The organism is Blautia sp. AF34-10 (genome assembly GCF_003477865.1).
Lineage (GTDB): Bacteria > Bacillota > Clostridia > Lachnospirales > Lachnospiraceae > Fusicatenibacter > Fusicatenibacter saccharivorans.
Map to the genome: position 1 here is coordinate 1 of NZ_QUED01000027.1, position 46536 is coordinate 46536.

45 protein-coding genes, 1 tRNA gene and 3 pseudogenes are annotated in these 46536 nt (G+C 48.5%); 10 read left to right on the plus strand and 39 right to left on the minus strand.

Going from position 1 to position 46536, the window contains the following annotated elements; translation table 11 throughout:
- A partial coding sequence (locus DWZ60_RS17610) for a hypothetical protein (RefSeq protein ID WP_207664421.1) occupies window positions 1-203 on the plus strand: 203 nt, incomplete at its 5' end.
- Here DWZ60_RS17610 and csn2 read toward each other — a convergent pair.
- Genes csn2 through cas9 (DWZ60_RS18745) form a run of 5 tightly spaced genes read right to left on the minus strand, consistent with a single transcriptional unit; the run spans window position 200 to window position 6027 of the window.
- A complete protein-coding gene (gene csn2, locus DWZ60_RS14315; RefSeq protein ID WP_117762144.1) occupies window positions 200-874 on the minus strand; it encodes a type II-A CRISPR-associated protein Csn2 in 675 nt (224 codons plus the stop codon). The two genes, DWZ60_RS17610 and csn2, sit on opposite strands and share 4 nt — an antisense overlap.
- Window positions 871-1176: a CRISPR-associated endonuclease Cas2 gene (gene cas2, locus DWZ60_RS14320; RefSeq protein ID WP_117762145.1), complete on the minus strand. Its 306-nt coding sequence runs from the start codon at window positions 1174-1176 to the stop codon at window positions 871-873. The genes csn2 and cas2 overlap by 4 nt, the downstream gene beginning before the upstream one ends.
- 11 nt (window positions 1177-1187) lie before the next feature.
- A complete protein-coding gene (gene cas1, locus DWZ60_RS14325; RefSeq protein WP_243038344.1) occupies window positions 1188-2039 on the minus strand; it encodes a type II CRISPR-associated endonuclease Cas1 in 852 nt (283 codons plus the stop codon).
- Between the two features lie 11 nt (window positions 2040-2050).
- Window positions 2051-4228, minus strand: coding sequence for a type II CRISPR RNA-guided endonuclease Cas9 (gene cas9 / locus DWZ60_RS18740; protein ID WP_330422359.1), 2178 nt, complete (start codon window positions 4226-4228; stop codon window positions 2051-2053).
- A complete protein-coding gene (gene cas9 / locus DWZ60_RS18745; RefSeq protein WP_279220342.1) occupies window positions 4210-6027 on the minus strand; it encodes a type II CRISPR RNA-guided endonuclease Cas9 in 1818 nt (605 codons plus the stop codon). Before cas9 (DWZ60_RS18745) ends, cas9 (DWZ60_RS18740) begins: the two co-directional genes overlap by 19 nt.
- Before the next feature lie 413 nt (window positions 6028-6440).
- On the opposite strand from cas9 (DWZ60_RS18745), the gene DWZ60_RS14335 reads away from it, so the two are divergent.
- Window positions 6441-6523, plus strand: a tRNA-Leu gene (locus tag DWZ60_RS14335).
- A 157-nt stretch (window positions 6524-6680) separates the two neighbouring features.
- Here the strand turns inward: DWZ60_RS14335 and DWZ60_RS14340 are convergent.
- From DWZ60_RS14340 to DWZ60_RS14350, 3 genes are read right to left on the minus strand one after another with little or no spacing between them, the layout of a single operon-like run.
- On the minus strand, window positions 6681-7958 hold the full coding sequence (locus tag DWZ60_RS14340) for a diaminopimelate decarboxylase (RefSeq protein WP_055221426.1): 1278 nt from the start codon (window positions 7956-7958) through the stop codon (window positions 6681-6683).
- 23 nt (window positions 7959-7981) lie between these two features.
- Window positions 7982-9418, minus strand: coding sequence for a pyruvate kinase (gene pyk, locus DWZ60_RS14345; RefSeq protein WP_022463218.1), 1437 nt, complete (start codon window positions 9416-9418; stop codon window positions 7982-7984).
- 15 nt (window positions 9419-9433) lie between these two features.
- A complete protein-coding gene (locus tag DWZ60_RS14350) occupies window positions 9434-10297 on the minus strand; it encodes a hypothetical protein (RefSeq protein ID WP_055228519.1) in 864 nt (287 codons plus the stop codon).
- A gap of 218 nt (window positions 10298-10515) precedes the next feature.
- Between DWZ60_RS14350 and aroC the strand changes: the two genes are divergently transcribed.
- Window positions 10516-11622, plus strand: coding sequence for a chorismate synthase (gene aroC, locus DWZ60_RS14355; RefSeq protein ID WP_117762148.1), 1107 nt, complete (start codon window positions 10516-10518; stop codon window positions 11620-11622).
- 83 nt (window positions 11623-11705) lie between these two features.
- On the opposite strand, the gene DWZ60_RS14360 is transcribed toward aroC, so the two are convergent.
- From DWZ60_RS14360 to DWZ60_RS14385, 6 genes are all read right to left on the minus strand, one after another.
- Window positions 11706-12713 (minus strand): lactonase family protein, encoded by a 1008-nt coding sequence (locus DWZ60_RS14360; RefSeq protein WP_119188867.1) that lies wholly within the window; start codon window positions 12711-12713, stop codon window positions 11706-11708.
- Window positions 12714-12986: 273 nt separating this feature from the next.
- Window positions 12987-13514, minus strand: coding sequence for an RNA polymerase sigma factor (locus DWZ60_RS14365; RefSeq protein WP_022463214.1), 528 nt, complete (start codon window positions 13512-13514; stop codon window positions 12987-12989).
- A 278-nt stretch (window positions 13515-13792) separates the two neighbouring features.
- Window positions 13793-17590, minus strand: coding sequence for a phosphoribosylformylglycinamidine synthase (locus DWZ60_RS14370; RefSeq protein ID WP_117762150.1), 3798 nt, complete (start codon window positions 17588-17590; stop codon window positions 13793-13795).
- Window positions 17591-17836: 246 nt separating this feature from the next.
- Window positions 17837-18508, minus strand: a complete 672-nt coding sequence (locus DWZ60_RS14375; protein WP_022463212.1) for a phosphatase PAP2 family protein — start codon at window positions 18506-18508, stop codon at window positions 17837-17839.
- Window positions 18509-18580: 72 nt separating this feature from the next.
- On the minus strand, window positions 18581-19453 hold the full coding sequence (locus DWZ60_RS14380) for a glycerophosphodiester phosphodiesterase family protein (RefSeq protein WP_119221919.1): 873 nt from the start codon (window positions 19451-19453) through the stop codon (window positions 18581-18583).
- Window positions 19450-20397: a diacylglycerol/lipid kinase family protein gene (locus DWZ60_RS14385; RefSeq protein WP_158576408.1), complete on the minus strand. Its 948-nt coding sequence runs from the start codon at window positions 20395-20397 to the stop codon at window positions 19450-19452. Before DWZ60_RS14385 ends, DWZ60_RS14380 begins: the two co-directional genes overlap by 4 nt.
- Before the next feature lie 335 nt (window positions 20398-20732).
- Here DWZ60_RS14385 and DWZ60_RS14390 point away from each other — a divergent pair, with 335 nt between their 5' ends.
- On the plus strand, window positions 20733-22295 hold the full coding sequence (locus tag DWZ60_RS14390) for a PucR family transcriptional regulator (protein ID WP_117510252.1): 1563 nt from the start codon (window positions 20733-20735) through the stop codon (window positions 22293-22295).
- Here DWZ60_RS14390 and DWZ60_RS14395 read toward each other — a convergent pair.
- Entirely contained in the window at window positions 22231-22752 is a 522-nt protein-coding gene (locus DWZ60_RS14395) for a phosphatase PAP2 family protein (RefSeq protein WP_119221923.1), read from the minus strand. The two genes, DWZ60_RS14390 and DWZ60_RS14395, sit on opposite strands and share 65 nt — an antisense overlap.
- A 2-nt stretch (window positions 22753-22754) precedes the next feature.
- A complete protein-coding gene (locus DWZ60_RS14400) occupies window positions 22755-23411 on the minus strand; it encodes an NAD(P)-dependent oxidoreductase (RefSeq protein WP_022463207.1) in 657 nt (218 codons plus the stop codon).
- 190 nt (window positions 23412-23601) lie between these two features.
- Between DWZ60_RS14400 and DWZ60_RS14405 the strand changes: the two genes are divergently transcribed.
- Complete coding sequence (locus DWZ60_RS14405; RefSeq protein WP_119221927.1) at window positions 23602-24486, plus strand: N-acetylmuramoyl-L-alanine amidase; 885 nt, start codon at window positions 23602-23604, stop codon at window positions 24484-24486.
- A gap of 67 nt (window positions 24487-24553) precedes the next feature.
- Here the strand turns inward: DWZ60_RS14405 and pcrA are convergent, their stop codons facing one another.
- Window positions 24554-26782, minus strand: coding sequence for a DNA helicase PcrA (gene pcrA / locus DWZ60_RS14410; protein WP_022463205.1), 2229 nt, complete (start codon window positions 26780-26782; stop codon window positions 24554-24556).
- A 178-nt stretch (window positions 26783-26960) separates the two neighbouring features.
- Here pcrA and DWZ60_RS14415 point away from each other — a divergent pair, with 178 nt between their 5' ends.
- A complete protein-coding gene (locus DWZ60_RS14415) occupies window positions 26961-27581 on the plus strand; it encodes a DUF1836 domain-containing protein (protein ID WP_022463204.1) in 621 nt (206 codons plus the stop codon).
- Window positions 27582-27639: 58 nt separating this feature from the next.
- On the opposite strand, the gene DWZ60_RS14420 is transcribed toward DWZ60_RS14415, so the two are convergent.
- The 5 genes from DWZ60_RS14420 to DWZ60_RS14440 all read right to left on the minus strand — a co-directional run bounded on the left by DWZ60_RS14420 (window position 27640) and on the right by DWZ60_RS14440 (window position 32731).
- Window positions 27640-27939 carry a YerC/YecD family TrpR-related protein gene (locus DWZ60_RS14420; protein WP_022463203.1) on the minus strand — a complete coding sequence of 100 codons (300 nt, stop codon included), beginning with the start codon at window positions 27937-27939 and terminating at the stop codon, window positions 27640-27642.
- A gap of 96 nt (window positions 27940-28035) precedes the next feature.
- Window positions 28036-28923: an AraC family transcriptional regulator gene (locus DWZ60_RS14425; protein WP_118601334.1), complete on the minus strand. Its 888-nt coding sequence runs from the start codon at window positions 28921-28923 to the stop codon at window positions 28036-28038.
- A gap of 21 nt (window positions 28924-28944) precedes the next feature.
- Window positions 28945-30414, minus strand: coding sequence for a xylulokinase (gene xylB, locus DWZ60_RS14430; RefSeq protein WP_022463201.1), 1470 nt, complete (start codon window positions 30412-30414; stop codon window positions 28945-28947).
- 124 nt (window positions 30415-30538) lie between these two features.
- A complete protein-coding gene (locus DWZ60_RS14435; protein ID WP_055221457.1) occupies window positions 30539-32005 on the minus strand; it encodes an L-fucose/L-arabinose isomerase family protein in 1467 nt (488 codons plus the stop codon).
- A 108-nt stretch (window positions 32006-32113) separates the two neighbouring features.
- Entirely contained in the window at window positions 32114-32731 is a 618-nt protein-coding gene (locus tag DWZ60_RS14440) for a DUF4867 family protein (protein WP_055221409.1), read from the minus strand.
- Window positions 32732-33057: 326 nt separating this feature from the next.
- Between DWZ60_RS14440 and DWZ60_RS21305 the strand changes: the two genes are divergently transcribed.
- Both DWZ60_RS21305 and DWZ60_RS14445 read left to right on the plus strand, forming a co-directional pair.
- The gene (locus DWZ60_RS21305) at window positions 33058-33237 is read left to right on the plus strand and encodes a hypothetical protein (RefSeq protein ID WP_330421163.1); all 180 of its coding nucleotides are present in this window, start codon (window positions 33058-33060) and stop codon (window positions 33235-33237) included.
- Window positions 33198-33725: an energy-coupled thiamine transporter ThiT gene (locus DWZ60_RS14445; protein WP_442857801.1), complete on the plus strand. Its 528-nt coding sequence runs from the start codon at window positions 33198-33200 to the stop codon at window positions 33723-33725. Before DWZ60_RS21305 ends, DWZ60_RS14445 begins: the two co-directional genes overlap by 40 nt.
- A 71-nt stretch (window positions 33726-33796) precedes the next feature.
- Here the strand turns inward: DWZ60_RS14445 and DWZ60_RS14450 are convergent, their stop codons facing one another.
- The 4 genes and pseudogenes from DWZ60_RS14450 to DWZ60_RS21310 form a co-directional block, all read right to left on the minus strand.
- The gene (locus DWZ60_RS14450) at window positions 33797-34516 is read right to left on the minus strand and encodes a SpoIIIAH-like family protein (RefSeq protein ID WP_243030613.1); all 720 of its coding nucleotides are present in this window, start codon (window positions 34514-34516) and stop codon (window positions 33797-33799) included.
- 13 nt (window positions 34517-34529) lie between these two features.
- Complete coding sequence (locus tag DWZ60_RS14455; RefSeq protein WP_117762190.1) at window positions 34530-35099, minus strand: stage III sporulation protein AG; 570 nt, start codon at window positions 35097-35099, stop codon at window positions 34530-34532.
- 4 nt (window positions 35100-35103) lie between these two features.
- Window positions 35104-35658 carry a stage III sporulation protein AF gene (locus DWZ60_RS14460; RefSeq protein ID WP_022463195.1) on the minus strand — a complete coding sequence of 185 codons (555 nt, stop codon included), beginning with the start codon at window positions 35656-35658 and terminating at the stop codon, window positions 35104-35106.
- A 26-nt stretch (window positions 35659-35684) separates the two neighbouring features.
- Window positions 35685-35834 (minus strand): annotated as a pseudogene (locus DWZ60_RS21310) (DUF6783 domain-containing protein); the annotation flags it as partial.
- On the opposite strand from DWZ60_RS21310, the pseudogene DWZ60_RS21315 reads away from it, so the two are divergent.
- Window positions 35763-36359: pseudogene (locus tag DWZ60_RS21315) on the plus strand (DUF6783 domain-containing protein); the annotation flags it as partial. The pseudogenes DWZ60_RS21310 and DWZ60_RS21315 sit on opposite strands and share 72 nt — an antisense overlap.
- Window positions 36360-36446: 87 nt before the next feature.
- Here DWZ60_RS21315 and DWZ60_RS14475 read toward each other — a convergent pair.
- From DWZ60_RS14475 to DWZ60_RS14535, 13 genes and pseudogenes are all read right to left on the minus strand, one after another.
- The gene (locus DWZ60_RS14475; RefSeq protein ID WP_158576409.1) at window positions 36447-37019 is read right to left on the minus strand and encodes a stage III sporulation protein AE; all 573 of its coding nucleotides are present in this window, start codon (window positions 37017-37019) and stop codon (window positions 36447-36449) included.
- Window positions 37006-37389: a SpoIIIAC/SpoIIIAD family protein gene (locus DWZ60_RS14480; RefSeq protein WP_055221401.1), complete on the minus strand. Its 384-nt coding sequence runs from the start codon at window positions 37387-37389 to the stop codon at window positions 37006-37008. Before DWZ60_RS14480 ends, DWZ60_RS14475 begins: the two co-directional genes overlap by 14 nt.
- Window positions 37390-37418: 29 nt before the next feature.
- The gene (gene spoIIIAC / locus DWZ60_RS14485) at window positions 37419-37631 is read right to left on the minus strand and encodes a stage III sporulation protein AC (RefSeq protein WP_119221934.1); all 213 of its coding nucleotides are present in this window, start codon (window positions 37629-37631) and stop codon (window positions 37419-37421) included.
- Window positions 37632-37638: 7 nt separating this feature from the next.
- On the minus strand, window positions 37639-38154 hold the full coding sequence (locus DWZ60_RS14490) for a stage III sporulation protein AB (protein WP_119221936.1): 516 nt from the start codon (window positions 38152-38154) through the stop codon (window positions 37639-37641).
- Complete coding sequence (gene spoIIIAA / locus DWZ60_RS14495; RefSeq protein ID WP_330422356.1) at window positions 38154-38993, minus strand: stage III sporulation protein AA; 840 nt, start codon at window positions 38991-38993, stop codon at window positions 38154-38156. Before spoIIIAA ends, DWZ60_RS14490 begins: the two co-directional genes overlap by 1 nt.
- Before the next feature lie 224 nt (window positions 38994-39217).
- Window positions 39218-39769, minus strand: a complete 552-nt coding sequence (locus DWZ60_RS14500; protein WP_119221938.1) for a 4'-phosphopantetheinyl transferase family protein — start codon at window positions 39767-39769, stop codon at window positions 39218-39220.
- Window positions 39770-39851: 82 nt separating this feature from the next.
- Complete coding sequence (locus DWZ60_RS14505) at window positions 39852-40358, minus strand: SEC-C metal-binding domain-containing protein (protein ID WP_055221393.1); 507 nt, start codon at window positions 40356-40358, stop codon at window positions 39852-39854.
- 111 nt (window positions 40359-40469) lie between these two features.
- A complete protein-coding gene (locus tag DWZ60_RS14510; protein WP_055221452.1) occupies window positions 40470-40946 on the minus strand; it encodes an Lrp/AsnC family transcriptional regulator in 477 nt (158 codons plus the stop codon).
- Between the two features lie 8 nt (window positions 40947-40954).
- Window positions 40955-42304, minus strand: coding sequence for a hemolysin family protein (locus DWZ60_RS14515; RefSeq protein WP_243038345.1), 1350 nt, complete (start codon window positions 42302-42304; stop codon window positions 40955-40957).
- A 25-nt stretch (window positions 42305-42329) separates the two neighbouring features.
- Window positions 42330-43706, minus strand: a pseudogene (locus DWZ60_RS20960) (aminopeptidase).
- 305 nt (window positions 43707-44011) lie between these two features.
- Window positions 44012-44719 (minus strand): DnaJ domain-containing protein, encoded by a 708-nt coding sequence (locus tag DWZ60_RS14525; protein WP_055221390.1) that lies wholly within the window; start codon window positions 44717-44719, stop codon window positions 44012-44014.
- A gap of 6 nt (window positions 44720-44725) precedes the next feature.
- Window positions 44726-45565 carry a DUF5685 family protein gene (locus DWZ60_RS14530; RefSeq protein WP_055228501.1) on the minus strand — a complete coding sequence of 280 codons (840 nt, stop codon included), beginning with the start codon at window positions 45563-45565 and terminating at the stop codon, window positions 44726-44728.
- Between the two features lie 21 nt (window positions 45566-45586).
- A complete protein-coding gene (locus tag DWZ60_RS14535; protein ID WP_022463182.1) occupies window positions 45587-45988 on the minus strand; it encodes a hypothetical protein in 402 nt (133 codons plus the stop codon).
- A 191-nt stretch (window positions 45989-46179) separates the two neighbouring features.
- Here DWZ60_RS14535 and DWZ60_RS14540 point away from each other — a divergent pair, with 191 nt between their 5' ends.
- Window positions 46180-46416, plus strand: a complete 237-nt coding sequence (locus DWZ60_RS14540) for a hypothetical protein (RefSeq protein ID WP_055264772.1) — start codon at window positions 46180-46182, stop codon at window positions 46414-46416.
- The last annotated feature ends 120 nt before the right edge of the window (window positions 46417-46536 follow it).

The following is a 46536-nucleotide window of genomic DNA, read 5'->3' on the forward strand; positions in this document are numbered from 1 at the left end:
AAACCATGGAGGTATTAGGTATGGCAATCTATCAGTTTGAGTACCATACATTTTTACATCATTCTCAAACAGACAGGCAGTTGTCGATCTGGTGGAAAGTGTTTGAGTACCATACATTTTTACATCATTCTCAAACCTCAAATTTAAAAATGAACTGCTTTCATCTGCACAAAACAGGTACTCAAACATCCGATGGATATTAATAGACATCACATCCATCTTTGTCAATTATATAATATTCTCTCTGATTCGAAAAGTCCCTTTGTATATTTTCTATGAAAAGCAAGGATATTTCATAGTAGCATGCCATTTGGGAGAGTTTGTTTATTTGTGTTTCGTTCAGATAGGATCGAATATTGACCAAAATCACCAGTTCTTTTTGGAGAAGTTCGGCCATAACTTTGATATATTGCGTTAATTTTTCCAGAAGCCCCATCTCTTTTTCGGTTTCTGTCTGAACTCCCATCAATTTTAGGAGTGCGCTCAAATCGATTTCCTCATTTTGTTCCAATTCGTACCCACTGACAGCTTCCAATTGATAGATGTATTTCTTCAGTTCCGCAATAATTCTCTGCGTTTCCAGAAACATTTCTTCATTTTGCGCACTTTTGACCAGCTCTGTAAATAACCGTTTTTGTATTCTGTGATCCGCAAAATCAAGAGAAAAGGGCGTTAATACCAATTCCACATCTCTTTTCATATTCAGCTCTGTGTCAGCTTTAGAAAGTACGAAATTTCCCTTCTCTCCCTGATTTTGTTTTTGCAGCTGCTCCACATATTTTAAAAACAGCTCCGGTGATTCTATAATCCATTCCGTGGGACAGTTCCGATGAATCGCAATAGGTTTTTCCAAGTCCACATGTACCAGTTTCATAAAATCACCAGCCTTTCATCCGTATTCAACACTTCACTCTTTACGTTCCCAACAATCAGATCCATTTTCGCATACTGCTTCTCAGTCACCGTTAAAAGCTGTATCAGACCTTCTTCCGGCTTATTTTTATGAATCTGATCCACGATTCCATTCACTACAGTTGTATTTAACGCAAGCTTACAGTATACGGATTCCTGGAGCATCAGGAATCCGCTTTTCAATAAAAACTTTCGAAATCTCGCATATTCTCTTCTCTGATCGCCCGTCAGCACCGGAAGATCAAACAGTACCAATACTCTCATAAAACGATAACTCATAGGCCATAAAACCGGATCAATGCACTGTCATTCTCATTTAAGGCATCAAATACACTTTTACAGTAAATTTTTATGGCATTATTCACATACTGTGTTTTCCCGTCTATCATGACTTCGTTGTTTAATACATTGACCAACTGTATTTTTTCCTCATGCGTAAATTCTTTCCTCTGCATTTGGATTACTTCCCGGTCAATCAGAACACGGAACGGTTCCATCAAATCGGACGCCAGATTAAACTGATTAAACATATTATCATGAAAGAGTCCGAGCTGTGTAATATAACCGCTCGCTACAATTTCTCTCGCAAACGCAGACAACAAAATGCTATATCCGTAATTCAGCGCTGCATTTTCCGGACAATCCGCAGTTCTGGTAAATGTCATACCGAACAATGCATTAAAATATACCTTTGCCGCATGCCCTTCCCGGTTTGTCTCATCGTTCCAGCCAATCTCCTGTAAATATGATTCTAACAGACCCGCTTCTTCCTTTCCCATATTTTTTAACAGTTCCTTCTGTTTTCGTATTTTTTCCGTCACAATTTCTGTCCAGATCGCTTCTTTACTGTGCCGGCTCCACTGAATCTGCTTTCTGATTTTATTGCTGGTATCATGACTTCCGTAATACCCAACCAGTTCCGACGATGGATTTCTCTTTTCATCGCAAAAAATCACTTTTATTTTCTTTTTTGTCAGCTCTGCCAGCAGACTTGTTGTGACTGTTGCTGCTGTTGACTCAATCAGAATGGTTGATATTTCACTTAAATGTATTTTTGTTACTTCCTCATTTCGCACCACAAGGTAACCAAGCTGATAGTCCAGCTTTGCCCGTTTGGAAATAACCACAATCCGCCAGCTCATAATGCATTCAGGTCTACTGTCTGCTCGTAGATACCGGTTGGCGATTGATGAATCATTTCGATTCGACTGCAATCGGTTATATTTTTGTTGAGACACAAAATTCCTGCTCTTCCAGATCCTCCAATTAATTTCAAATCAGCGGCAGCACTCTGGCACTGGAAAAAATGTAAAACTTCATACAAAACGATACACTTTTCTTCTATGCATAATTCTTTAAATTTTTCTCTTTTTTCCGTTAATGTCTTTGCCTGTGCTCCAAGTTTTTTTGCATATACCGTATTTGTTAATTTATTTAAAAAGGTTTCATACAGCATCACCACCTTCTTTTCTTCTAAATGGTCGGAATCGTAAATTTTCAGTTCTTTATTCTGTTTTTTACGTTCCACGTACTGTACTATTTTTTTCAGTATTTCTGTTTCTTCCTGGGAAAGTACCAGCTGATTTGCACCTTGCATCAATAGCTGATCCCCTGATCTTCCGGAAACCCACATATAAAATCCGTCCACACAAAACAGAGTATCTATTTTGATTTCCGGCACCAGCACTCGCGGATTCTTTAACTGTCTTTCCTCTTCCAGATACCGAATTATATTTTCTTCTGACTTCTGAATTTCCTTTTTCAGACGAATCGGCACATACTCGATTGTTCGTATTTTCTTTCCCTTTTTGCCCTCCGATTCTGCCAGTACAAAGTAAGCTCCCGCCTCTTTGTTATATCCTCCATACTTCTGTATATCACAAAGCCGTTCATCACTGCTCTTGATCGGAACCTGACCTTTTCCTTTTTTGACAATCTGCTGGTCAAACAATGCACCTGTTGCCTCATACGATCTTCGCGTCACAAGAATGTTGTTCTTTTCCATAAACTTTCGGACTGTCACAATGGTTCCGTTCCCGCCTTCCCAGGCAATTTCTCCGTTTCGTTCAATTCTTTCCTGTTCAAACATCTTCTTCAGATTATAACTTCTTCCCGGATTTTCCTTAATGAAGTGAATCGGATTTGATGTGAATTTTACAAAATATGCGTTGCCAACGACAATATTCAAATAAGCATCCTTCGCATGATGATAATCATTCATCTCCCGTACCTTCAGAAATTTAAAATCCTTACGGAACTTTGAAACGGTTGGCGCTTTTACATAAACAATCTGTGTATCCGGGATCACCTGCTGCAGAATACTTGCTGCCGCTTTTGTACTCTGACGAGTTTCCACCAGCTGCCTGGAAATAAATCCAGCCAATTCAGACGGTTCAAATCCATTTCCTCTTATCAGCCGTTTATATTTTTCTTCACTGATCAATCCGGCATCCACTAAAGATTTCCAGAATGGCTGCATTTTTTTCCGAACTGTTTCATCGATCGGATATTTATCCTCTTTCATCTGATTACACTTTTTCTTTACAAGTACCCGGTTATCCAGGCTATCATCCATCACTTTGGACTGTGGAAAAATATGATCAATGTCATACTTCTGATTATCCCACAATTCCTCCAGTTCAATTGTTTCACCGGAATACATGCATTTTCCTTTTTGCGTATAATACAAATACAGCTTGTCTCTTCTCATTTCCGCATCGGAACGCTTTTCAATCTCATCTATCCAGTCTTTTTCTTCCGCTTTACATTTTTTATAAAGTTCCAGCAGTTTCTTTTTTCTTGAAGAGGTTCTTCCCTGATCGGTTTTTTCTCTTGCCATTTCTATAAAAACACGTTTCGGTGGGTTTCCCATCACTTTACAGATTTCCTTTACAATCAAAAGGCTCTGCCAAATCTGCCGCTTCACTGCCGGTGATACGTAAAGCTCCTCGACTAATTCATACGAAATATCCCGTTTTTTCTGTTCGTTTCCATTCTTTTCTTCGATTGCCGATGCAAACAAATATTTTTCGCTAAGCAGTTGCATCAGATTGTCATTCGTCTCCCACAAAGCCCGAATAATAGACCATGCCTCTCCCGTTTCCGGTGCCGGTGCTTCCATCTCTTCCAAAAACACTTTTGAGAGTCTTCCCCAACCACGATACGGCAGTTTACTTATGCTGTCTCTTTGTTTTTCTGTCAACTCCGGAAACAGTTTCTTTAATCTCTGTTTCAGTATCGCTTTATCATCTCCAAACAGCGTTACGTTCAGGATGATGCATTCTTTTTCCGCCTGGTTCAGTGCAGATTTGTTAATTTCTCTTTAAAGTCATGGTATGCCGTAAGAGAACTCTTGAAATCACCATCAATTCCGGTAATTTCAACTTCTTTTCCGGTAATTCCTTCTTTCACTAAATAGTTTTTCAGTTTTTTCTGTGTAACCTTTCTGCTTTTCTGGAATACTTCTTCATATATTTTCTGTTTCTGCTCTACAGATATCTTTTCTCCATCCAAACGCAGATTATTTAATTCATTTAAAACTTCGTATTTGCTGTACAGCAGAGAATACTTTGGTAAAACATCTTCACTTGGCAGATAAGTACATTTATTCGTCATTCTTCGAATAAACTGCTCTGCACTTGCTTCCAAATCTACCATCTCATCGAAGTTCCATGGATATATTTTGCCTTCTTTTCGTACCGCCCAGTTACTCTTCTCCCCTTTTTTTCGAATTCCGTTTAAGGGTCCTACGTAGTACGGAATGCGGAATGTGAAAATCTTTTGAATCTTCTCTCCATTCTCTTTCAGTAGCGGAACTTTATCTTCCAGATTTTTCAGGATTGCATTTAATTCATATAAATGAATCTGATATGGAATGACACTGTTGTCTTTTACAGTCTGTTTCGGAAGAAACGTTCCCATTTCCATTTCCTTCTGCATGCAGGATGCTTTCGTCACATCTGATATCTTGCCCAGAATATTCTTTTTCAGATAACCGTAAAAGTCTTCCTGACTACATTGTTTTGGTGCCTTGATATACGCATAATAATTAGCTTTTTCATCCTTTTTTGCAAACAGTCTCTGATATTCTTCCCTTGAAAGATTCTCTCTGACCAGCTTTTTCAGATCTTTCAGATCTTTTTTATGCTTTTCATAAAGTGCCACTTTTGCCTCTGAAAGAGAAGAATAGTTCTGCAAAATATCAGCCAGAACAGCCCAATCGTACACTGCTTTTGCGTGTTCAATTAATACATATTTTTCTCCCAGCTCTGCTTCGATCTCTCCAGCGTATTCTTCATAACCTGCATCTGCGAAGCAAAGTTTTGGCCGTTCCAGTGTATCCATCTGTTTTTCCCCAAACAGATTTCCCAGTTTTGCTGTTCCACCGGTAATCAATCCCAGCCACTCTTTTTCACAGGATGTTTCTGCCCGCATTGCTTTTACTGCTTTTGTCTTTTTCGCAGATTTGGTCAATGTTCGGTCTTTTAAAATTGCCTCTATTTCCTTGCTTCTTTCCACTCCAATCTCGGAAGAAAAGCCAAGTTCTTCTGCCCGCACTGCTTCAAGGAACTGTTCAAATGTTGTCTGAAATTCTCTTACCTGTTCGATATTTCCGTTTAATAGAAAATGGCCTCTGTGTTTCATCATATGATGCAGAGCAAGATATATCAGGCGAATATCAGGCGTTTCGTCAGTTTCCATTAACCATTTTCTCAGATGATAGATGGTTGGAAACTGTTTATGATATTCTTTGTCTGTGTAATCATCATCCGCAAACAATGCATAGGGAAGTTCCGGACACTTTCCCTGCCTGTCACGCTTATCCTCTGGCCAGTAACGACTCTCTTTCATTCTGCGAAAAAATCCATCATCTATCTTTTCTACTTCTTCCGCAAAAATTTTCTGCAGCAATTCTATTCTCCAATTACGACGATCCAATCTTCGTTTTGCTGTCCGAAACCCTCTTCTCTCTTCTGCAGTCTGTGCACTGTCAAATAGCCGTACACCCCAAAGTGTTTTTCCATGTGCGCGCAAAATTTCGTACTTCTCATTTGTCACAGCCCATCCAACCGAACTGCTTCCCATATCAAGTCCGAGATAATATTCCCCTTTCATCTGTTCTTTCCTCCATTTTCTACATTTTATCTAATTTTACCATATATTTTGATTTTTTACATCTTTTCTTTCCTATTTTCAACAATTCTACTTCCTGGTTCTTGCTGTTCTCACAGTACTGAATCATAACCATGTTTCATTTCTAATTTTAGACAACAAAAAAACTGCTGTCTATGAAGACAACAGTTTTCGTTCCACACACTGTGGACCATCTAACGATGGCGTTTTCGATAAATCGTTATTTGAACTTATGATGTAAAATTTAGTATGGTACTAAACTATCTACACTATACTTCTATTTTTTCCTTTCGTCAATCTTTTTTAGAAAGTTTTTATGATAATTATTCCATTTTTTTCTCTTGCGTCCTTCTTGTTTTTATGGTAAAATATATCTTGTTCTGATTACGAACACTGCCGCTGTGGCGGAATTGGTAGACGCACTTGACTCAAAATCAAGCGGTGAATAACCGTGCCGGTTCGAGTCCGGCCAGCGGCATAGCTAAAAAAGATCTGCAAAAACGAACGTTGATGCAGATCTTTTTTTATTGTCTTCCCTTCAAAAAAACAGCTTTTGAAAGAAAGAAAACCCCTTTCGAAGAACCGGCCATCTGCCGCATGGTTCTTTTTGAAAGGGGTTTTACTGTTGTTATCTCTTATTTATTTCCAAACATCTTTTCATACTCCGGTGTTCCATCCAGTGTAGCGAAGTAGTCTTTCGGGGTTTCTGCGCGGCGGATGACTTCAAAGCTGCCGTCCTCTTTTAACAGAACCTCTGCAGATTTTAATTTTCCGTTGTAGTTGTATCCCATGGAAAATCCATGTGCGCCGGTGTCGTGGATGAAGAGGAGGTCTCCGACTTCCACTTCCGGAAGCATGCGGTCGATCGCGAATTTATCGTTGTTCTCGCACAGAGAGCCTGTTACGTCATATTTGTGGTCGCACGGCTGATCTTCTTTTCCCATCACCGTGATGTGATGGTAAGCGCCGTACATAGCCGGTCTCATCAGGTTGACCGCGCAGGCATCACAGCCGATGTACTCTTTGTAGATGTGTTTCTGATGGATGGCGCGGGTAACGAGTCCGCCGTACGGTCCCATCATGAAACGGCCCATTTCCGTGTAAATTGCAACATCGCCCATGCCGGCCGGAACGAGAACTTCATCGTACACTTTATGTACACCCTCGCCAATCACGCGGATGTCATTGCCTTCCTGATCCGGTTTGTACGGAATTCCGACGCCGCCGGAAAGATTGATGAATTTAATCTTCACGCCCGTCTCTTTCTGCAGCTTTACAGCCAGCTCAAACAGTGTTTTTGCCAGAACTGGGTAGTAATCATTGGTTACGGTATTACTTGCAAGGAAGGAATGGATGCCGAACTCTTCTGCCCCTTTTGCCTTCAGAATGCGGAATGCCTCAAAAATCTGCTCGGTTGTCATACCGTATTTGGCATCTCCCGGATTGTCCATAATATCGGTGCTGATTTTAAACAGTCCGCCCGGGTTATAACGGCAACAGATTTTCTTCGGAATGTAGCCTAATGTTTTCTCAAGAAAATCAATATGCGTAATATCATCAAGGTTAATGATCGCACCAAGCTCTGCAGCCAGTTGATACTCTGCAGCCGGTGTTACGTTGGATGAAAACATGATTTTATCTTTCTCAAATCCCATCGCATCGGAAAGCATCAGCTCCGTGTAAGAAGAGCAGTCGCATCCGCAGTCATATTCACCCAGCATTTTGATCAGTGTCGGGTTTGGGTTCGCTTTTACAGCAAAATACTCACGAAATCCCGGATTCCAGGAAAAAGCTTCCTTTACCGCTTTCGCATTCTCACGAATTCCTTTTTCATCGTAAATGTGAAACGGAGTTGGTACTGCTGCTGCGATTTCTTCCAGTTTTTCTTTTGTTACAAAAGGCTTCTTCGTCATTCTCTTTTGTCTCCTTCTTCTGCTTATTTTGCCTGAATAATGTGAAGCATGTTTGTCATATATCCTTCACCCGTCACCTCGTTAGTAGCAGGGTCTCCGGCCGTAAAAATAACCATATCGCCACGTTCTACAAGCTCCTCACGGCGCACCATATACATAGCATGGGAAATGATGTTCTCCGTAGAATCTTCCTCGTATCCGGTCACCGGACGAACGCCCCAGTAGAGCTGCATTTTTCTTCTTGCCCATTCATATGGGGTAACGCCGTAAATCGGTACGCTCGGACGAAGGTTGGAAATCAGTCTTGCAGTCTGACCGGACATCGTCGGAGTCACAATGCAGGCTGCTTTGATGTGTTCTACCATAGAAACGGCTGCACTTCCGACTGCTGCGGAAACATTTAGCTTTCCTTCCAGCGCTTTTCCATCGCGGTAGTCTTCGAATTTCAGATAACGCTCCGTCTGCTCGGCAATCTCTCCCATCATGGTAACTGCCTCGATCGGATATTTTCCGGCTGCTGTTTCGCCGGAGAGCATGATCGCATCCGTTCCATCATAAATTGCATTCGCAACATCGGCTACCTCTGCACGGGTCGGACGCGGGTTCCGGATCATGGAATCCAGCATCTGGGTTGCTGTGATAACCGGTTTGTATTTATGATTGCATTTTTCAATGATGATTTTCTGTACATGCGGTACTTGGCACGCCGGAATCTCTACACCAAGATCTCCCCTTGCAACCATCACACCATCTGCCGCATCGATGATGCTGTCGATGTTCTGCACACCCTCCGCATTTTCGATCTTGGCAATGATATCAATATGCTCTCCTCCGTTTGCCACAAGGAACTCACGGATTTCGTTAATTGCCTCTGCATTCCGGATAAAGGAAGCTGCAACAAAATCAATATCCTGTTCAATACCAAAAAGAAGATCTCCTTTGTCTTTCTCCGTGAGGTTCGGAAGATTGATCGAAACGTTTGGTACATTCACGCCCTTTTTTTCTCCGAGCTCGCCGCCGTTTACTACGGTACAGACAATTTCCGGTGCATTTACTTTTTCTACGCGCAGACCGATCAGACCATCATCGATCAAAATCGTATCTCCCTCTTTGATATCTTCCGTAAGGCCGGTGTAGCTGACAGAACAGTGATTTTCATCTCCGGTCTCCTGAACGGTTGTCAGGGTAAAAGTCTGTCCGGTTACCAGATTCACTTTTTTTCCATCTTTTAAAACGCCGGTACGAATTTCCGGTCCTTTGGTGTCCAGAAGGATTGCCACAGGAGTTTTCAGCTCTTTTCGAAGCTCTTTCAGCATATCCATACGCATTTTCTGCTCATCGTGGTCTCCATGAGAAAAATTAAAACGAGCAACATCCATTCCGGTTTCAATCAGTTTTTTCATCAGGTCACGGGAGTTGGTATTTGGTCCCATGGTGCAGACAATTTTCGTTCTTCTCATACTTTCTCTCCTTCTTTATTTTACATGTTCATGCGTAAACAGGTGATCCTGGCAGTATTCATAGTTTCCGTTGCATCGGGAACAGAAACGGAACTCCAGATTCGGATCATCTTTTTCGGTCCGGCCACAGATCGCACATTTGTGTTTTGTGATCCCGTTCGGATTGCGGTATTCGGCTTCGCCTCTTGAAACGGCCTTTTTAAATTCCTTCCGGCGTCTGTTCTGCTGGAAAGAGCCGCGTTTTCCTTTTCTTGTCATCAGGAAGAACACAAGGACGTTTGCAAGGGAACAAAGAATAACAACACATCCTGCCCAGTTTCCGCTCATGATGCTGGTAATCATGCTGTAGGCGAGAAGCGCTACGTCAAGGTATGCCAGCCATTTGATTTTGATCGGAATAATGAAATACAGCAGTACCTGCATATCCGGGAAGCTGATCGCAAAGCCAAGGAAAATCGAGAGGCTGATGTAGTAAGTGCTGAATGCCGTTCCCATCAGCGACGGATATCCGTTGACTGCATATAAGATTCCATACAGCAGGAAGGAACCGATAATGGTCATCAGAATGCCGGAAAAGATGTAAACATTATACTTGAAATCTCCCCAGGCTCTCTCAAGGCTTGTTCCGATTGAGTAATAGAAAAACAGCATGATGATCGTAAAGATATCAAGGCTGCTCGGCGGAATCAGAATCCAGCTCACCAGACGCCAGATCTGTCCGTGCAGAATATAATATGGTTCCAGCGTCAGATACTGTCTCATGATGGGAGCCGCAAGCGCAATGATATATCCCGCAATGTACGTTACGATAATGTACATCGTCAGATGGCTTAACGCGTATCTCCCATATTTTCGCTCCATTTTGTCTAAAAAATTCATGCACACTCTTCCTTTTTGTTTGTTTTATTTTACCGGCTTTCACTGCCCGAAAATACATTCTCATTATACGTGCTGCCTTTTCGTTTGTCAAACGGTATAACGGTGAATTTCGTCTCCGAAAAAGAGCTTTACGAATGTTTTACTTTCCGGTATAATTTATTAGAAATCTTTTCCAGTTATTTTATAAATATACGAAAAAATTCAGGAGGACTTTATATATGGCAGGATCATCATTTGGTACCATCTTCAGACTGACCACCTGGGGAGAGTCTCATGGAAAAGGCGTGGGCGTTGTTGTGGACGGAGTGCCGGCCGGCCTTTCGCTTTCCGAGGAGGATATTCAGTTTTACCTCGACCGCAGGAAGCCGGGACAGAACCGCTTTACCACAAAACGGAAAGAATCCGATACCGTTCAGATTTTATCCGGCACTTTCGAAGGAAAAACGACCGGTACCCCGATTTCCATGGTGGTATGGAATGAGGATCAGCATTCCAAAGATTACAGCGACATTGCTTCCTATTACAGACCGGGCCACGCCGACTATACGTTTGATGCAAAATACGGTTTCCGCGACTACCGCGGCGGCGGACGCTCCTCAGGACGCGAGACGATCGCACGCGTGGCTGCAGGTGCCATTGCCTTAAAAATGCTCTCTGAGCTTGGCATCACCGTTTCCGCCTACACCCGCTCCATCGGTGACGTGGAAATCCAGTCTTTTGATACCGCTGAAATCGCGAATAACGCCCTGAATATGCCGGATGCAGAGGCTGCCGAAAAGGCTTCCGAGCTTTTAACAAAAGCCATGGCGGAAAAAAATTCCGTCGGCGGTGTGGTCGAATGTGTCGTTCACCATATGCCGGCCGGTGTCGGCGATCCGGTGTTTGAAAAGCTCGATGCCAACCTTGCAAAAGCACTCGTCTCCATCGGCGCCGTAAAAGGCGTGGAAATCGGAGACGGTTTCTCGGTCTGCACAGCTACCGGGCTTACCAATAACGATGCCTTCCATGTAAATGCGGACGGCTCCATTGTCAAGCTGACCAACCACGCCGGCGGTATTTTAGGCGGTATCAGCGACGGAAGCGATATCGTTGTCCGGGCTGGTTTCAAACCGACCCCGTCCGTTGCTGCTTCCCAGCAGACCATCAACAAAGACGGCGAAAATATTGCCATCGAAATCAAAGGCCGCCACGACCCGATCATCGTTGCACGCGCCGTTGTTGTCGTGGAATGCATGACCGCTCTTGTCCTGGCGGACGCACTGCTCGTCGGCATGAGCGCCAAACTGGACAATGTAAAGAAAGTCTGGGCTCTGGACGAGAAATAAAGGCCGGACTGCTTCTTTCTGGCTTCAACACAAAAAATGCCTGCGGGATACAGTTCTTCCTGCAGGCATTTTTGCGTTATTTTTTAGTGAACGCCTTTTTTCGTAATCAGAATACAGTTCGGCGTCTCCACTTTCATCGGGCGGCCTTTCTGAACCAGCACGTTTTTCTCATAATCAACGGTAAATGTTGTGATCGTGTTGGACTCATGGTTTGCCACTGCGATATGTTTTCCGTCCGGGAACATTGCAATATCCTTTGGATATTCGCCGCTGATCGGAAGTGCAAACTTCTTCTCCATGCAGCCGGTCTCCGGGTCGATATGGAACATTGCTACGGTATTGTCTCCGGCTGTAGAAGTAAACAGGTAGTGGTGATCCGGGGAAAGGCACATGCCGGATGCAGCGTCGTGCGCCTGGTCCACGTTCGCGGATGTGGTGCTGATCGACTGCAGTTTTTCAAATTCCGGTCCGTTTCCCGTATCACGGTAGCTGAATACATCGACTTTGTTCATCAGCTCGTAAATGACATACGCGTATTTTCCGGATTCACTGAAAACGATCTCTCTCGGACCGGATTCACGCTCACAGCGCAGGATATCCACCAGTTTCAGGCGGTCACGCTGTGTGTTCAGCTTGTACATTTTGATCTGGTCAATGCCGTTGTCGACTGCGCAGACATATTTGTTGTCCGGTGTAGGAACGACACAGCTGACATGCGGGCGGAAGTTACGCTCTGCCACACTGCCAAGGCCCTTGTGGAACACGCCGTCCATCAGACTTCCGAGGCGGCCGTCCTTATGGGTATGTACAACGGTTACTTTTCCGTCATGATAGCCTGCCACGAACAGGTATCTTCCGGTTTTGTCCACCGACAGATAGCAGCCGCGCATGCCGTCGATGTCTACTTTGTTGATCGGGGTCAGGTCTCCGTCATCCTCCACTGCAAACACTGCAACGCCTTCATCTGCAATCGAATACAGGTATTTGCCGTTTAAGGAACGGGCAATGTGGGAAGAGTTGTTGACCGGTATGACTTTTCGCTCTGTCAGAGTGCCTTCTTCTACATTTACATCATATAAATGAATACCAATGCTGCTTCCATGGGTATAAGTGCCTACATAGCTACGTACTCATCCTTCATGTTGTTTTCATCCTTTCTGCCTTCTCGCACATCGTGTGAATTTTCTAAAAATATTTTAACACAATTTCCGCGCCACGACAACGAGGAAAACGGATTTTTGATATGTAAACGGTAACACTTTATTTTTAGACACAGGATATTCTCCTGCAGAGAATTTTTTAGATATTTCTATTGTTTTTGGATTGTAAGAGTTGAGGTTTCCGCTGCATACCATTTCCATTTTCTACGCTCTCGTCAGACTGATTTCCTGACTCATCATTCCCTGCAGTTTCTTGATTGCGCGGCTGTACTGGCACTGCAGCGCCTGCTCGCTTTTCTTGCAGAATCCGCTGAGCTCTTTGTAGCTGAATCCATATGCTCTCCCCCAGAAAATGCGCTGATCCATCGGATTCAGGTTCTGGATGCAGTTCTGCATCACCATTCGTTCCTCAATCTCGGCTGTCGCGGCCGCCTCCCCTTCATTTCTGTTCTCTTTCTGATACTGTGTATAGGAAACTTCATTCTGATAATAATGTTTTCTGCGCTGATTCTTGATCTTGTTTTTTGCCACACAGAACAGCCATTTCGTCATCTCTTCTCCTTCGAGATCGGCAACGGTTTCAAATTTTACCACCAATACCTCCCATACATCGTTCAGCACATCCTTCGCCGTCTCCCGGTCATTGTTCAACTGACCGCAGATATAACGGAACAGCACATGACTGTTTTCCTCGAATATGATCTGAAAAAATCGTTCCTTCTCTTGTCTCATACACTTCTTTCTCCCTCCTGTTATTTCGCTGTCCTTCTCTTCCGGGCCCGTCATATATGTAATGTGTTGAGACTATCGAAATCTTTCGTTTTTTCAGAATATTTCTACTATTTGACCTTATTACTTTTGTTAATAAAGCAAAATATTGCGTTATAACTGCACCGCGGCGCATAATCAAATTTTTTCTTTCGAAATCAGAAATTACTGTTTCTGACAAAAAATTCCCGCAGAAAGGAGCTTTCTTCCTCTCTGCGGGAATCTTCTATTTTGGTTTTATTTTATTTAAAGTAAGCAACACCGGACTCAAAGATCTTCAGATCCTGCTCTCCGTAGATGTTGACTGCTACGCCGTTGTCGCGGCGCTCTGCGTGTGCCATCTTACCAAAGACACGGCCGTCCGGGCTGGTGATACCCTCGATTCCGCAGTAGGAACCGTTGACATTCCAGTACTCGTCGTTGGTCAGGTTTCCGTTGACATCGCAGTAGCGGGTTGCAATCTGGCCGTTTGCCATCAGCTTGTCGATCCACTCTTTCGATGCTACGAAACGTCCCTCTCCGTGGGATGCCGGGTTGGTGTAAACACCGCCAAGCTCGGCGCCTGCCAGCCATGGGGATTTGTTGGTCACAACCTTCGTGTAAACCATCTTGGAAATATGGCGTCCGATAGTGTTGAAGGTCAGAGTCGGGGAATCCTCCGTCTGTCCGAGAATCTCACCGTACGGAACGAGTCCCAGTTTGATCAGTGCCTGGAATCCGTTGCAGATACCAAGGGCAAGTCCGTCTCTCTCATTCAGCAGTTTGGTAACAGCTTCTTTGATCTTCGCATTCTGGAATGCGGTTGCAAAGAATTTTGCTGATCCATCCGGCTCATCACCTGCGGAGAATCCGCCAGGGAACATGATGATCTGCGCCTGGTTGATGACTTTTTCAAAGGCATCGACAGAACCGCGGATGTCTTCTGCGGAAAGATTGCTGAATACCTGAGTGATAACTTTTGCACCGGCACGCTCGAAAGCTCTGGTGCTGTCATACTCACAGTTCGTTCCCGGGAAGACCGGAATGAATACGGTCGGCTGTGCCAGCTTGTGGGAGCATACGTGGATGCTCTTTGCCTGATAGCAGCTGTCTGCAACAATTCCGTTTTCGTCTGCTGCTGCCACATTCAGGGCATCTACCTCCGGAAGCTCTGCACCGGATACGGTCTTGAATACTTTTTCCAGCGGTTTGTTCCATGCGGAAACGGCCTCGCGGATGGTGATTTCGGTGTCTTTATAGGAAAGAACCGGTTTGTCTGTCACTTCACCGATGACGGTGTAGGTGCTTGCCAGCTCTCCGACTTTTTCAGCCGGAACTTCGCAGATCAGATCTGCAATATATGGAGTAAAGAGATCTCTCTCGTCTACATTGTGCTCGATGGTTACGCCGAGAGCATTACCGAATGCCATCTTGGATACGGCTGCTGCGATACCCTGACGGTCTACGACATAAGCGGCTTTCACACGGCCGTTCTGCATATCCTCATGCAGTTTTCTGTAGGTTTCCATGACGCCTTCGTACTCTGGAAGCAGATGTGCGTCGACTGGAAGGTGGATCCACACGAGTTTGTCTCCTGTGTTTTTCAGCTCCGGAGATACTACATCTTTTAATTTTGCAACGTCAACCGCGAAGGATACGAGTGTCGGCGGTACATCGATATGGTTGAAGGTACCGGACATACTGTCTTTTCCTCCGATAGACGGCAGGCCGTAGCCCATCTGTGCGTCGTATGCACCAAGAAGTGCTGCGAACGGCTGGCTCCAGCGGTGCGGATCCTCAGTCATTCTGCGGAAATATTCCTGGAAGGTGAAGCGGACTTTGCTGTAATCGCCGCCGACTGCCACGATGCGGGACAGGGACTCGGTTACGGCATAGACTGCTCCGTGATACGGGCTCCAGCTCGATACGTATGGATCAAAGCCGTAGCTCATCATGGTAACGGTGTTGGTTTTTCCATCCGGAACCGGCACTTTTGCAACCATGGCCTGAGTTTCAGTCAGCTGATATTTTCCACCGTACGGCATCAGCACGCTGGCTGCTCCGATGGAGGAGTCAAACATCTCGACAAGACCTTTCTGGGAGCATGCGTTGAGGTCTGACAGGGTGGACAGCCATTTTTCTTTCACGTCGGCAATGTCACCGCTTCTTTTTAACGGGGTGTCCTCTGCTTTTGGAATCTCTACGAAGACATCATTCTCCTGATGTGCTCCGTTGGTATCCAGGAATGCACGGGAAATATTGACGATCTCTTTTCCTCTCCAGGAGAGTACCAGACGCGGGTCCTCGGTTACGACTGCAACTTCGGTTGCCTCCAGGTTCTCTTCTGCGGCATATTTCAGGAACTGCTCACGGTCTTTCGGGTCGATGACAACGGCCATACGCTCCTGGGACTCGGAGATGGCGATCTCGGTTCCGTCGAGGCCGGCATATTTTTTCGGTACTTTGTCCAGATTGATCTTAAGGCCCGGTGCCAGCTCGCCGATGGCAACGGAAACTCCGCCTGCACCGAAGTCGTTGCATTTTTTAATCAGAAGGCTGACTTCCTCGCGGCGGAACAGTCTCTGCAGTTTACGCTCAGTCGGTGCGTTTCCTTTCTGTACCTCTGCACCGCAGGTCTCGATGGATTCTGTCGTATGTACTTTGGAGGAACCGGTTGCACCGCCGCAGCCGTCTCTTCCAGTACGGCCGCCGAGCAGGATGATGATATCGCCCGGATCGGAATTTTCACGGACAACGGCACGGCGCGGTGCTGCTCCAAGGACGGCTCCGATCTCCATACGTTTTGCCACGTAGTCCGGATGGTAAACTTCTTTGACATAGCCGGTTGCAAGACCGATCTGGTTTCCATAGGAGCTGTAGCCGTGTGCTGCTTCTCTTACGAGTTTTTTCTGCGGAAGTTTTCCTTCGAGTGTCTCGCTCTGCGGACGGGTCGGATCTGCGGCTCCGGTCACACGCATTGCCTGATATACATAGGTTCTGCCGGAAAGCGGGTCACGGATTGCACCGCCAAGGCAGGTTGCTGCACCACCGAACGGCTCGATCTCGGTCGGGTGGTTGTGGGTCTCGTTTTTGAAGTTGATCAGCCACTCTTCGTCTTTTCCGTCTACATCTACCGGTACGACGATGGAGCATGCGTTGATTTCATCAGACTCTTCCTGATCTGCGAGTTTTCCTTCGGATTTCAGTTTTTTCATTGCCAGAAGGGCAAGGTCCATAAGGCAGATGAATTTGTCGTCACGGCCTTTGTAGAGTACCTCACGGTCGCTTAAGTAGCGGTCGTAGCTTTTTTTCATCGGCTCGTAGTAGTCGCCTTCGCCGAAGGTCACGTTGGTAAGCTCGGTGGAGAAGGTGGTATGGCGGCAGTGATCGGACCAGTAGGTATCGAGTACGCGGATCTCGGTCATGGATGGATTTCGTTTTTCTTCGCCGCGGAAGTAGTTCTGGATATGCAGGAAGTCTTTGAAGGTCATGGCAAGGCCGAGGGAATCATACAGGGCTTTTAATTCTGCCTCCGGCATGTCGATGAATCCGTCGAAGATTTTGACGTCTGCCGGCTCTTCAAATTTTGTCACGAGGGTTTCCGGTTTTTCAAGTCCTGTCTCTCTGGAGTCTACCGGATTGATGCAGTGTGCTTTGACTGCGTCAAACTGCTCATCAGTCATCTCTCCTTCGATAACATACGTAACGGCGGAGCGGATGATCGGCTGCTCGTCTTCTTTTAAGAACTGCACGCACTGTACGGCAGAATCGGCTCTCTGATCAAACTGTCCCGGAAGGAATTCTACGGAAAATACTCTCGCACCTTCTGCACGCGGGAAATCTTCCTGATAGCAGATATCAACCGGCGGCTCTGCAAAGACTACTTTACATGCTTTCTCATATGTCTCATCACTGATATTTTCTACATCGTACCGGATCAGCTCCCGTACGTTGGTTACGGTCTGGATGTTCAGATAGTGCTTGATTTCATGCTTCAGATCTTTCGCCTTAATCGCAAATTCCGGCTTTTTCTCCACATAAACGCGTCTGACTGTACTCATTTTTATCCTCCATTTGTCTGAATCATAGTCCCCCAAAAACGGGACAATCTTTCGTTACTTACAGAATAGCATATTTATCTTTATAAATGAAATTAATATATCTTATATGTTTTATAAGTTTTGTTTCTTAATAGACGGACGCATTTCATTTTTCCTGCACTACCATCCCACTCATCACCCATTCTCTCCTGTCCTAAACCGTCAGGCCCGCGCACTTTCTGGTGCGCGGGCCGTCCGTTTCCGTTTTTACATTCTATATTTCGCTTTTTTCTCACGTGTCCGCAGTGCATTCCCCGCCTTTGCCGGCCGGTACAGCAGCATACAGGTTCCCGCATTCATAACAAGCGCACAGCACACATCCGATACGGAGTGCTGTTTTAAAAACATGGTCGAAAACACAATCAGCACCGTCAGGCCCAGGCAGACGTTTCGGAATACCGGGCGGTTTTTGAGCTGCTCGCTGTGTTCTACGGCAACAGCTACGGCTACGGAATTATATACGTGAATACTTGGGAATACGTTGGTCGGTGTGTCTGTCAGATAAAGGCCTCTGACCAGATCCGTGAAAATGTTCTCCCGTGGGAATACCGTCGGGCGCAGGTTCTGGCCGTTCGGGTACAGATAGGAGATCACGAGGAACGCCGTCATTCCGATTCCCAGGTTGATAATCAGCTGATAATATTCTCTGCGGTTCTTGTTGCAGAGGCCGAAATAAAGGACAGACCATGCAATAAATCCAAACCACATAAAATAAGGAATCACAAAAAACTCACAGAACGGAATCATATCATCAAACGGAGTATGAATCAGATGATATCCTTTCGTAATGTGCGTTTCCAGATATTGAAAACATTTCAGATAGAAAATGCCATAAACCACTACCGGAAGAAAATGCTTATATTTTTTTATTGTCTTCATAGTTTCCCTCCACTTTTCTGACGAGGTTTTTCTCTTCAACCTGCTGAAATTATAGCACACCGAAAACCGAAGTCAATAAGCTTTATTATTTTTTAAGAAACAATTCATCGGTTTCTGAAAACCGTCCTTGGGATGGAAATGTTCAAAGATCGCCGCGTCGAATTTTTTCCGTGTCCGGTTATATACATGCTCATCTTTTACCGTCCATGCAAATGCCGGTGTCCGAAACAGCATACGGTCGATCAGGAAGCCCGGGCAGTCGGCGTAGCGGTGGTCGTAGGCGATAAAATCCGGTTTCCCGATAAAATTCAGCATCAGATGACGCGCCATTATCCGCAGGATCAGATGCACCTTATCATCCTTTGAAAAACGGCCGGAAAGCTGGCCGCGCAGCGTCTGCGGCATGTGGCGGCGGCACCAGCGGAGGGCCAGGCTGTTGAAGGATTCCATGCAGAACATACCGGTGTACCCCTCCATCTCCTTCTGAAATCCCGCACAGACCGCCGTGGAAAGTCCCGGCATCTTGATTTCGATTAAAAGCGGCACGCGGCCGTCTACCGTCTGCAGTACCTCACGAAGCAGCGGAATCTTTTCCGTGCTGTCGCCCAGATGGAACTGCTGGAGTTCCTCATACGTATAATCGCTGATTTTTCCCTCGTTTCCACACATCCGCTTCATCGTGTCATCGTGGAACACCACAATCCGTCCATCCTTTGTTATCTGAATATCCAGCTCGATGGCATATCCCTGCTCCGCCGCGCGGGCAAAAGCCGGAAGAGAATTCTCCGGAACTCCCTCCGCCGCGTTCCACAGACCGCGGTGCGCATAATTCCATTCCGCAAATTTCAGACATTCCTGCCGTCTCGATGTAGCCGGCAGAATGGAAAAGAAATAACCTGCTGCCAGGACGGCAAGCACTGAAAAAAATATGATCCAGAACATCATCTTTCCATCCCTTCTTTCACCCAGTCGCCCAAAAGGCGGAGACGCTCCGTTTCCAGTCCGATCCTTTCCTCCGTGCGGTGTCCGCCCGATTCTCCGTCCAGGTGGACCGGTTCCGCGCGGTCTGTCTGAAAGGAAAGGCTGCTGCACCGCTCCATATGTACCTCAGGAAATCCCGTGTGGCGTCCAAACAGCGCCATCGGCAGAAGATAGCTGACTTTCCATTTGGCAAGATTGGAAACCACCATCACGTCGAGCAGATCATCTGTCCCGTCCGCCTCCGGGCAGAAGCAAAAGCCGCCGCCCTCGTACGGAAAATTCATTGCCACTGCAAAAAGAACATTTTCAAACGAACGGTGTTCTCCGTTTTCCAGCGCTGCATCCAGTGTGAACGGTTCGAGATAAAAGAGCTGCCGCAGTGCAATCATCACATACGTAAGTTTTCCCAGATGCAGCCGGTTCAGCGTATTCTTGATTTTTGATGCCAGCGCCTCGTGGCAGATGCCTGCATCAAAACCGATGCCGGTGCTGACGAGAAATCTCCGCTTTTGGCTGCCAAGAAGCGCCGTTCCAATGTTGATCTCCTTTTCCTCCCCTTTCAGCACAGTTTCCAGCGCCTGCAGCGGATCGGAGGGAATTCCGGCACCGCGCGCAAAATCGTTGCCGCTTCCCGTTGGAATATAACCGAACTTTACATCCGACAGGCTGGTGATTCCATCGACCGCCTCATTCGCCGTACCGTCTCCGCCGATCGCCAGAAGGACATCATCGGGATTCCATACCCCTTTCGCGGTCAGCCGTGCTGCCGTCTCCCGTGCGCTTCCGCGATACTTTGTCGGATATACACGAAATTCCGTCCTGCGCCGCTCAAGCTCGCCCTCAATCACCGGCCACAGCTTCTCGCCGCGCCCCGACCGCGATTTTTTATTTACTATAATATGATACATTAAAGTCATACCTTCCTTTTTCTTCTGTAAAAAACCACTTCAAATCACCTGAATCATATTCTTACGCAGCGAAACAGCAAGTGTTTCACTGCTGAGTGAACAGTAACCAAATCAGCCATATTGTAGCAGTTTTCCCCGCAAACCACAACTATCTTCACAAAATCTTAACTTGTTGCCGCCGTAAAAATTCCCGCACCCCTGTCTTTTCTTTCTTGACAGACCTTTTTGTTCTGCTAAAATAAAAAGTACCGCGGTTTCGTCCGCAGAACGTCACTCATTTCTGAGGAGGTTTTTATGAATTTTTACGATATGACACGCGCAGGGAGGATGATACGATGAAGCTCTCCCCCGCATTTCTCGCTTATAAACTAAGCAGCGCTTTTTCGGTTCTTGCACCGGAAAACCTGCCGCTCTCCGGCACACTGGAGCTGCCTGTTCTTTATCAGACAGGCTCCGCAGCCACTGCGCACCGGGTCTTTCTCTGCACAGAAGAACAGATCGGCTCTCTTTCCTCCCTCCCGGAAGAAAGCAGCTCCCTTTTTCTTCTCTGTACCGAAGAACTGCCGGAGGAACTTCCGGCTCCGGTTTCGATCGCCGTTAAGAGCAGCGTATCCGCTGTTTTTTCGTTCCTGCAGGAGCTTTTCTGGACGTACGATTCCTGGCAGAAGGAGCTGATGCAGGCACGGCTCGACGGAAAATCGATCCAGCATCTTTTAAATCTCTCCCTGCCTGTTTTTGCCCACCCGCTGATGGTGGTCGGCATGGATTTTTCCATCATCGCCGCAGCGTCCGAAGAACCTTCCTTTTTTCCCGAGAAGGTGTTTGGCTCCCTCGATGCAACGCGCCCGCTTCTGCTCTCCTTGACAGAAAGCAGCGAATACGCGTCCGTCCGCGATCTCGATGGATGGTTCCGCTTTCCGGATCACGTAACGGGACTTGGTTCCCTCTGCGTCAACATCACGCAGCATGGTCAGAGCGCCTACCGCCTGCTGCTCCTCGACACGAAAAAGGATCTTTCTGATTCCGAAGGCTTTCTTCTTGAATTTCTTGCAGAAATGATCCATCACGCCTTCCTGCACAATGTGATGCAGAAAACCTCGCCGGCGCAGTCGCTTCACACCGTGCTGCTCCGTGCCCTCGACGACCGGATGGCCGACTATATTGCGGTCAGCCAGGCTCTCGATGCGCTCGGCTGGCATTCCCGCCACACCTACTGCTGCCTCTATCTGCAGCTCTCCGATATGGATCAGAAAAACCTGACGGCAAACTCGGTCTGCGCCTATCTGGAAAACATTCTGACCGGCTGCTCCGCGTTTCCGCACGGCGGCGGTATCGTTGCGTTCTTTAACCTCACGCTGTCCGATTTTTCCATGACCGATCTGATGGAACGCATGGTGCACTTTGTGGAGGACAGTTCCTTAAATGCCGGCTTTTCGCGCTGCATGAACGGCCACATGAATCTGCGCCGCCAGTATATCCAGGCAAAAATCGCCCTGCAGTTCGGTACGCGAAAATATCCCGACAAACGGATGCATCCGTTCAACGATATCTCGTTTGACTACATCCTCGATCAGGCAACAAAAAAGCTCCCAGGCTACATGCTGTGCCATGAGAGACTTCTCTTTCTGCAGGAGCACGACGACAGCTCCGGCAGTGACTATATGCGGACGCTCCGCTGCTATCTGGACAACCACTGCAATGTCGTCCAGACGGCTCGTGAGCTTTTTATCCACCGCAGTACCCTGCTCTACCGCCTGGAAAAGATCAAGGAAATTTTAGAATCTGATCTTTCCAGCCCGGATGAAATTCTGTATCTGATGCTTTCGTTCCGTTTTATCGACCTCGAAAATGAAGAAGAAAACCGTTCTGGATCTTCGCAGCCAGAAAAGCACAGATAAAACCAACCGCAATTCCCGCTAGGACATCGGTCGGGAAATGCACAAACAGATACAGTCTGGAAAATGCAATCAGGCAGGCCAGAATCAGTGCGGCAGCTCCTTCTTTTTTGTGCATCACAAAAATAGAGACTGCCGCCGCAAACGAAGCTGCCGAATGGCCTGATGGGAAGGAATAGTCCTTCGGAGCGGCAACCAGCAGCTTTACCTGCTCGTCAATCCAGCACGGACGCGGGCGCGCTGCCAGCGGCTTTAACACCAGATTACATAAAATCAAATCTAAAATCAGCGCAATCGCCATTCTTACACCGCATTTCCGGTATTTCGGAAGGATTAAGAAAACGGCGGTCAGCGCAATCCAGATCCATCCCGCATTTCCAAGTGAAGTAATTCCCACCATCACCCGATCGAGCACTGCATTGTGAAGATGCTGCAGTACATATAAAATTGAAAAATCCATTCTTACCCCTCTCTGTAAAAAATGGGCATTTTTCTGCTGTACATCTGCTGATCGGCGGCCGCCTCGTACAGAAATTCCGCCAGGGCCTCTCTCGAGTATCCAGGCCGGAACTGGCTGCCGTCCAGCGAAATACTGCAGTTCTGCCCTACCTTTTTCACTTTCCCGTCTCTTCCCGCACACGTCCGCACCAGTGTCCAGTTCAGATCGCTCCGTGCCAGAACCTGTCCCATCTTCTGCATATCTTTATAGACACCTGGCCAGAAAATCTGCATGAATTTCGTACTCATTCTCTGGTATTTGTCCTCGCAGTCTCCAAACGCATGAATGCAGACATGGCCTACCGTCACAAACCGCGTTTTTCCAAGCTGCTTCATGGCCGAAAGAATCATCGCGTTTCCGTCAGCCAGCGGTGTCTCCTCTTCTTTTACATGTTTCACACGCATCGGAGTCAGCACGCTGATGACTGCATCCGCTTCCAGCAGTGCCTCCAGCACGCGTTCCCGGTTCTGAAGGCTTCCCTCAATCACGGTCAGATTTTTTCTCGGCCAGATCGCTTTTGCATCCGGCACGTAGGCGGTCACCTGTGCGCTGTGAAGAAGCGCCGTGTTGGTCACATACTGCCCAAGCAGTCCCCCCAGACTGAATATTGTAATTCTCATGAAATCCTCACTCTCATCTGTGTGTCTTTTGTATCCTCCGCAGATTTTTTGACACACTTTCCTAATGTTATCTCCTATTCTAACACACCGCCCGTATACGATACAATGAAATAAAACTAAAAAAAGTATAACCTTTTTCGTCCTTTCTTCATATCGTAAGTAGAACCGTATTTTCAGGAGCTTTGATCTTATGCCCTATACTATCGTAATCGATGCCGGACACGGGGGAAGTGATCCGGGCGCTGTCTATGAGGGACGCAGGGAAAAGGATGACAATCTTTCCCTCGCCATCGCGGTCGGCGAGCTTCTTTCCCGGCAGGGTGTCTCTGTCATTTATACCCGCACAACCGATGTTTATCAGACGCCGTTTGAAAAGGCGCAGATGGCCAATCAGGCGGATGCCGACTTTTTTATTTCTTTTCACCGGAATTCTTCGGAAGAACCGAACCAGTATACCGGCGTGGAAACGCTTGTCTATGACAACTCCGGCATCAAACAGACAATGGCAGAAAACATTAACGGCGCGCTCTCGGAGCTGGGATTCCGGAATCTCGGTGTCAAGGCACGGCCAGGGCTTGTTGTTCTGCGGCGGACGAAAATGCCGGCTCTTCTGATTGAAACCGGCTTTCTGAACAATGAGCAGGACAATACGCTCTACGATGAAAAGCAGGAAGAAATCGCCCGCGCCATCGCGGATGCAGTGCTTGGAACGCTGGATCTCGAGACGGTCACGGAGGCTGACCGGCGCGCTGCGGAAACGGAAACCGCCCGTCCGTCCGTTTCAACAGCGGATACCGTCACTGCTTCCGCTTCGCCCCATCCCACGCCGCCGGAACAGGAAAATCCTTCCGACACACCGGAAACCTTCTACCGTGTCCAGACCGGCCTTTTCCGCATCCGCCAGAATGCCGACCGTATGCTTTACGACCTTCTCGACCAGGGCTATCCCGCTTTTCTTCTCGCCGAGGACGGCTTTTTCAAGGTCCAGGTCGGCGCTTACCGCCAGCTCGGAAATGCCATTCTGATGGAACGCCGCCTGCGCCGCGACGGCTATTCCACCCTGATTACCACCTGAGCGTCTGACGCACCAGTCGAAAAAAGAGCGTGCCGGAATTTTGTTTTCCGACACGCTCTCGTTCTCCTTATAACTTTTTCAGTTTTGCAAACGAAGCAAACATTTTCTTCGTACCAGCCTGGTCGAAGTTGACGGTAACTTCATAATCTCTTCCGCCGTCCACGATATCCGTGACAATGCCGACACCGAACTTGATATGGCGCACCGTATCCCCGATTTCGTAATCGAGTTTCGTCGCCTTCTGCGCGCTGAAGGTTTTCGCCTGCTGCGGCTTCTCGCGGAATGCCTGCTTCATCGCCGCATAGACGCTGCCTCTCGTCGGAATGTCCATCTTCGGCTTCCGGTCTTCGATCTCCCCGCGCTCCCGCTCCAGGGAAATCAGCTCCCGCGGAATCTCTTTGACAAAACGGGACATCTTGTTGTACTGCACTTCGCCGCGGATCATTCTCTGGCGCGCACACGTCAATGTCAGATGCTGCATCGCACGCGTGATGCCCACGTAGCAGAGACGGCGCTCCTCCTCCAGCTCCGACGGATCATCCCCGGTGATCGTCATGTAGCTTGGGAAAATACCATCCTCCATGCCGGCAAGGAATACGTTCGGGAACTCCAGTCCTTTTGCGGAATGCAGTGTCATCAACAGCACGTAATCGCTCTCCTCATCCACCGAGTCGATATCAGACACCAGCGCAACCTCCTGCAGAAAACCACCGAGAGATGGCTGTTCGGCGCTCTCCTCATAATCCGCAATCTTTGAAATCAGCTCGTCGATGTTCTCGATGCGGGCTGCCGCTTCTTCGGTTCCCTCCGCCTGCAGATCTGCTACATAGCCGGTCTCCTCGATGATTTCATTCAGCAGCTCTTTGACCGACAGATAATCTGCTTTCGCGCGGAGTACCTGTAAAAAGGACGTGAAGGATTTAATCTTATTTAAAGACCGCATCAGCCCCGGCACATACTCGGCCTCGAGAAGCGCATCGTAGAAACGGATGCCCTGCTCTGCCTCCCAGTCCTGCACTTTGTTGATCGTCGCCGCTCCGATACCGCGCCGCGGAACGTTGATGATACGCAGTACCGCAAGGTCATCCTCCGGGTTCTCGATCACACGCAGATACGCCAGCAGATCCTTGATCTCGCGTCTCGCATAGAAGTTGACACCGCCCACGATTTTATATGGAACATTTGCAAGCAGCAGTTTCTCCTCAAAAAGACGGGACTGTGCGTTGGTACGGTAGAGAATTGCATAATCACGATACTTCTTTCCCTCCGTGCGGACGCCGCGCGTGATTTCTCCTGCCACGTACTCCGCCTCCTCAAAACCGCTCTGGAACTGCCGCAGATCGATCAGGTCACCCTCCGGGTTCTCTGTCCACAGGCGTTTTGCTTTTCGTCCCTGGTTATTCGCAATCACTTCATTTGCCGCATTCAGAATATTCTGCGTAGAACGGTAATTCTGCTCCAGTTTAATGACCTTCGCATCCGGGAATACATGCTCAAAACTCAGAATATTTTCAATATTCGCCCCGCGGAATTTGTAGATTGACTGGTCATCATCGCCGACAACGCAGAGATTGCGGTATTTTGCCGCCAGAAGGCTTACAAAGCGGAACTGAACCGTGTTGGTATCCTGATACTCATCGACCATGATATAGCGGAACTGCTCCTGATAATAGTCGAGCACTTCCGGGAACTGCTGGAATAATTTTACGGTCTGTACCAGCAGATCATCGAAGTCCATCGCATTGTTTTTCTTTAACTCTGCCTGATACTCCGCATAAACTGCCGCATACTTCTGCAGCTTCCAGTCGATTCCCGCGTCAATCCGGTACTGGTCCGGCTCAATCATCTCATCCTTTGCGGACGAAATTGCCGCCATGATCGCACGGTCGCGGTACAGTTTCGGATCCATCTGGAGCCGTTTCATGATGTCCTTGATCAGCGATTTCTGGTCATCGGTATCGTAAATTGCAAAATTGTTGGCGTATCCCAGACGTTCAGCATGGCGGCGCAGAATCCGCACGCAGCTGGAATGGAAGGTGCTGACCCAGATCCGCTCCGATCCGTATCCCACGATTTTATCGACACGCTCACGCATTTCTCCGGCGGCCTTGTTCGTAAAGGTGATCGCCATAATATTCCACGGATTGACGCCTTTGTCCCGGATTAGGGAGGCGATGCGGTGCGTCAGTACCCTCGTCTTTCCCGAACCGGCACCTGCAAGGATCAGAAGCGGCCCTTCGGTGTACTCCACAGCTTCCATCTGCATCGGGTTTAATCCTGTTTCTGTCTGATTCATGTTCTTTCTCCTTCATCTGCTTCGAATCTTTTCACATGCATCTCAGTATATAACAAATCCGCCCCGGTTACAAGTAAGAACGAACATACGTTGCATTTTTATCATGGAAACTTTTTTCGCAAAGTCCTTGCTATCTGGTATTAAAAACTATATAATGGGAACAGTGAGGTGATAACAAATGACGATAGACTCAGATAAAATTCTTCATGATTTACTGAATTCACTGGATTCTCTCGAAGGCATCCGCCCGGGGGAAATCCCGAACATTGCTTTATATATGGACCAGGTCACGACCTTTATGGACGCACAGCTCGCTTCTTCGCGCCGCTTCGAGTCCGATAAGGTTCTGACAAAAACAATGATCAACAACTATGCAAAAAACAAGCTGCTCCCGCCGCCGGTCAAAAAGAAATATTCGCCGGAGCACATGATGCTTCTGGTTTTTATTTACTACTTTAAAAACATCCTCTCGATCACGGATATCCAGACACTGCTCGCCCCGATCACCGATCGGTATTTCGGCACGGAGAGCGGCTTTTCCATCAAAGATATCTACGACGAAATTTTCCAGATGGAAAAAGAAGAAATTGCATCCGTAAAAGAAGATCTTCTGAAAAAAGCGGATGTATCCAAGTCCATGTTCGGCAGCTCACCGGAGGAGGACCGGGAATTTCTCCAGCTCTTTTCGTTTATCTGTCTGCTGAGTTTCGATGTCTATCTGAAAAAACAGATGCTCGAGCACATGGTGGATGAACTGGCATCCCTCGCGGCGCCTTCTGATCCGAAAAAGAAAAATTAAGAACAAACGTGTAATTAAAAAAGACGGCTGCGTTGGAATCGCACCGTCTTTTTTGATTTTACACATTTTCTTTCTTTTCCATCCGTTCAAACACCATCTCATATCCGTCGTTTCCATAGCTTAAGGAACGGTTCACGCGGCTGATCGTCGCCGTGGATGCTCCCGTCTTTTCGGAGATTTCCAGATACGTTCTCTTCTCCCGCAGCATTTTCGCCACTTCAAACCGCTGCGACAGCGAAAGCAGTTCGTTGATGGTGCATACATCCTCAAAAAAAGTATAGCATTCTTCCTTATTCTTCAGACACAAAATTGCCTCAAAAAGCTGGTCTACTGCTTCTGAATGAAGTTTCTTGTTCATTTCAAGCCCTCCTGTACGAAAATTAAGTCCCCATCTCATTCTTATAACTCGGAATACTACCATTTTAGCACAGTAAAGTGTGAAATACAAGTCCTTTTATCCCTGCATCAGCAAAGCCTGTACCATCGACTCCCGCTGTCTGCGGTAATCGCTCGGCGAACAGGCCTTTACCGTCTTGAAGGTACGGTTGAAGGCACTTAAAGAAGAGAATCCGGAATTCATCGCCACATCCGTGATACTCATCTTTTTGTCGTACAGAAGCTCCTCTGCGCGTTTGACGCGTTTAGAATTGAGGTACTCATAGAATGTCATGTTCATGTACTGCTTGAAAATTCTGGTAAAGTGGAACTTGGAAAATCCGCTGACCGCAGCTACTTCCTCGAGAGAAAGATTCTCCATGTAATGGACATTGATATAACGGCAGGCGCTTAAAACAGCCTCTATATATTCCTGCTGCTTCATTGCCCCGAACGTATTCTGCGCGTTGGCATCCGAAAAGCCCTTGCGGCCAAACTCTGAAAAAAGCTCTTTGAGGCCGGTGCAGATTCTGTGCGTCATCACTGCGCCCTCATTATCGTATTCCCGCACCAGTTCCAGAATCTGGCTGCGTAGAAACAGATAGAAGGGATCTTCCTCATCCTCTTTTTTGAAGTAGATGGCCGGAAGCCGCAGGAAAATCGTTTCCATTTCTTCCTGATTCTCCACACAGCCCGGTTCCACCAGCATGACAATCCGTTCTCCCTGGGATACGAATCTCATTCCGTGTACAACGCCGGAATTGATCATAATGATGTCGCCCTCTTTGAGATTATAGCTGTCTTTTCCGACAACAACCTCATATTCGCCTCTGGTCGGCATGATAATTTCAATTGCGGTATGCCAGTGCTCCGGATAGCCTTCTGTCACGGTGTTGTGAAAGATTTCAAACGCCGGCGGGTTTGCTGCATTCCGGTCAAATGTTTTCCCATGTTCCACTTTCTTCATCTTATTTCTTACCCCTTTTTATTACAGCAGCTCTGTAAACAGATCTTTTACGGTCGGATAAATCTTTGCAAATTTCTGATACTGGCGCTCATATTTCTCAACCAGTTCCGGTTCCGGCTCGATGGTCTCTGTCACACGAACAATTTTTTCTGCCGCCTCTTCTACGGATGAAAAGACACCGCAGGCAACGGCTGCCAGCATGGCTCCGCCAAGTGCCGGGCCTTCCTCGGACTCAATACGGTCCACTTTGATGTTCAGCACGTTTGCGATCATGCGTCTCCACAGCGGGCTCTTTGCACCGCCTCCGCAGATTTTCGTTCTCTCGATCTGGATGCCGAGGGATTTTGCTACCTCAAAGGAATCGCGGATCGCAAAGGCAACGCCCTCGAGAACAGCCTGGGTCATATCCTCTCTTGTGGTGTCCATGGTCAGGCCGATGAAGGTTCCTCTTGCATCCGGGTTGTTGTGCGGGGAACGCTCGCCCATCAGATACGGCAGGAAGAAGACATTATTCTCGCCAAGTTTTGTGATATTCTCCTGCTCTTTTGTATATTCTTTTGTGCGGATAATTTCATCCATCCACCATTTGTTGCAGGAAGCTGCACTCAGCATGCATCCCATCAGGTGATAGTGGCCGTCTGCGTGTGCGAATGCGTGCAGGGCATTGTGGCTGTCTACGCCGAATTTGCTGCTGGAAATGAATACGGTTCCGCTTGTACCAAGGGAAACGTTGCACATGCCGTCGCCTACGGTTCCGGTTCCGACTGCGGCTGCTGCGTTGTCTCCGGCTCCTGCTACAACTTTACAGGTCTCTGGCAGTCCAAGTTCTGCTGCTACTTCCGGTTTTAAGGTTCCGACAGCGTCAAAGCTCTCATGGAGCTCCGGCAGCATCTCCAGGGAAATACCGCAGATTTCTGCCATCTCTTTTGACCAGCATTTGTTCTTGACATCCATCAGAAGCATGCCCGATGCATCGGAGTAGTCGCTTACGAATGCGCCGGAGAGACGGTATGCCAGGTAATCTTTTGGAAGCATGATTTTGCAGATTTTTGCGAAGTTATCCGGCTCATTTTCTTTCACCCAGAGAATCTTCGGTGCGGTAAAGCCTGCAAATGCAATGTTTGCGGTATACTCGGAGAGTTTTTCTTTTCCGATTACGGTGTTCAGATAATCGGTCTGTTTTGCGGTACGGCCGTCGTTCCAGAGGATCGCCGGGCGGATGACGTTATCGTTCTCATCCAGGATGACAAGGCCATGCATCTGGCCGCCGAAGCTGATGCCGGCTACCTGGGATTTGTCTACGTCTTTTACCAGCTCGCGGATTCCCTCTTTGCTCTGCTCCCACCAGTCTTCCGGTTTCTGCTCAGACCAGCCTGGATGCGGGAAATACAGCGGATACTCTCTCGATACAATATTTACAATTTTGCCTTCCTCGTCCATCAGAAGCAGTTTGACAGCGGAAGTACCAAGGTCAACACCAATAAAATACATGTCGAATCTCCTTTTTCTACTCTTTTTCAAAAAGGGCGGCAGCAGACCTAGATCTCTGCTCCGCCCTTTTGCTTATGCGTTACTGCATATCTTTCTTATTTTTCAGTGAATCTTCCGGAACGGATTAGCCCCACGGATTCTCTGTCGGGTAACGAACACCCTTCGGCTGGTTGTAGCCGATCTCATCTACTTCAACACCGAGCATTTTAAATACTTCGAATAACGGTTTTCCGAAGTGTCCGAATGCTACTGCGCCGTGATGCGGATAGTTTTTCTCTACCAGTACGTGACGGTAGAATCTGCCCATCTCCGGAATAGCGAAGATACCGATGCTTCCGAAGGAACGTGTTGCTACAGGAAGAACCTCGCCCTCTGCGATGTATCCGCGCAGTTTTGCGTCAGATGTGCTCTGCAGACGATAGAAGGTGATGTCTCCAGGAACGATATCTCCCTCGAGGGTACCCTGTGTTACTTCTTCCGGAAGGGTTCTTGCCATGATCATCTGATATTTCATAGAGCAGAATGCCAGTTTGGTGGAAGCGGTATTTCCGCAGTGGAATCCCATGAAGGTATCTTTTAAGGTGTAATCAAATTTGCCTTTGATTTCGCTCTCATACATATCCTTCGGAACGGTGTTGTTGATGTCGAGGAGTGTTACGGTGTCTTTGGATACAACGGTTCCGATGAACTCGGACAGTGTTCCGTAGATATCTACCTCACAGGATACCGGGATGCCCATCTTGGTCAGACGGCTGTTGACATAGCAAGGAACGAATCCGAACTGTGTCTGGAATGCCGGCCAGCATTTTCCGGTCAGGGTTACGTATTTTCTGGATCCTTTGTGTGCTTCGATCCAGTCTAACAGGGTGATCTCGTACTGAGCCAGTTTCGGCAGGATTTCCGGTTTCAGGTTTCCTTCGCCGAGCTCTTTTGCCATATCTTCTACGACTGCCGGGATTCTCTCATCGCCTGCGTGTTTGTTGAATGCTTCAAACAGGTCAAGCTCGGAGTTCTCTTCGATTTCTACGCCGAGGTTGTACAGCTGTTTGATCGGTGCGTTACATGCCAGGAAGTTGGTCGGACGCGGTCCGAAGCTGATGATTTTCAGGTTCTTAACAGCTACAACTGCAGTTGCAACCGGTACGAAATCTTTGATCATGGCTGCTACGTCTTCTGCATCGCCAACCGGGTACTCCGGAATGTATGCGTGCAGGTTGCGCAGTTTCAGGTTGTAGCTTGCGTTCAGAACGCCGCAGTATGCATCGCCGCGTCCGCCTACAAGGTCGTCGCCGGTCTCTTCTGCTGCTGCTACTACCATGCAAGGTCCGTCGAAGTATTTTACAAGCAGGGTTTCCTCGGTCTCCGGTCCGAAGTTTCCAAGGTATACAACAAGTGCATCACACTCTGCTTTTTTCAGGTCTTCGAGTGCGTTCATCATGTCGATTTCATTCTCGACGATGATTGGACATTCGTAGATTTCTCCGTCGTATGCTTTTACGACTGCTTTTCTTCTGTTCTCGGAAAGGCTGTTCGGGAAGCAGTCACGGCTTACTGCAACGATACCTAATTTGATTTCCGGTGTATTGTTGATCATTTTTGAAGATCCTCCTTTTTGGGTTTTCTTGGTTTTTGGTTTCTTTTTATGTTCAGAACTGCTCTTTTGGGGCAGTGTTTCTGATTTCTGGTTTTGTCTCTGGTTTTATTTTACCGAGAGGTTTTCTCCTTTGATGCCTGCTACGCTTCCAGCGATGTTTGCATCCGGGTGGCTTAAGAGCCATTTGTTTCTGGCGAAGAGCAGGTCGTCTTCCGGGGTGTGTTTTTCTTCCAGGGTGATGTCGGTATTGGTTCCTTTTGGAAGTACTACGACGCATTTGAAGCCGCTGGCTGCCACGTTGCATGGTGCGTAGTGGAGGGTGGTTGCGTAGACTTCAATGGTGGTTCCGGCCGGGATTAAGAAGGCCTCCATTTTGGATGAGTCGTAGGTGTGGTCTTCGGTGATGTCCTGTTCTTTTCCGAGGATCAGGATCAGGTCGGTTACGGCGATGTTAATTTCGCTGTCGCGGTGGTATTCTACGGCGTTCAGTAAATGGTTGTGGCCGTTGCAGTAGCCGATCTGGATCGGCATGCCGCCGTAGAGGCTGTCGGATACGGACTGGGCGCTTTTGCAGGCTTCGAGGCTTTCAATGGAAGGCTCGTAGACTACGTCATCGGGACATGGGGTCTCGGACATGGCGGTGATGATGTCGCTGACGTCGAGGTCTTTGATGACTTTGCCGTACTGGCGGAATGCTTCGTCTGTTACTTTCAGAATCTGCATTGTTTTGGTGCTCCTTTCGTACAATTAGTTTAATGATTGAACTAATTGTAATATAGCACTTGTATGTACTTCTTGTCAACATGTATTTGGATGAAAAAACGGACGGGTTGACAAATAAGGGGGAGGTTGGTATACTTTAATACGTTAAAATAATAAGACGCTAGGGGAGCCTTTGGCTGAGAACGTGGGACAGGGATAAGCTCACGGACCTCACTACCTGAACGGGATAATTCCTGCGTAGGGAAGCTGGAACGTGGTTTCGGATGTGATTCGGGACTGTGTTTTTATGTGAGCCCCTCCAAGCGGAATGCGAAGGAGGTTTTTTTATGAGTTTTTTTGTTACTGCTGACGGCGGACTGACGACGGCCGGTTATGTTGGATGCGTGGTGCTGATGGTGGCGCTGGTGGTGATTGCTTCGGTTCTTTCTGCTCAGAAGAGTAAGGGGACGGGAATGGATGCAAGGAGCTGGCGTTTTGTGCGATGGGGATGGCGCTGGCGTTTGTGACTTCGTATGTGAAGGTGTTTGAGCTGCCGTACGGGGGATCGGTTACGTTGTTTTCGATGCTGTTTATTGTGCTGATTGCGAACTGGTATGGGGCGAAGACGGGTATTCTCGTTGGTTTTGCTTATGGACTGCTGCAGTTTATCCAGGGGCCGTATGTGCTGTCGCTGTTCCAGGTGTGCTGTGATTATGTGTTTGCGTTTGCGGCGCTGGGTGTGGCCGGATTCTTTGGAAAGAAGAAAAACGGGCTGCTGATCGGGTATATTGTGGCTGTGCTGGCGAGGGGATTTTTCCATACGTTAGGCGGATATCTGTACTGGATGGATTATATGCCGGAGAATTTCCCGCAGTCTTTGAAGGCGCTGTATCCGATTATTTACAACTACAGCTATCTGCTGGCTGAAGGTGTACTGACGGTGATTCTGATCTCGCTGCCGCCGGTGAAGAAAGCACTGCAGACGGTTGCAAGAACGGCACATGGTGCAAATTAAATAGAATTACGTGAAAAAATCCGGGAACGCATGATTTTGCGTTTCCGGATTTTTTACGTGGATATCAAAATTTACTGAGCACTCTCCTCTGCGGCTGTGTCGGCGGCGGAACTCATGGGGGTGATGACGATGTTTTCTACGCCGATTCCGGTTTTGCGGGTTACGATGTCTTCGATCTGGGCACGCTGTTCCTCGGTTACTTCTTTCATCGGAACGACGATGTCGGCGGTTTCGCCGGTCAGGTTTACGACGACATCGTTGAAGCCTTTGGCTTCGAGGAGGAGTTCGGTTGCCGACTCTTTTTCTACGAGTTCCGTCATTTCCACCATGCTCTGGACGGCGCTCTGGCGCTCGGTTTCGGAGAGGTTGGTGTTGTTGATGATTTCGTTTAAGGTGTCTTTATTCTGGGAACGGATCTGTTCCCGGTCGATTCTGGCCTGGGCCATGTATGTAGATGCCCCGGCAAGGACAGCCTCTCCCGGTGTTTCTGTGATGGTCCGCGAGGAATCGCCAGCGGCTCCGGCGTCCACCTCATCGGTGATGTCGGTGTCAAGGCTGGAGATGTCTTTTAATACGGTGCTTGTGTCTGCGGTGGTTCCGTCTGCCGTTCCTTTGGTGGACAGGGTGCTGTCCGCATAGTTGATGTATCCGGCGACGGCAATCATGATCGCAAGGGCGGTGATGATGACCTGGTTTTTCCGGAATTTTTTCTTTTTCCCGGCCGTCTTTTTCGGCGATGGTGTCTCTGCCATTTTCTCAGGTGCATTCATTTCCTGTTCTAATTTTTCCACGCATTTGACTCCTTTACTTCATTTTGACTACTTTAATCTTATTTGCGCCCACCTGAAATAATGCCATCACGGCCTCCTGAATCTCCTGTATCGTCACCGGGTTTCCCCCGCCTTCTGCGATAACGAGCACGCCGCGCACCGCCGGGTACTCCTCGGAAACCACATACGGTGTCTCGGCCCCGTTCTGTGTCTTTTCATAGACAGTTGCCTCATCCTGCGACGAGGATGTAACGCTTCCGGTCTCCTCTCCCTTCTTGTTTTCCTCCGTTGTGCTCCGCGTTGGGACATCTTTTTCCACAATCTTTTTTCCTGTGGATTCCAGCGTCACCACGACGTGCACTGCGCCCACACCGTCCATCTGGGAAAGTGCGTCACAAAGGCGCTGTTCCATCTCCTCCTGCACCGAAAGTCCCGCATCCCCCGCCGGACGCACAGCCGTCTCCTGCGGCTGTTCTGTCTCCTCACTGGTCTTTTTTGTTCCCGTCGGCAGCAGCAGGACAACGCCGATTGCCGCCAGCAGGAAGTACAGCATCCACTGCTCCTTTTTCTGTTTCCGGAAAAACGCCGCTGCCTTTTCCCTCATAGGCCTATTCCGAAATCTCTACCATAATATGCGCCGGATCGGTTCCGTAGACCTCACTTAAAACACTTTTGATCTCTGTCAGCTTTTCATCGAGCATTTCCCGCTGTTTTTTCTGTTCTTCGCGGTAAATGCTCGTCTGCCGCATCGGCGCTTCAATGCGGATCTCTTTTGCCTCACCGGTGTTTCCCGGCTCCAGCGTTACCGAAACGGCTGCCCCCGGAATGCCGCTCTCTGACAGATACATCCGGATCTGGCGCTCCGTCTCTTTTTCCCAGGCGCCCACGTAATACTGTTTTTCAAAGCTTTCTGCACGAATCTGTACATTTTCCATTGCTGCTGCCTCCTCTTCCAGCGTCAGACGGTCGAGCGTCTGCGCCATTTTCTGCTCCAAACCTCCCGCTTTTAGCACGGGCTGGAAAAAAATCAGTACCATCACAATTCCAAGAAAAAACTGAACCGGCTTCTTGTCCTCCTTCTCCGGGATCAGGTTCAGCACAGTTGTCATAAAAATCAGAAAAATTGAAATATTCTTAAGCCACTGCAGAATCTCTTCTACCATGCCGCCTCCCGCCGCTGCCTGCCCAACTATACGCTAGAGCGTGTCTGAAAAACCATTTCCGCAAGCTGCAAGCCCCACTTTGCGGTATATTTTACCCTCATTCGGTTGCCGTAGCCCGCTACGCCGCCCTCATTCGGATAAAATATACCGCAAAGTGGGACTCGCAGCTCACGAAAAGCCTTTTTCAGACAAGCTCTAGGAAAAAGTTCCCGCCAGGATTGCAATCGTCAGCAGAAACAGGACTTCTACGGTCAGAAGGAGACGCAGAAGCATCGCATATCCTTTTCCTGCCGCCGCAAGACATCCCGCGATCCGCTTGTCCGAGACGGGCTGCGCCGCCGCGGCGAGAAGGCGGAAGGAAAGACCCGAAACGAGAAGCTGAACGGCGGGAACCATGCCTGCTGCGAGCAGTACCAGCATTGCCGTCACGCCAAAGCAGTTGCGGATCAGCACCGCGGAGCCTGCCACCAACTCGGTTACAGCATTCACCGCATTTCCGATGCCGGGAATCATTCCGGCAGTCCGCCAGAGTGCCATCTGCCGCAGGGAATCGAGCGCCGGTGCGATCAGATTCCGGATCATCTGCATTCCCACAAGTACGCCGAGCGACGATTTTAAAAGGCCGTTCACACAGGTTTCCAGCAGCTCTGTCATATGGGACAAAATCTCCTCGCCGGAAAGATCGTTTACAAGGGCGATGAGCAGATAGATATGGATCATCGGGAGGACGAGGGCGAGCAGAAGCTTTTCGACAGCCAGAATCACTAGAAGGAGCATCTGATAAAACATCACGGCTGATGATGCACCACCGGCGGCCGCGGCGCCAGATAGTAGGATGGCGTCAGAATCCGCATAAAAGCGACCAGCGATGTGATGACAGCTTTCAGGTTTTCCCCGCTCGACTGGAAATTTTTCAGAATCAGTGCAAGCGCAAGCAGATAGACCATATAAAAACTGGCGTCCCTGACCTGTTTTCCTTCAAAGAGAGAGGAAAAACTGCCGAGCACCGCGCCTGCCAGAACGAGGAGAAACAGCTCCTTCATCAGCCCCTTCTGCGCAAGGAATGCTGTTTTGGCACAGGAGAGAACGGCATTTCCGGCACGGAAGGTGCGGAAGGGATCGCCATCCTGCAAAAGAGAACGCACCGTACCGGCAAAAGAAAACTGCTGGCTGGACAGCAGGCTGTCCACTTCCTGCTGGATTGCATCGAAGTCGAGTTCTGCAAGAAGTTCGTCCTGCGCTGCTGCTGCCTGATCCGTTTCGGTATCCGCTGCTTCGATTTTCTGCGTTCTTCCCGTTCCGAAAATGAGACACAGAAAAAGCAGCGCCATGCCCCATCCGGCTTTTTTACAGAAAATCATGAACCGTTTCCAGCAGAGCGAGCAGCACTGGCATACTGACGGCAAGGACCGCCAGGCGGGCGAACAGTTCAATCTGCCCTGCAATGGAAGAATAGCCCGCATCCTTACAGATCCCGGCGGAAAACTGTCCCACATACGTGATCCCAAGCATTTTCAGCAGCGTATTCAGATACGATGAGTCCACCGGGAGATACGATTTCATTTGTGCGAGCATGCCGAGCAGATACTGCATTTTTCCGACGGTCCCGGCAAGAATGCAGAGGCCGGCACCGACCGTCACAAGAAGGGCAAATTCCGGCTTTGCTCCCTTTACTGTAATTCCAAGCAGCACGCCCGCCGTGCCAAGCGCAGCGATCCGAAGTATATCCATATGATCCCCTCCGTTTTTTCTCCCTGCTCTTAAATTGTAAACAGTTGTTTGATGTCCTCAAACAGCGCGGAAATATAGGGAAGAATCCAGAACAGCACCAGCACAAGACCGGCAAGGCTTGCAAGAAATGCCTGTTCTTCCCGGCCGCTGTGTTTTAATACCTGGCACAGGACCGACACCAGAATCCCGACTGCCCGATTTAAATAGAATCCCGACCTCCACGCCTGCTCCTCCGTTTTCAGACACGCCCTAAACCAGAATCAAAAATAAAAAAAGGCCTCCCATGATTCCAAGACTCTGACAGAGCCTCTTCCTTTCCGGCAATCCTTTCTGCAGTTCCGCGATCCGCTGCACAAGGTGTGCCTCATACCGGTCCAGATTCGCCTTCTGCATGGCGCGGTCCCCGGTGCCAAGGCTGCATCCGGCCTCCTGCAGCTCTTCTTTTTCTTCTTTTGTAAGGCGTGTGTCCGCCAGGTGGACTGCCGTATTCTCTTCCAGAATCGCCGGCAGTGTCTTTCCGTCCGGGCGGCGCATATCCTCGGAAATATCCTGTAAAAAATCCCGGTACGGATCCCGCATCCGCCTTCCCGTCTCCCAGAACGCATCCGGCAGCGGGGAAGCCGCCGTCACAATCTCTCCACGCAGATACTGGATAATTTTCTGCAGTGTTTCCAGATCTTTCACATGGGCCGACAGCGCCGCACTCTTTGCAAAGCCGATCCCGACGCAGGCAAGAGAAGCCGCCAGTAAAACTGCAAGCCGCATCACAGAAACGCCTCCCTTCGGTACAGTGTCGTTCCTCTTCCGTCAAAAATAGCCTGTACACTTCCGGCGTGGGGTTTCGCATCCAGCACGATGTACCGCTCGAAAACGTGGGATTCCACGAGGCGGTTCAGGAGAGGCTTCTGCTTCATATCCTCCATGGAATTGCCATGCACGGTCGCGAGCAGCTTGCACCCGCAGTTAACGACGGACTCGATCGCACGGATGTCCTCGCCCGTTCCGATCTCATCGACTGCCACCACATCGGGCGACATGGCGCGGATCAGCATCATCATGCCCTCCGCCTTCGGACAGCAGTCGAGCACATCGGTGCGGATGCCGACATCATTCTGCGCAACGCCGAGATAGCAGCCTGCGATCTCGCTCCGTTCATCGACCACACCGACGGTCAGCCCCGGATACGGCGACTCCCCGTCCGAAATCTGGCGGATGATATCGCGCAGCATCGTCGTTTTGCCGCAGCCGGGTGCGGAGACAATCAGGGTGTGCAGGAAACGGCCGTCTTCCCAAAGGTACGGCATCACTCGGTCCGCGCAGCCCTTTTTCTCATGAGCAACCCGCACGTTGATGCAGGATATATGGCTGATGCCTTTCACCTTTTCCCCTTCGATTACCGTCTTTCCGGCAATGCCGATCCGGTGGCCGCCCTCCACGGTCAGAAAACCCTGCCGCAGTTCATCCTCGTAGGCGTAGAGGGAAAAACTTCCTATGTAATCCATCGTATCGCGGATATCCGTCGGTGAGACGGGATAACCTTTCTCCCACTCCCCGGTCAGTGCTCCGTCCGGGGTCAGAAAGTACTCCTGATCCTTTGCGACCACCAGAAGCGGCGCGCGGTCCGCAGACGGATTTCCTGCAGGTCATCGGCCAGCAGATCTGTGTTTTTCAGAATTTTCCGTATATTCGCAGAAAACAGGCGCAAAAGTTCCCTTTGCTCCTGTTTTTTCTCTGGCGTAACAATATCCTTTTGTCTTCCTGTCCTTTTCATCTTCACCACCTCTTATCGTTATATATATGAGATGGCGGGACAGGTTATGCACAATTTTTATGGTTCTATTCTTTTCATGCAGATTTTCACGGGCTCCGCTGCCCAGACGGCGCCTTCATATCCTTTCTCCGGACTGAAATGCATGCAGAAGCCCTCTTTCTTTTCCGTTCCAAGAGAACCCGAAAGACCGGTTCCCCTCCACTTGCCGTAGCTCTCCTCTTCGGTCCAGATCCGGAAAAACAGCGTTTCAGCATTCTCCGCTGCGGCAAGGCGTTTCTGGTCTTCGGCGGAAAAATACCGTTCTGCCATGCGCTCCCAGGCAGCGCGGCGGTGCTGCTGCAGATCCATGCCGATCGGAATGGAAGCAAAAGCGCAGGCAGCGTATTCCCCCGAATGAGAAATATTAAAACAGATCTGCGGATGCCCCGGCAGGTACGGTTTTCCGTGCGCATTCCGTTCGATCGTTATCTTTTCTCCATCCAGCCCATACTGTTCCTTCATTCCCATCCGGAACAGCTCCCATCCGCACTGCGAGAGTTCCCGTTCCAACTCTTTTTTTTCGCCCTCCGGCTGTGTAATTTTTTTCAGATAAACTACCGTCTCCTGCATCCTGCTTCTCCCTCTTCCTAGAAAAAGAGACCGCGAAGCCTTTCAACTTTCGGCTCCCCGGTCTCTTCTCGAAAATTCTTTCTTATGCGTTTTTACCGCAGCAGTATTTGTATTTTTTTCCGCTTCCGCACGGGCATGGATCGTTTCTTCCGATTTTTTTGCCTTTGATTACAGTGCCGGATTTTTTCTGCTCCATGTAAAGCGTTTTCTTCTGCTCTTCTGTGAAGATCTCATCCCACATCGGCAGGTTGTACAGCCAGTCTGCTTTTGCGTCTACCATGTTTTTGTACAGAAGCTCTTTATCGTAAGCCAGTGTAACAACGGTATCCTCTTCCATCTCCTCGATCGGGTTCGGGATCACAAGGCTGTCGTTGATGCCGTCAAGGAAACCAACCATGGTCATAACGTCCACTTTGTATTTCTCTGCCAGCTCTTTTACGGTTCCTTTTACCACTTCATCCGGGTTGGAAAGAAGCTGCTCGTAAATGTTTTTCTCAATCAGGAAATAATTGGTCCAGAACTGCTGGAGCTGTTTTTTGTCTGCTTCCTGATTATAGGCGATATCACGCCAATTCTGTAATAAACTCATGTTATTATCCATCCTTTATCTGTTTCTCTGAGCGCGTTTTTTCGCGCCGTCCCCCTAGCGGGATTCCGGTTTTTGTAACACGCTTTAGTATATCGGAAAGTCCGCAGAAAATCAACCTTTTTCTTCTTCCTGCTCCAGAATCGGGATTCTGGTATCGCCGAGCGGAATTCCTCTGTGTTCCACCGATGTAGAGAACACGATCTGCGTCTTCGTTCTTCCAAAATGCTGAAGCTGGCCGATAAACTGATCCAGCTCAGATGTTGTGTGGAACACAACCTCCATCAGCATCGAATAGTCGCCGGTCACGCAGTTGCACTCGATCACATTCGGGCAGTCGGTGATGTACGGATAGAATTCCTTTTTCCGCACCGGCTCAACCTCCAGATTGATGAATGCCTTGATCCGATAGTCGAAAACCTCCGGGTTCACACTCGCGCGGTAGCCGGTGATCACCCCGTCCTTTTCCAGGCGGTCGATTCTCGCCGAAACCGTCGGCGAAGTGAGACTTACCTTGTCTGCAATACTTTTGAGCGGAAGCCTTGCATCTTCCTGCAGCAGTTCCACAATTTTCCGGTCTGCTGTATCCAGTTCACGTTTCATTCCCTCTCCTTACGTTCCTCCTGCTCTCCTTTTTCCTTCGGAGGCAGTTTCCTTACCACCGTATTTTCCACGCGGTGCTCTTTGACCCGCATGACCTTGATCCAGAGATCGTCGGTCTCGAGTTCAAACTGGCTGCCGTCATCCGGAACCGCGCCGAGTTCCCCGAAAATGTAGCCGCCGAACGTTTCATATTCATCGACCGGCAGTTTGATCTTCAGTTCCTCCGCCACGTCATCCAGCGAGGCACTTCCCATGATTTTCCAGGTGTCTGTGGAAATCAGCTCAATTTCCGATGGCTGCCCGATCTCCGCCTCATCATTCAAGTCCCCGACAAGCTGCTCGATCAGGTTACGCACGGTGATAATTCCATCCATGCCGCCGTACTCATCCAGAACCACGGCAAAATAGTTGCCGGTCTTTTTCATGTTCTGGAACAGCGTGGCAGCCTTGATGTTTTCAGGAACAAAATAAGGCTGTTTGATTGCTTCTTTCATGACATGATCGCGGTCCTTGGTGCGAAGCCGGAAATAATCCTTGGCATCCAGAACGCCGATGATATCGTCTACGCTTTCGCCGCAGACCGGATAATACGAGTGGCGGCTCTCATGGATGAGCTGCTCCCACTCCTCGACCGAGTCTTCCAGCCACAGAAGGTCCACATCGGTTCTGTGGACACAGATTTCGTCGATCGTCAGATCATCGAATTCAAATACGTTCTGAATCATATCTTTTTCTTCGTTGTCGATGGTACCTTTTTCGCTGCCGGCATCTACCATCATCCGGATTTCTTCCTCTGTTACCTGATCGTCGTCCTCATTCGGATCGATCCCCAGAAGGCGCAGGATACCGTTTGTCGATGCAGTCAGCAGCCACACAAGCGGTGCAAACACTTTCGAAGCACCGCTTACAAGACCGGAAATCCCGAGCGCAATCTGCTCAGCCTTCTGCATTGCAATCCTTTTCGGCACCAGTTCGCCAAAGATCAGGGTGATGTAAGATAAAAGCAGCGTAATCAGCACAACGGCAATCGCATCCAGTGTCTTTTCCGGAATCTTCATACCCGCGTCCACAAGAGCAGAAACGATTCGATCCGAAAAATTTTCTGCTGCAAAGGCACTTCCGAGAAAACCGGACAGAGTGATGACCACCTGTATCGTTGCAAGAAAACGGGATGGCTGTTCCGTCAGATGAAACAGCTTCGCCGCTCTTTTGTTTCCCTCCTGTGCCATTTTTTCCAGTTTAGCGTCGTTGCAGGAGACCACAGCGATCTCCGCGCAGGCAAATACCGCATTGACCGCTATCAATACGACCTGCAAAAGAATACTGCCGACTATGTCACTGTCCAAACGTTTCAAACCTCCTCAATATTATTTATGCGTTTTTCAAAAATGCCACATAGGCCTTCTTGGCCTCGTAAACATCTGCTTTGCTGGTTACTTCCCATGGACATGCATGCTGAGAACCGGTACACCGGAATCAATCACTTCCATACCGTACAGAGACATGATGTAGGCGATGGTTCCGCCGCCTCCGACATCAACTTTACCAAGCTCTGCTGTCTGCCAATTTACTTTTGCATCATCAAAGATAGCGCGAAGAGCTCCGACGTACTCTGCATTGGCATCGTTTGAGCCGCTCTTTCCGCCTGCTCCTGTAAATTTGTTAATTACGATACCTTTTCCGAAGAAGGCTGCATTTTTCTTCTCAAATGCTGCTGCATACAGCGGATCAAATGCTGCGCTGACATCAGAAGAGAGCATTCTGGAGGAAGCAAGGCATCTTCGAAGGGCCAGTTCTGTTCCCTCGCCTGCAAGTGCAAGCAGCTCTGCCATGGTGTTTTCGAAGAATGAGACTGCATGCCGGTTGCTCCGACGCTTCCGATCTCCTCTTTGTCTACGAGCAGGCAGCAGGATGTCTTCTCCGGTGCTTCCACCTCGAGCATTGCGACAAGAGAAGTGTATGCACATACACGGTCATCCTGGCCGTATGCAAGGATCATGCTGGCATCCATACCAAGCTCGCGTGCTTTTCCGGCCGGTACGATCTCAAGCTCTGCGGAGAGGAAATCCTCTTCTTCGATGCCGTATTTGTCGTTTAAGAGTTTTAAGGTCATGGCTTTGACTGCCTCTTTCTCAGTTCCTTCGAGCGGCTGGCTTCCGATCAGAAGGTCAAGGTTTTCGCCCTCTACAACAGTGTTTGCCGGTTTTGTCTGCTGCTCTCTGGAGAGGTGGATCAGAAGGTCTGTCACGCAGAATACCGGATCGTTGTCATCCTCACCGATCACAACATCAACGACTTCGCCGTTCTTTTTCGCTACCACACCGTGGATGGCAAGTGGAAGGGTTACCCACTGCCATTTTTGATACCGCCGTAGTAGTGGGTATCGAGATATGTAAATCCGTTGTCCTCATACAGCGGGTTCTGTTTTACATCGAGACGCGGGGAATCGATGTGTGCGCCGAGGATATTCATACCTTCGGTCAGCGGTCTTGTTCCGATCTGAAACAGTGCGATGGCTTTTTTCATGCATACGGCGTAAACTTTGTCGCCTGGTTTTAATGCACGGTTTTCTTTTACGTAAGTGTCAAGGTTTACGTATCCAGCCTCTTCCGCCTGGCGCACGCTCTCTTTTACGCACTCGCGCTCTGTTTTTCCGTTGTCCAGGAATGCGCGGTAGCTGGCGTTTAATTTTTCCAGCTTTTTCATATCTTTTTTGTTGTACTCATTCCATGCTGTTTTTCGTTCCATAGCTTTTCTCTCTTTCTGTTTTCTTTATCTGATCCGTGCCGTATTTTTCTGAATCTAATCGGGCTTCCGGTCATGATTGCGATCTCTTTCATTATAATCTGTTTTGACAGGAAACACAAGGACTTTCGATGTACGGAAAAGACAAGGAAGACCCCGCGGCGGACCGTTTTTTGCGGCCGCAGCGGGGTCTTTAAGGGGAGGATAAGTATTTCCTTATTCTTCTTTTGTCTGTCTCATCGAACAGGGGAATTTCGATGATAGTCCTATTCTCCCCGGTATTTTTGTTTTTATACACTTCGTTTTCATCAACAGCAGAAAAATCCTCTTCCGCCGCAGCAACAGCAATTGCAGATGGCATTGATTGCCATACATTCACAGCACCATTTTCCGAGATCACCTGCACTTCTCTCGTAGCCGTAGCCGCTTCCCATGTCGGAATACCACTGGCCGCTGCCCTGGAGCTGGTTTAAAAGCTGCTGGTACTGCAGATTCTGCGGTTCTAATTTGACTGCCATCTCGGCATCCTGCACGGCATTGATGTTGTTGCCGAGGCGCGAATTTGCGATCGCATGCAGGAAATACCATTTTCCGCTGCGGTCGGAAATGTCGTTCAGCACGTTCATCGCCTCGCGGAAGTGGCCGCTGTTGATGTAGTTGGCTGCCGCCTGCAGCCGCATTTCCTGCTCGGAATTTCCATAATCATTCCGTGCGGAGCCGCCGTTTCCGTACGCGCCGCCGAATGGGTCGAAGCCGCCGAACGGGCCATAGCCGCCGTAAGCATCTCCGCCATACGACGAACCTCCGCTCTGGTACGAGGTGCCGTGCTCGCGTTCATCCATGATCTGTTTGTACGCCTGCTGCACCTGTTTGAATTTTTCTTCTGCTTCTGCTTTATTCGGATTATTGATATTGGCATCCGGGTGATACGTCCGGCTGAGTTTTCGGTATGCTTTTTTGATTTCATCGTCCGAAGCCCCGCGGGACACGCCCAGCACCTCATATGGATCTGTCATCAGTCTTTATTTCTCCTCTTTTTGGCGCTCTTTTGCGCTTTTTCGCATTTCGTATTTTTCCCAGATACCAGCATACAATATATTTCGCAGAATGTCTACATTTTCCAGGATCGGAAGTTTTTCAAATGCACGCGACGCTTCCGCCGTCATCATCAGCAGGATTTTTTCTGCGGTTTCCTCGAAGTCCGGCTGATCTGCGATGGACAGAAACGGGTTGTAGTTTCCGCTCTTTTTATCTTTTTCCACGTCATCAAGCGCATCCATCAGGTAAATGAATTTTCCGATGTAAAAGCCGACCTGGCGCAGATCATCGCTCCAGATGTCCTCCTCCGGAATATAGATCTCCGCCATCACCTCTCCGGTATAGCCCGCCGCAAGATCGAGGTCTGGATTGTTTTCCTTCTCGCATGCATGCAGCTTTTCGAGGTAATCCTGCACTGCTTTCGTCTGGCGCGGATACGATGCCTCGATGCGTGTCACAGATTTTTTCAAAGCCTTTGCCGCTGTAAACGCCGCGTAGTTTTTCTCGTCCTCCCAGTCATCCAGCAGATTGTAATAGGCGAGCAGCACGTTCATGTCTGCGCAGTATTTTGTGTATTTGTTCCGCAGGCATTTATGTTTTTTGCCGGGATGAAGAAAGCAGTAATGCTCCTCTTCTTTTGTCTCACATTCATAAAGCCCGGTCAGCAGGATGGAAAGAAATGTCATATCAAACGTCAGCATCGCCTGACCCTTTTTTCCATACGCCTCTTTGATATCCTGACACAGACCGCAGTAGTATGCCTGATATTTGTTGTAATCTTTGACTTTCAGGTCATCCTTTCGGATGGTCACATAACCAAACATGAATCGCACTGCTCCTTTTTATCAGGTGTTTTTGATGAATTTTGTTCCGCATTTCGGGCAGCGGATCTCGATGTGGCCTTTTCCTTTCGGCACACGCACCTGCTGATGGCAGGACGGGCAGCGGAAGTAGCAGTGCTCTTTATCCTTGAATGCACGGGTTCCGCCTCGGAAGAATCCGACGACGCGGTTTTTCAGTTCCAGGAATTTCTGGTTTTCCGCATACCGTTTGGAATGGTTCTTGGACATGATGCGCACATCCGCCCAGACGATCAGGACGAGTGCCAGGGTGTAGATAAGGGAGCTCCGTACAACCGCTCCGAAAATCATCATGGCAACTGCCGCCCACATCATAAAATTGCCCAGCTGATCGATGCCGTAGCGGCCGTACATCAGGCGGGAAAGTTTTTCTTTCAGTTTATCCATTTTGTTCTCGTTTCTCCTTTTTCAAAGTATATGCCAATACTCTATCCCTTTTGAGGGAAAAAAGCAATCGAAAGCGCCATTAATTTTTTCTAAAAAATTCTTAAAACTTGCGGTGGATGTTTCTTTTCAACTGTGCTACACTTGGTTATGTTTCTTTATATTTTATTTTCAGTAAACGATCGGAGATTTTTATGAAACGACTCAAACAGATCGGCGCCCTTCTCTCCATCGCGGTCCTGATCGGATTCGGGCTTGGCGCCATGATTTTTGCGTTTATCGACACGCCGTTTGCACACAAGGCGCTGACGGTCTGCCTCTACTGTGCAATTACCGCACCAGTGCTCATCTATGCCATGATGCTGGTTGCCAAGGTTCTGTCGCACCGCGATGAGAACGACAAATCAGACAAAGGAGAAAAACAGTCATGATTGATACCATTATTTTTGATGTAGGCCGCGTACTCGTCAACTGGGACTACGAGTCCTATCTGAAACGCTTTGCTTTCGGTCCGGAAAAGACGAAAGCAATCGCCGCCGCAACCTCGAAGC

What these genes read in the sequence shown, in the direction of transcription:
- DWZ60_RS14395 (WP_119221923.1), bottom strand. Translation starts at nt 22,752, where the DNA reads ATGGATTTTTCAATTTTATATGTACTGCAGCATCTTCACAATGCAGTG.
- DWZ60_RS14440 (WP_055221409.1), bottom strand. Translation starts at nt 32,731, where the DNA reads ATGCAGATTCTGAAAGTAACAGACGAAGCATTCCGCCAGTACGGCAAA.
- DWZ60_RS14525 (WP_055221390.1), bottom strand. Translation starts at nt 44,719, where the DNA reads ATGACAGATCCATATGAGGTGCTGGGCGTGTCCCGCGGGGCTTCGGAC.
- DWZ60_RS14490 (WP_119221936.1), bottom strand. Translation starts at nt 38,154, where the DNA reads ATGCGGCTTGCAGTTTTACTGGCGGCTTCTCTTGCCTGCGTCGGGATC.
- DWZ60_RS14380 (WP_119221919.1), bottom strand. Translation starts at nt 19,453, where the DNA reads ATGATGTTCTGGATCATATTTTTTTCAGTGCTTGCCGTCCTGGCAGCA.
- DWZ60_RS14420 (WP_022463203.1), bottom strand. Translation starts at nt 27,939, where the DNA reads ATGAACAAGAAACTTCATTCAGAAGCAGTAGACCAGCTTTTTGAGGCA.
- DWZ60_RS14540 (WP_055264772.1), top strand. Translation starts at nt 46,180, where the DNA reads ATGAAACGACTCAAACAGATCGGCGCCCTTCTCTCCATCGCGGTCCTG.
- DWZ60_RS14350 (WP_055228519.1), bottom strand. Translation starts at nt 10,297, where the DNA reads ATGAATTTTTTAGACAAAATGGAGCGAAAATATGGGAGATACGCGTTA.
- DWZ60_RS14530 (WP_055228501.1), bottom strand. Translation starts at nt 45,565, where the DNA reads ATGTTTGGTTATGTGACCATCCGAAAGGATGACCTGAAAGTCAAAGAT.
- DWZ60_RS14505 (WP_055221393.1), bottom strand. Translation starts at nt 40,358, where the DNA reads ATGAGTTTATTACAGAATTGGCGTGATATCGCCTATAATCAGGAAGCA.
- DWZ60_RS14500 (WP_119221938.1), bottom strand. Translation starts at nt 39,769, where the DNA reads ATGCAGGAGACGGTAGTTTATCTGAAAAAAATTACACAGCCGGAGGGC.
- DWZ60_RS14340 (WP_055221426.1), bottom strand. Translation starts at nt 7,958, where the DNA reads ATGACGAAGAAGCCTTTTGTAACAAAAGAAAAACTGGAAGAAATCGCA.
- DWZ60_RS14480 (WP_055221401.1), bottom strand. Translation starts at nt 37,389, where the DNA reads ATGGATATACTTCGGATCGCTGCGCTTGGCACGGCGGGCGTGCTGCTT.
- cas2 (WP_117762145.1), bottom strand. Translation starts at nt 1,176, where the DNA reads ATGAGAGTATTGGTACTGTTTGATCTTCCGGTGCTGACGGGCGATCAG.
- DWZ60_RS14475 (WP_158576409.1), bottom strand. Translation starts at nt 37,019, where the DNA reads ATGATTTTCTGTAAAAAAGCCGGATGGGGCATGGCGCTGCTTTTTCTG.
- pyk (WP_022463218.1), bottom strand. Translation starts at nt 9,418, where the DNA reads ATGAGAAGAACGAAAATTGTCTGCACCATGGGACCAAATACCAACTCC.
- DWZ60_RS14455 (WP_117762190.1), bottom strand. Translation starts at nt 35,099, where the DNA reads ATGAGGGAAAAGGCAGCGGCGTTTTTCCGGAAACAGAAAAAGGAGCAG.
- cas9 (WP_279220342.1), bottom strand. Translation starts at nt 6,027, where the DNA reads ATGAAAGGGGAATATTATCTCGGACTTGATATGGGAAGCAGTTCGGTT.
- DWZ60_RS14370 (WP_117762150.1), bottom strand. Translation starts at nt 17,590, where the DNA reads ATGAGTACAGTCAGACGCGTTTATGTGGAGAAAAAGCCGGAATTTGCG.
- DWZ60_RS14405 (WP_119221927.1), top strand. Translation starts at nt 23,602, where the DNA reads ATGCCCTATACTATCGTAATCGATGCCGGACACGGGGGAAGTGATCCG.
- xylB (WP_022463201.1), bottom strand. Translation starts at nt 30,414, where the DNA reads ATGTATTTTATTGGTGTTGACCTTGGTACTTCCGCTGTCAAACTGCTT.
- DWZ60_RS21305 (WP_330421163.1), top strand. Translation starts at nt 33,058, where the DNA reads ATGAGTTTTTTTGTTACTGCTGACGGCGGACTGACGACGGCCGGTTAT.
- DWZ60_RS14385 (WP_158576408.1), bottom strand. Translation starts at nt 20,397, where the DNA reads ATGTATCATATTATAGTAAATAAAAAATCGCGGTCGGGGCGCGGCGAG.
- DWZ60_RS14400 (WP_022463207.1), bottom strand. Translation starts at nt 23,411, where the DNA reads ATGAGAATTACAATATTCAGTCTGGGGGGACTGCTTGGGCAGTATGTG.
- DWZ60_RS14425 (WP_118601334.1), bottom strand. Translation starts at nt 28,923, where the DNA reads ATGAAGAAAGTGGAACATGGGAAAACATTTGACCGGAATGCAGCAAAC.
- csn2 (WP_117762144.1), bottom strand. Translation starts at nt 874, where the DNA reads ATGAAACTGGTACATGTGGACTTGGAAAAACCTATTGCGATTCATCGG.
- DWZ60_RS14390 (WP_117510252.1), top strand. Translation starts at nt 20,733, where the DNA reads ATGAAGCTCTCCCCCGCATTTCTCGCTTATAAACTAAGCAGCGCTTTT.
- pcrA (WP_022463205.1), bottom strand. Translation starts at nt 26,782, where the DNA reads ATGAATCAGACAGAAACAGGATTAAACCCGATGCAGATGGAAGCTGTG.
- aroC (WP_117762148.1), top strand. Translation starts at nt 10,516, where the DNA reads ATGGCAGGATCATCATTTGGTACCATCTTCAGACTGACCACCTGGGGA.
- DWZ60_RS14460 (WP_022463195.1), bottom strand. Translation starts at nt 35,658, where the DNA reads ATGGTAGAAGAGATTCTGCAGTGGCTTAAGAATATTTCAATTTTTCTG.
- DWZ60_RS14415 (WP_022463204.1), top strand. Translation starts at nt 26,961, where the DNA reads ATGACGATAGACTCAGATAAAATTCTTCATGATTTACTGAATTCACTG.
- DWZ60_RS14535 (WP_022463182.1), bottom strand. Translation starts at nt 45,988, where the DNA reads ATGGATAAACTGAAAGAAAAACTTTCCCGCCTGATGTACGGCCGCTAC.
- DWZ60_RS14365 (WP_022463214.1), bottom strand. Translation starts at nt 13,514, where the DNA reads ATGAGACAAGAGAAGGAACGATTTTTTCAGATCATATTCGAGGAAAAC.
- DWZ60_RS14375 (WP_022463212.1), bottom strand. Translation starts at nt 18,508, where the DNA reads ATGAAGACAATAAAAAAATATAAGCATTTTCTTCCGGTAGTGGTTTAT.